Below are 55,048 nucleotides of genomic sequence, written 5' to 3'. Positions count from 1 at the left end.
GCAACGCTTGCTCGACCTCGTGGTCGACGCGGCTGCGAAGGGCCATCATGCGGGGCCACATCGCGCCGAGGGTGGTGAGTTTCGCCCCTGCTGACTTGCGTCCAGGGGAAGGTGTGGTGGCCACGCGAACGACCTCTCCGGCAAACCTTGTCCAGCACCGAGAAGCGGTGCAGAGACCTCTTGTATAGCACATGTGCGTGCATGCAATTGAGCGCTCGGCGAGCCTCGCATCGCCGGGAGACCGTTGAGCTGCGCGGCATGGGGCTGGCGAGAGCCGGGCATTCTGGTCGAGTGCGGCCTGGACGCATCGTCGGCTGCGTAGTTAACAGTCCGGCTTGGAGTGATTGGCGAAACCGGTCAGGCCAACGTCCGCAGGAACTGTTGCAGCAACGGGTTGACCTGCTCTGGGTGAGTCAGGGTCGGAGTGTGGGCCGCACCGTGGATGACGTGCACGTCGCCAGCGTTTGGCAGGCGTTCGCCCAGCAGGTCCATACGGTCGCGCGGGAGGGAAACGTCCTGCTCGCCACACATCAGCAGCGTCGGACAGGTGATTTCGTTCAAGCGGTTCGAGACGTCGTCTCGCTCCAGCAGGCAGTGCGCGGCCGGGCCTAGCGGCAGCGCGGGAGCGGCACGCCATCGTGCGCATAATTCGCTACGGAGGGCCGATTCTCCGAGCAGTTGCGTGGACAGGGGTATGATCAGGTCATCAACTGGTCCGTATTCGCGTAAGGCTGCGAACATGCCGCCGTAGGCTGCCTTGTCGGCTGGGTCGCACGGTGTTGCTTCGGTGTCCCACAGCACCAATCCTGCGACCCGCTCGGGTGCCAGCAGCGCAATTCGTAGCGCCGTGAAGCCGCCTTGGGAAAGTCCGCCTACGACAGCGCGCTCGATGCCGAGGTGGTCCAGCAGGCCGAGTGCGTCTTTGGCCTGGTCCCAATAGGTGTATGACGTGCTGACGTCGTCGTCCGGGGTTTGTCCGTGGCCGCGGGCGTCCCAGGTGATCAGGCGCTGCTCCGGCGCGAGCATCTCTGCTTGCGGCGAGAAGGTTGAGTGATCCAGGAAGTAGCCGTGTCCCAGCAACAAGGCCGGTCCGTCTCCCCCGGTGTCAGCGAAGAAGATCGGGCGGTCGTTAACCGTCGCCATGGGCATTCGACTGGCCTCCAGGTTCTTCGCAGGCAGTGGTGCCGCGCCGGTGCAGCGTAGTGAAAAAGCCGTGATTACTGTGCCTGTGGCGAGATTTAGGCAGGTTGGCGGCCGCTGGCGAGTGTCAGTGGGACGTCGGACTGGATACGGTCAGTCGTCGGATTTCGCCGAATCGGTTGAGCCGCCAGCAAGTTTGAGGCAGATGACTCCGGTGATGATCACTGCGAGGAACAGAATGCGCAGCGGTCCCAGGCTTTCGCCGAAGATGATCGCGCCGAAGATCGCCGCACCGCTCGCGCCGATCCCGGTCCAGACCGCGTAGCCGACGCCGACGTCGATGGTGCGCAAGGCCAGGCTGAGGGTGAAGATCGTTGCGGCGGCAGTGATCACGGTGGCGATCGACCACGACAGGTTGGTGAAGCCGCGACTGCCGTCCGTGCTGACGGCGAACGCGATTTCGCAGACACCGGCGAAGAGGAGAATGCCCCACGCTCGGCGACTGGTCTGCGTCTTTTCCGGTGCGACGACTGGTGCGGCTTCTGGCTGAACGGACACGACGGAAATCCTTTCGAGGGCAGGAAGAAGAGAGTCAGGCACCGGTCAGCTGAAGGCCGATGATGCCGCAGACCACCAGGCCGAAGCCGATGAGCTTGCGCCAGTTGAGCTTCTCTTTGAAGATCAGCGCGCCCAGCAGCACGATGCCGACCGAGCCGAGACCAGTCCAGATCGCATAGCCGACGCCGACGTCCATGGTCAGCAGGGCGCGGCTGAGGAAAAAGATGCCGCCGGCCGCCATGACCAGCGTGAACACCGACGGCCACAGCTTGGTGAACCCGTCGGTTGCGTTGGCCCCGAGCGCGAAAGCGATCTCGAAGAACACAGCGATGCCGAGGTAGAGCCAGTGCATGGTTTCTCCGGGTGAGAGTGAGATCGGAAGCTGCTCGGCACCCTCGCCGGCGACGCTCCCCCAGGTAGTTACATGTGCAATATATGTATGTCGAATCAAATAGGCAAGGGGTGATCAGCAGGCGGGAGGAGGAGTGCCGGGGTCGCTGCCGATGGAACGGGCTGCGGTGGCCAGCGGCGCGCTGGTTGCTCAAAAAGCGGTGTTGACCAGGTATTCGCCACTGAGCGGCGACGGTAGTTCGGGCGACCGCCGCCGGGATCGGCGACTTCTGCGCGGCCCGTTCAGGTCAATCGACAGGACGGGGCGAGGTGTCTGATTTCGACGGGGCCGTCCGTCCGGAGCGCGTTGGCTTGGCGCGGTCGGGGCCCGGATACCGGTTAAGCAGATCGGACGTTCGGTTCGGCAAAGACCCTCGCGGAACGCGGCTGTTCGACGGGACGCGCCTGGCCGGATGGATCGGGCTGCTGGACGCGTCCAAGCTGAGCAGGGTGAACAGGCCGGAGAACGAGCGCGACTCGTGGGCAGGCACTAGCAAGGACCCGAGAGCGAACGGCTCGTCCTGATGGTCCCGGAATCTAGCAAAGAGCCGCGTATGAGCGCCCAGAAAGCCGGGCGACGCCAGCACGACACGAACGACCTCAAGCGAAGCCCGGAAGCGAGCAAAACCCAGGCCAAGCCCCAGCGCGAAGCCCCGACATCAGACCGAAAGCCCAAGCCCAGAGCGTCAGAAAACTCCGCGGAAACCGAAAACCCGCGCCTCTCGCCGCTCAGCGGCGAAAGAGCGCGGGTCCGGAAAGACCCGGGTCCGGTGGCGGGGAGCCTCCGCCACCGGACCCGTTCCCAGCACCATCCCAAAATGTGGTGCGGGGTAACCGGTCGCCGGTGGTCAGGTCACTGGCGACCGGAGCTTGTCACCGCTCGGTCAGGTAGCGGGCGTAGGCGACCGTCGTGAGGAAGCTCGGCAGTTTCTCGCCGAGGGCGGTCTCGGTGAAGATCGCCCGGGCATCGTCGAGACGGGCCGACGGGCTGAGGTCTGCGCGGACCTTCGCCAGTTCGTCGTCCAGGAATTCGCCGGCCAGCTCGTGGGTCAGCGCCGTGCCGTCCTCGAGCTTCGTGCCGTTGCGGATCCACTGCCACACCTGGCACCGCGCGATCTCGGCCGTCGCGGCGTCTTCCATGAGGTTGTGGATCGCCGCGGCACCGGTGCCGCGCAGCCAGGAGTCGATGTAGCGGAGGGCGACGTTGATGTTCGCCCGCACGCCCGCTTCGGTGACCTCACCGCCGGCGCTTGCGACGTCGAGCAGGTCCGAAGCGTCGACCGTCACGTCTTCGCGCAGCTTGCCGAGCTGGTTCGGCCAGCCGCCGAGCACGCGGTCGAAGACCTCGCGGCACACCGGGACCAGGCCGGGGTGCGCGACCCACGAACCGTCGAAGCCGTCACCGGCCTCGCGTTCCTTGTCCTGGCGGACCTTTTCGAGCGCGTTCTCGTTGGTGACCGGGTCCTTGCTCGGGATGAACGCCGCCATCCCGCCGATCGCGTGCGCCCCGCGACGGTGGCAGGTGCTGACGAGCAGTTCGGTGTAGGCGCGCATGAAGGGGACCGTCATCGTCACCTGGGCGCGGTCCGGCAGCACGAAGTCGGCACCGTGCGCGGAGAAGTTCTTGATGACGCTGAAGATGTAGTCCCAACGCCCGGCGTTCAGGCCCGCCGCGTGCTCGCGCAGTTCGTAGAGGATCTCGTCCATCTCGAACGCCGCAGTGATCGTCTCGATCAGCACGGTCGCGCGGATCGTGCCGCGCGGGATGCCGAGTTCCTTCTGCGCCAGCAGGAACACGTCGTTCCACAGCCGCGCTTCCTGGTGGCTTTCCAGCTTCGGCAGGTAGAAGTACGGGCCGCTGCCGCGGGCCAGGAGCTGCCGGGCGTTGTGGAAGAAGTACAGGCCGAAGTCCACGAGGCTCGCCGAAACCGGGCGGCCGTCGATGCGGATGTGCTTCTCGACCAGGTGCCAGCCGCGGGGGCGGGCGACGATCGTCGCCGGGTCGTCGCCGATCGTGTAGCGCTTGCCCGCTTCGGTGGTGAAGTCGATGTTGCGGCGGATGGCGTCGAACAGGTTGAGCTGGCCGTCGACGACGTTGTGCCAGGTCGGCGAGGTCGCGTCCTCGAAGTCGGCCAGCCAGACCTTCGCGCCGGAGTTGAGCGCGTTGACCGTCATCTTCCGGTCGGTCGGGCCGGTGATCTCCACGCGCCGGTCCTCGAGACCGGGCGCGGTGGGGGCGATGTGCCAGCTCTCGTCCGAACGGATCGACCGGGTCTCGGGCAGGAAGTCCAGCTGCTCCTCCCCCGACTGCAGCCGCTCGCGACGGCGGCGGCGCTCGTCGAGGAGTTCGCGGCGGCGTCCGGCGAAGGTGTTGTCGAGTTTGGCTACGAAGTCCAGTGCTGCCGGGGTGAGGATCTCGGCGAAGCGGCCATCGGCGGGCCCGGTGACCTCGATGCGGGTGTTCAACGTGTCAGCCATCTCGTACCTCCGCGAAGGGGGAAAGGGAAGGGGCGGGCCGGCGACCGGAATCGCCGGCCCGCGGGGTGCGTCAGTGGAACTGGTCTTCTTCGGTCGAGCCCTTGAGCGCGGTGGTCGAGCTCTCCGGGTTCAGCGCGGTGGACACCAGGTCGAACCAGCCGGTGCCGACCTCGCGCTGGTGCTTCGTCGCGGTGTAGCCGCGCTCCTCCGAAGCGAACTCGCGCTCCTGCAGGTCGACGTAGGCGCTCATGCCTTCGCGGGCGTAGCCGTGCGCCAGGTCGAACATCGAGTAGTTCAGCGCGTGGAAGCCGGCCAGCGTGATGAACTGGAACTTGTAGCCCATGGCGCCGAGCTCGCGCTGGAACCGCGCGATGGTGTCGTCGTCGAGGTGCTTCTTCCAGTTGAACGACGGCGAGCAGTTGTAGGCCAGCATCTGGTCCGGGTACTGCGCCTTGATCGCCTCGGCGTACTTGCGGGCGACCTCGAGGTCCGGCGTGGAGGTCTCCATCCACAGCAGGTCGGCGTACTGCGCGTAGGCCAGGCCGCGGTCGATGCACGGCTCGATGCCGTTGTTGACCTCGTAGAAGCCCTCAGCGGTACGGCCGCCGGTCAAGTACTTCTGGTCGCGCTCGTCGACGTCGCTGGTCAGCAGGGTCGCGGCCTGCGCGTCGGTGCGGGCGACGACCAGGGACGGCACGTTCAGCACGTCGGCGGCGAGACGGGCGGCGTTCAGGGTGCGCTCGTGCTGCTTGGTCGGGATGAGGACCTTGCCGCCGAGGTGGCCGCACTTCTTCTCGGAAGCGAGCTGGTCTTCCCAGTGCACGCCCGCGGCACCGGCCGCGATCATGCCCTTCATCAGCTCGAACGCGTTCAGCGGACCGCCGAAGCCTGCCTCCGCGTCGGCGACGATCGGGGCGAACCAGTCGATGTCGCCGTTGCCCTCGGCCCAGTTGATCTGGTCGGCGCGGCCCAGCGCGTTGTTGATGCGGCGGACGACGGCCGGGACCGAGTTGGCCGGGTAGAGGCTCTGGTCCGGGTAGGTCTGGCCGGAGAGGTTGGCGTCGGCGGCGACCTGCCAGCCGGACAGGTAGATGGCCTTCAGGCCGGCGCGCACCTGCTGCACGGCCTGGTTGCCGGTGAGGGCGCCCAGCGCGTGGACGTAGTCCTCGCTGTGCAGCAGCTCCCACAGCTTCTCCGCGCCGCGGCGGGCGAGGGTGTGCTCTTCGACGACCGAACCGCGAAGCTTCACGACGTCGGCGGCGGAGTAGGTCCGCTGGACACCCGCCCAGCGGGGGTCGGTCTTCCACTGCTCGGCCAGCTCGGCCGCCGCCTGCTCGAGCTGATTGGCCTGCTCGGTCATCGGACTCTCCCGTGTTGCGAAGTTTGCGATTGCTCGCCTTGCCTGGTCACGACCCTGACACGAGCACGAAAACCTGGTCTACCGCTCCAATTTGCCAATTTCTGCGAAGATTGCCTAGCATGTTGCAAAGGTTGCGAATCAGCCGTTCGCAACCGCAGCGAAAATTCGCGGGCTTGATCGTTCACGTAATCGTTCAGGCCCGGAAACCTTCCGGCCGGACGGAGCACTCATGGACAAAACTTTCGCCGGGGCGCGGCTGCGGCATTTGCGCGAAAGCCGGTCGATGAGCCAGGCGGACCTCGCCCGTGTGCTCGAGATCTCACCCAGTTACCTCAATCAGATCGAGCACAACTCGCGCCCGCTGACGGTGCCAGTGCTGCTGCGGATCACGCAGGCGTTCGGCGTCGACACAGAGTTTTTCGCCAACAACGACACGTCGCGGCTTGTCGCCGATGTGAAGGAAGCCCTGCTTGACGAGGCGGTGGGCGTCGAAGCGACCACGAGCGAACTGAACGACCTGGCCAGCAACCTGCCGTCTATCGCCCAGGCGCTGGTCAAACTGCACCGCAGCTACCGCAACGCGGTCGAGAGCACGGCCGCGCTGACCACGGAAAATGGCCTGGGCCTGCACGGGAGCGCCGCCGCACCGTTGCCGCACGAGGAGGTCCGCGACTTCTTCTACGAGCGGGAGAACTACGTCGCCGAACTCGATGAGCGCGCCGAACGGATGGCCGCTGAGATCCCGCTGCGGCGCGGAGCGGTGCTCGGGTCGCTCAAGGAACGGCTGTGGCAGCGCTACGGCGTCGACGTGACAAGCGAGGGCATCAACGAATCCGCAGGTGAACAGCACCGGTACGAGCCGGCGACGCGGGTGTTGCGGCTGGCGCCGAGCCTGCGGGTCGGACAGCAGGCGTTCCGGATGGCGTCTCAGATCGCACTGCTGGAATACGACGACCTGATCACCGAACTTGCCGATTCGTGGGCGTTTTCCGGCCCGGCCGCGCGGACGCTCGCGCGGGTCGGCCTTGCGAACTACTTCGCCGGCGCGCTGATCCTCCCGTACAGCCCGTTCCTGGCCGCGGCGGAGGAGTTCCGGTACGACATCGAGCGGCTTTGCGACCACTTCGGCGTCGGTTTCGAGACCACTTGCCACCGGCTGTCGACTCTTCAACGGCCAAAACAGCGCGGCGTGCCGTTCTCGTTCGTGCGCGTGGACCGGGCCGGGAACATGTCGAAACGCCAGTCCGCGGCGGGTTTTCACTTCTCGCGCGTCGGCGGCGCTTGCCCGTTGTGGAACATCTACGAGGCTTTCACCTCGCCGGGCAAGATCCTCACGCAGATCGCCGCGCTCCCGGACGGCAAGCGGTACTTCTGGGTCGCGCGGACGGTGTCGCGCAACATCGGCGGCTACGGCAGCCCGGGCAAAACATTCACCGTCGGTCTCGGCTGCGAGCTGCGGCACGCCGGCCGGCTGATCTACTCAACCGGCCTTGACCTGGACGAACCCGCCGCCGCGACACCGATCGGCATGGGGTGCAAAGTGTGCGACCGGCCTGCTTGTTCGCAACGCGCGTTTCCGGCGATCGGCAAGCCGCTCACGGTCGACGAAAACACCAGCACCTTCGTCCCGTACCCGGCGGTGCCGAAGACGTGAACGCAGCCTGTGACGTGAGTGCCCCGTAAGTGGTCACCGGGTGCGAAGTACATTCACCCGAGTGCACGACATCGACACGGTGAACGCAGAACTGGTCGAGCAGGCCGCCGAACGGCTCGCGGGCGTGGTCACGCGCACGCCCCTTGAGCCCAACGCGCGTCTCTCGTCCCGCGTAGACGCGCGCGTCTGGCTTAAGCGCGAAGACCAGCAGACGGTGCGCTCGTACAAGATCCGCGGCGCGTACAACTTCATCGTGCAGCTCGACGCTGCGACGCGGGCGCGCGGTGTCGTATGTGCGAGCGCGGGCAACCACGCACAAGGTGTCGCGTACGCGTGTCGCCGTTTAGGGGCGAACGGTCGCGTGTACGTGCCGGGTACGACGCCTCGTCAGAAGCGTCAGCGCATTGCGGCGCTCGGTGGCGCGCACATCGAGGTCATCGTCGTTGGCGAGACGTACGAAGACGCCTTCGCCGCGGCTAAAGACGACGCTCACCGCACTGGGGCGACGCTCGTGCCGGCGTTCGACGATGTCCGCACTGTCGCCGGTCAGGGCACTGTCGCGCTCGAGGTGGTTTCGCAGCTCGGCTTCGTGCCAGATGTCCTGGTCGTGCCGGTCGGCGGCGGTGGGCTGCTGGCCGGGATCGCGACATGGGTCCGCGAGCGGCATCCGGACATCCGGGTCGTCGGCGTCGAACCGGCGGGCGCGATGTGCATGGCGGCGGCTATCGAGGCGGGCCAGCCGGTGCGGATCGACGCGGTCGACCCGTTCGTCGACGGTGCCGCTGTGCGCGAGGCCGGCCGGGTGACGTTCCCGTTGATCCGGGACAGCGGCGCGGATCTGACGTCCGTCGCCGAGGGCGCGGTGTGCACGGAGATGCTGTCGATGTACCAGTCGGACGGCATCATCGCCGAACCCGCGGGTGCGCTCGCGGCCGCTTCGCTCGGGACCAGCGTGCAGGTCGAGCCGGGGCAGACGGTGGTGTGCATCGTGTCCGGGGGCAACAACGACGTCAGCCGGTACAGCGAAATCCTCGAACGCTCGCTGATGCACGAGGGGTTGAAGCACTACTTCCTCGTCAGTTTCCCGCAGGAACCCGGCGCACTCCGGCGGTTCCTTGACGAAATCCTCGGGCCGGAGGACGACATCACGCGGTTCGAGTACGTGAAGCGCAACAACCGGGAGATCGGTCCGGCGCTGATCGGCGTCGAGATCCCGCGACGCGCGGACCTGCCGGGGCTGCTGGCGCGGTTGGAGAAGAGCCCGTTGCAGGTGGAGCAGGTGGAACCGGGGAGTCCGTTGTTCCACTTCTTGCTCTGAGGTGTCGCTGATTTCTCTGGTTTCGCCGCTGACTGGCGACAGGCCCGGTTGCTCCGGCCCTCCAGCGCACCACCTCGACACAGGTCACTCGTACGTGAAGCTGAAGCGATCGCTCGCCCAGCGGTTCTGTACGGACCGTGCTGCCTACACCGCCGCGAAGACCGCCTTTATCGACGACGTAGTGGCGAGGGCATTGTCGGAGCAGTCTCTCCGCAGAGACGGTTGAAGACAGTTTGTTGCTGGCCGTCGACCGGCGAATCGAGCCACGCGGAGGAGAGTTTGCGCAGTTCAGAGCGATTCGCCAAAAAACGGCAACGCCGGTCAGCCGAGTTCGGCGCTGCCCTCGCGGTAGATCTTCGCCGATGCGATCCGGTCTCCGGACAGCCGATAGAAGCCGGCGATGGCGAAAACGTGGTCCTCGCCGTTGTGGGTGAGGCGCTCAGTCAATTGGGCGGCGACCTGGTCACCGTCCGCGAGAACGTTCTCGACCGTCAACGTCGGGAGAAGTTGTTCCATCGCACCGCTGAACAGCTCGGTGAGTTCGTCGCGTCCGCGCACGACGCTGCTGCCGGTGATCCAGACGGCGTCGTCGGTGAAGCCGTCGAGGAGACCTCGAAGGTCACGGTCGTTGAAAGCGGCGACGTGCCGACGCAGGGCTTCGCTCATAAGCCGAGGTTATCGACGCTGTCAGGCTATTTTCGCGGGAGAACTCGACACGCCGCCCCGCTACGTCAGCTGTCGCCGAGCGTCTTCTGCAGTGCCTTGTTCGCCTTGCGAGCCATGTCGGCGACGGCCTCGCGCCGGGCCGCATCCGCGGCGTAGTCGTCCTCGCGGTTGCGGACCACCCGGGCCGGTGAACCGACCGCGATCGAGTAGTCCGGGATGTCACCGCGCACGACCGCGTGCGCGCCGAGGACGCTGCCGCGGCCGATGCGCGTGCCTTTGAGGACGCTGACCTTCGTGCCGAGCCACGTGTCCGGGCCGATCCGGACCGGCGACTTGACGATGCCCTGGTCCTTGATCGGCACGTGGATGTCCGCGGTCACGTGGTCGAAGTCGCAGATGTACACCCAGTCGGCGACGAGCGTGGCGGCGCCGAGCTCGATGTCGAGGTAGCAGTTGATCACGTTCTGCCGCCCGAACACCGACTTGTCGCCGATGCGAAGGGACCCCTCGTGACAGCGGATGGCGTTGCCGTCGCCGATGTGCACCCAGCGGCCGATTTCCATCCGGCCGTATCCGGGACGGCAGTGGATCTCGACGTTCTTGCCGAGGAACAGCATGCCGCGCAGGATGATGTGCGGGTTCGCGACGCGGAATTTGAGCAGCCGGTAGTAGCGGACGAGGTACCACGGCGTGTACGCGCGATTGCGCAGCACCCAGCGCAGCGAGTCGGCCGTCAGGAACTTCGCCTGGTGCGGGTCCCGCCGGGCCCGCCGCCAGGCGCGCACGCGCGACAACGCGGGCGCACCCCACATCGACGTCATGCCTTTGACCGTAACCTGTGGACGACGGCCAGCCACACGCAAGGGGAGCACGATGGGGACCAAGCTGATCATCGACACCGACCCCGGCGTCGATGATGCTTTCGCGATCGCGTTGGCTGCGAGGTCGGCGGACGTCGACCTGCTGGGCGTGACGACAGTCTTCGGCAACGTGCCGCTGACCACGACGACTTCGAACGCGCGACGGCTGCTGCAACTGTGCGACCGCCCGGACGTGCCGGTCGCCGCGGGTGCCTCGCGGCCGCTCCTCTACCGCGAACTGCACCGGTCGAGCACCGTCCACGGTTCCGACGGGCTTTCCGGGCACGCCGCTTCGCTGCCCGACGCGACCCGCCCGCTCGAAGATTCCGACGCGGTCAGCCTGATGGTCTCGCTGATCGAAGCCTCGGACGAACCGGTGACCATCGCGCCGATCGGTCCGCTCACGAACATCGCCGCCCTGCTCGCCGCTCACCCCGGGGTGCGTTCGAAAATCGCGCGAATCGTCCTGATGGGCGGCGCGCTCGCCCTTGGCAACTCGACTGCGGTCTCCGAATTCAATATCTGGGCCGACCCGGACGCGGCGCGGCGCGTGCTCGCCGAGGACGACGTCCCGTGCGTGATGGTCCCCCTCGATCTCACTCACCGATGCGCGGTCGACAGCGCGTGGCTGGCGAAACTCGCCGCGTCCGGGCCGGTGGGGCAGGCGCTGGACTCGTTCACGCCGGACTACCTCGTGCACTACCGGCAGGTGCTCGGCTACGAAGGCATCGTCATGCACGACGCGGTGGCCGTCGCCGAGGCCATCCGGCCGGGCCTCCTGCACACGGAGACTTACCCGGTCGACGTCGACTCCGGCCTCGGCCCGACCCGAGGCATGACGATCGTCGACCGGCGGGAGGTCCCGACTGCGGCGACCGGGCGGCCGGTCGAGGTGGCGGTGGATACGGAGCTGGATGTGCTGCGCGAGTTCGTGTTGTCGAGACTCGCCGGAGGCCAGTGATGGAGGGGACCGGGAGATCGCCGCTGGATGGCGAATCGCAGGTCACGCCTGGTGCGGTGGTGGGTGAGAGCGGTGGTGAGCCTGGGGGTGCGGCTTCGCTTCCGGTGATTGGCGAATCGGCTGGGTCGTCGGTGGGCGGGGTATCGCCGGCGGGCGGTGAATCGGTCGGCGCGGGTGGTTCGTCCGTGGGCGAGACGTCGCCGGTGGACGGCGAGAATCGTGGGTCGACCAGTGTGTCGCCGCTGAGTGGCGAAACTTCTGGGCTGGCTGATGAGGCGTCGCGGGGTGGCGATGTGCCTGAGTTGACCAGCGCTTCGCCACTGGGTGGCGACGACCCCGGACCGGACGCTGTTTCGCAGCCGAACGGCGAGGCATTTGCATCGAGCTCTGGTTCGCCGCGGAACGGCGAAATGGCTGAGCGGGGTGCTGTCTCGCCGTTGGGTGGCGACGTATCTCAGCCGACCAGTGCTTCGCCGTTGAGCGGCGACGCTGCCGACTTGGCCAGCGAGTCGCCGCTCAATGGCGACGTGTCCGGCTCGGCGAGCGGGTCGCCGCGGAACGGCGAGGGTCCTGAGTCAGCCAGCGTCTCGGCATCCAACGGCGGCGCGCCCGGCCCGTCCAGCATCTCGCCGCTGAGCGGCGACACACCTGAGCCGGGCAGCGAGTCGCCACTGAAAGGCCACGTGACCGAGCCGGGCAGCGAGTCGCCGCTGAATGGCGAGGCATCTGAGCTGACCAGTGCGTCGCCGTTTAGTGGCGACGGATTCCAGGCGTCGGACGGCGAAGGGCGCGCGCCTTCCGCGAAGCAGGGTTTTCTCGCGCGGAACCGGCGGGCTGTGGTCGCGCTGGGGGCGGTTGTAGTGGTCGTTGCGGCGTTGGCCGTCGCGGTGCAGGTTTTGCCGGGCGGGGCCAGTGACGCGAATTCCGGGAACGTCGCGGCGACATCGTCGGTGGCTCCGGTTACCTCGAAGACCGCTCCGGCTTCCGCTGCGCCGACGTCGGTGGTACCGGTTCAGCCTGGGGTGCCGCGGGCCGGGGAGTTCGGGCCGTGGGCGTCTCGGACCAGTCAGTGGCTCGACATTCCGTTGCGGGCGATGAACGGGTACGCGCAGGCGACTGTCACGCTCAGCAAGGAAAAGCCCGATTGTCACCTGTCCTGGATCACTCTCGCCGCGATCGGGAAAGTCACCAGCGATCATGGCCGGGCGCAGGGTAATCAAGTCAGGGAGAACGGGACTCTCGCGAAACCGCTTGGCACGGTTGAGGTTCTCGACTTCTATCACCGAACCGTTTCGACGCCGGGGGCGGCGGGACCGTTGCAGATCTCCCCTGCGGTGTGGAGCAAGTGGCAGCGGAGTGCGTCTGGCGGGAAGCCTGACATTCAGAACATCGACGATTCGGCGCTCACGGCTGGACGTGCGCTCTGCGTGAATGGCCGCGATCTGGCGACGGACTGGTGGAACGGGGTCGCGACGCTGGAACCGGCGCCGGTGGTTCTGCATCGGACGCTTGCGACGACCAATGTCTACGGAACGGTCGGGCAGAGCGAGCAGCCGCCCAATCCGGCGGTGCTCACGGCGGTCGACTTCGCGATTGACCAGATTGGACTGCCGTACGTCTGGGGCGGTAACGGGACCCGTGATGCTGACCCGGGTTTTGACTGTTCCGGTCTCACGACCGCGGCTTATGCGAGCGCCGACGTCAAGCTGATGCGGACGGCGGACACGCAATTCCGCAGCGTTGCCCATGTGAGCGAACCCCAATTGGGCGATTTGATCTTCTACGGTGCGCCGACGACGAAGATCCATCATGTGGGGCTTTACATCGGGAATCAGCAGATGATCGACGCGCCGCAGACTGGGCAGGCGGTGCAGGTTCATCCGTATCGGAAGCCGGGCGACGACTACGCGGGCGCGGGGCGGCCGACGGCCTGACCATCAGTGCGGTCGATGCGACCGGCGGTTCGGACGGGTTGGGCTGGAAACGCCAGCAATGAAGCTGGTTCTGCACAACACTGCGCCCCAGTAAGTCCGACCGGTGTCAAGGAAGCCTTGGGTGCAGAGTTCACCGCTCGCAAGGACAACTACAGATCCGCGACCCCGGATGTCTTGTCCGCTGCGGAGAGCCAGCGATGCGAGCGAACAACTTGACGGAAGCCGGTCAGTGTTGGCGGACCAGGTCCAGGGACACCCCCCACAGTCTCCGCGCGGTCGCCTCGTCGCGGGCCCAGCGCTTGACGGCGTGGCTGTTGTCCGCCAAGTCGGCGTCGTCGGGGGCTGTCTCGGCTTCGTTGCCGTCGTCCAGGTAATGGCCACCGTTATGGGCGAATTCTGGGGCGGTCGCGGCGACGAGCGTGGTGGCTGCGCCTTGTTCGATCGTCTTGTAGGCGAAGACGCCGGCGGCTTCCAGACGGTCTAGGTGATCCTTCATGTCTTGGGTGAAATCTCGTTGCAGGCCAGTGGAAACTCCGCCTGGGTTGACCGCGTTGGCGACGATTCCGTCGGCCGCCCATCGGCGGGTCGCTTCCACCGCGAACAGCGAGTTGGCCGTTTTCGACTGTCCGTAAGCCAGTTGGGGGTCGTAGGCTCGCTGGGTAAAGTGGATGTCATCGAAGACAACAGATGAGTACATGTGCGCGCCTGAGGTCACTGCGACGATCCGGGCCGCTCCGCGGTCGTTCGCGCCGGCGGTCAGGGCGTCGTGCAGGCCCAGTGCCAGTGCGAAGTGGCCTAGGTGATTGGTCGCGAACTGCAGTTCCCAGCCCAGCGGGGTGCGGCCCAGCGTTGGGCGCATGACGCCGGCGTTGTTGATCAGCAGGTGCAGCGGGCCGTCCCAACTGGCGGTGAAGTGGGCGACGGTGGCGAGGTCGGCCAGTTCCAGGTGCGCGGCGCGGACGGCGTGGTTTCCGGTGGACGTGGCGATGGCGTCGGCGACGTTTTTGCCCGCAGAAGGGTTGCGCACGGCCAGGGTGACGTCGGCGCCGGCTGAGGCGAGCGCGCGGGCTGTTTCTCGGCCTAGGCCAGATGTGGCACCGGTGACGACGGCGCGGATGCCGGTGAGGTCCAGGCCTGCGACGACATCGGCGGCAGTGCTGGTGGCGTTGAAGGCCGTGCGGATCAGGTCTGTGGCGACGTCGGTGGTGGCGGTGGCATTGACGACCGCTGGGTTGAGGCCTGCGCCAACGTCGGCGGCGGCACCGGTGGCATTGACGGTCGCGTGGATCAGGTCTGCGCCGACATCGGCGGCAGCGCTGGTGGCATTGCTGGCCCTGTGGATCAGGTCTGCGCCGACATCGGCGGCGACGCTGGCCTTGATGGTCGCGTGGATCAGGTCTGCGGCAACGTCGGCGGCAGCGCCAGTAGAGCTGCAGGCCGTATGGATCACGTCTGCGGCGACATCGGTGGTGGCGGTGGCATTGACGGCCGCGTGGGTCGGGTCTGTGGCGACGTCGGCGGTGGCGCTGGTGGTCTTGACGGCTGCGTGAATCAAGTCTGCGGTGGTGGCGCTAGCGGCGTTGACGGCCGTGTGGTTGGGGCCTGCGCCGACGTCGGCGGGGGTGCTCGTGGCGGCTAAGGCAGCGTGGATGCGGGAAGGTTGAGGCACCCTTTCGACTATACGGGTTAGGCGTGAGTTGTATAGTGTGTCTATGGGCAGCGATCGGCGCACGCACGTACTGGACTCGGCGTTGGAGGTCTTCGCGCGCTACGGGTATCGCAAGGCGTCCATGGACGACGTCGCTAAGGCTGCGGACATCTCGCGTCCTGGCTTGTACTTCTACTTCTCGTCCAAGCCGGAGTTGTTCCGCGCGACGGTGCGGCATTCGCTTGACGGCAGCATCTCGGCGGCGCGGAGTGCTCTCGCCGATTTGCGGCGACCGCTGCGGGAGCGGCTGGTTGAGGCGTTCGATCATTGGGCCGGGCGCTACGTCGGGGCGATGGCTGCGGAGATTGGCGTCCTGATCGACTCGAATCCCGAATTGCTCGGTGACATGCCGGCTGAATATCCGAAGCAGTTCCGGGTGCTTGTTACCGAGGCGATCGGCGGTCGCTCCGCTGCCGACGTGGCTGGGACGTTGATCAGCACGGCGATCGGCATCAAGTACGACGCGAAAACCCGCGACGAGTTTCGGGAGCGGATGGCTGTCGCGGTTGATCTTTACTGCGGTCGTTGAAGTTCCGGCCAGGTGGAAAGGGCTGCGTCGGCGACTTCCTGCAACTCATCCCGGCTCGCGCCGCTGGCTGCTTCTACGGCGATGCCGAACGCGACTGTCATGACGTAGCGAGCCAGCCGGGCCGGGTTGGCGGACGGGGGTAGATCGTGTTCGTCTACGGCGCGCTGGAAGCGTTTCTCCAGGGCTCGACGGGCGGCGTTGCGCCATTCGACCAGCAATTCGCGTGCGGGGAGGCCTAGTTCGCCCGCGGCCAGCGAGCCCTGGACGCCTAGGCATCCGGGTGGGCAGTCGGGGTCGGTCGTTGCTTGGACGGCCCCGTTGAGGATCGCGGCGGCTACCTTGGCGGCGGTTGGCTCCGCCCAGGCTCGTGGGCCGTAGGAGGCGGGGCCTTCGTCGTAGAGGGCTAGAGCCTTGCGGAACAACTGTTCTTTGTTGCCGAAAGCGGCGTACATGCTGGTTTTCGTGATGCCCATGGCCCCGGTCAGATCGGCCAGGCTGGCTCCTTCGTAGCCCTGCTCCCAGAACACCAGCATCGCGCGCCGCAGCGCTTCGTCGGCGTCGAAGCTGCGCGGGCGGCCGATGGGCGGCTTGTCCTGAGTGGTCACCGCACCAGTGTAGCCCTTCGGTACCGATCGGTCCGGAAGTGCTACGGTTTCATTTAGTACCGATCGGTACCTAAATAATCGGAGGTCGGCAAATGGGGCAGCTCGAGGGCAAGACGGCGGTCGTCACCGGTGGAAGCAGCGGGATCGGGTTGGCTGCCGCCGAGAGGTTCGCGGCCGAGGGGGCGTACGTCTTCATCACTGGACGGAATCGGGACGCGCTGGACGCGGCCGTGAAGACCATCGGGGCGGCGACTGCGGTACCGGGGGACATCGCTGACCTGGATGATCTGGATCGGCTTTACGACGCGGTTCGCGCTCGGGGCAAGGGGCTCGACGTCGTGTTCGCCAACGCGGCGGCGGGATCGTTCGCGAGCCTGGAAGAGACGACCGCGGAGCACTTCGATCAGGTCTTCGGCACCAACGTCCGCGGCGCGCTGTTTACAGTGCAGAAAGCGTTGCCGCTGCTCAACAAAGGTGCGTCGGTGATTCTGAATTCGTCGGTCCGGGCGGATGACGGCCTTGAAGCGTTCGGGACGTATTCGGCATCCAAGGCCGCGCTTCGGTCCTACGCTCGCACTTGGGCCAACGAGCTGAAGGGGCGCGGCATCCGGGTCAACGTGGTTTCGCCCGGGACCATCGACACGCCGGTGCTCGAGAAGGCGGTCGGCGCGGACAAGGTCGACGAGGCTCGGGCGAGTTTCGCGGCGCGAGTTCCGCTCGGACGGATGGGGACGCCGCGCGAGGTCGCTGACGCCGTGTTGTTCCTCGCCTCCGAGCAGAGCAGCTTCATCCTCGGCGCGAACATTTACGTCGACGGTGGCGAGAAGCAGTTCTGACCAGCAGTAGTGCGGGGACAACGGTGTCCTCGTCTGGCGCGAGGGCTATACGCAGGTATAGCCTGCTGTTCATGCGTATAGCGACGGCGTCATGACCGACCCCGACGACCTGACCGCGCGCGCCCGGATCCGCGACGCGGCGATGCGGCACTTCGGCGAGCATGGCTTCGAGCGCGCCACGATCCGGGGCATCGCCGTGGAAGCGGGCGTGTCTTTGGGGTTGGTGCGGCACCACTTCGGGTCCAAGCAGGAGCTCCGCGAGGCGTGCGACGCGCACTTGGCAAAGCTCCTCGGCAAGCTCAACGACCAGGTCCCGGCTGATTTGGCCGAGTTGACCGACCCCGAAACCAGCGTCGCGGCGAATCCGGTTGCGGCGGCGCGAATCGCCGTCGGGCCGTATCGGGATTACCTCGTCCGGGCGCTGGTCGAAGGCGGGGTCGCGCCGTTGTTCGACGCGATGGTCGAAGCTGGCGCGGACCGGCTCGTCGCGGATGATCGGCGACGGCCGGACCCGCCGACGGTCGAGCCGAAGGTCCGCGCTGCGATCGGTGCGGCGATGGCGTTGTCGATCACCGTGCTGCACCAGCACATTTCCCGCGCGGCCGGCGTCGACATCCTCAGTCCGGCTGGCGACAACCTCCTCGCCCGCGCGTTGATCGACATCCACTCGCATCCCCAGCTCAGCCTCGACGAAGCGCGGGCGGCCCTCGATCGCCTGCCCGCGGAAGGAAACTGACATGCCGCACGCGAGGATTCCCCGCATCCCGCCGCTCGAACTCGACGAGATGGATCCCGAGCAGCAAAAGCTGGCGAAACTCGGCGCGGACACCGTGATCCAGGTTCTCGCCCGCGCGCCGGAGGTGATGGAGGCGTCCGGGAAATTGGGCGCTTTCCTGCTGAGTCAAGGGAAACTGCATCCGCGGATCCGTGAGCTGGCGATCCTCCGCGTCGCGCTCCGGTGCGACGCGCCGTACGAATGGGCCAATCACGCGCCTGCCGCGCTCGGCGGTGGTGCGACCGAAGCCGAGATCACGGCGCTTTCCGACCCGGACGCCAGCTGGTCGCCCGAGGACGACGCGGTGCTGCGTGCCGTGGACGAACTGTGCGCGAATGTCTTTGTGTCCGACGAAACCTGGACGGCTCTCGCCGCGACCCGCGACCATGCCGAGGTCATCGAGATCCTGTTCCTCGTCGGCTATTACCGGATGATGGCGGGGTTCCTGAATTCCGCGGGCGTTCCGGTGAAACCCGGACAACCCGCACTCGGCGAGCCTCCGGTTCCGGTGGCCCGCCCGGCGCAGGCTTCCCGGCCCGCCAGCGGGAAAACCGGTCCGGATGGCACCTGGAAGGTCACGTTCGTGCACCCGGCCGGGAGCAAAGACCTGCTTCTCGACCTCGCGACCGACGGCGCCGCGGTGTCCGGTTCCATTTTCGACTCCCAGCTGAACGTCACGGTCCCCATCGTGGCCGGAACGGTCGACGGCCGGGAAATCGCCTTAACCGCGTTGGTGACTGATCCGGTGCGCTTCGAGGTGAGCGTGACCGGCACGGTCGACGGGGACGTGTTCACCGGTTCCGTCACGATTTCCGGCGGCGGCACCTTCCCGCTGTCCGGAGTCCGGGAGGTCAATCCCAGTAATTGAACAGAGCTTCGCCGACGGTCGCCGGTTTCCAGTACGCGATGTCGGACCGGGTGAGGTGCGGCCAGTCTTCGGCCTTGAAGGAACGTTCGAGGTCGGCCGGCGCGAGCACCCGGAACTGCTCCGTTTCCGCTAGCACGGCGGCCAGTTCCGGCTCGTCGACGAACTCCAGCGGCCCCCATTCCCGGGACGGCGCGAAGTCGAGCGAGCGGGGCCGGGCGAGCGCGAGCACCGGCGCGTCGTTGGCGGCGACGACCGAGACCGTGCGGTCGGGATACTCGACGACGGCTTGCCAGAAGTTCGGCGTGACGTCCGGGACGCGGAATTCGGCGAGGGTTCCGCTGGTACGACGGGCGAAGCCGTAACAGAGACGGCGAACCTCGCGAACATCGACCACCGCCGCATTCTACGCGAGCCGGTCCCCCGCCAGTGGCCGCGGAATTGCGGCGGGCGAGGACGGATGGTCTTCTTGGCTCAAGATCGAAAGGTGAGCCCGCCATGCCGTACGCGTACACATTCGACCAGATCCGCGACCGGCCGGTCACCGTCTTCGGCGCCGGGACGCTGGGCAGGCGCATCGCGCTGATGTTCGCCTCGCGCGGCGGAACCGTGCGGATCAGCGACCCGAGCGCCGAACAGGTCGCGGCGGCGGCGGAATACGTGGCGGAGGCGTTGCCCGTCCTGCTCGAAAAGCGCGGCAGCGGCGAGATCGGCCAGGTCGAGGACGCCGCGTCGATCGAGGACGCCCTGCGCGACGCGTGGCTCGTCGTCGAGGCGGTGCCGGAGCGGCTGGACATCAAAATCCCGCTGTGGGGCCAAATCGACGAGGCCGCGCCCGCCGACACCATCTTCGCCACGAACTCGTCGTCGTACCCGTCGCGGATGATGGCCGAGAAAGTGCGCGACAAATCGCGACTGTGCAACATCCACTTCTACATGCCGCCGACGGCGAACGCGGTCGACCTCATGTCCGACGGCGAAACCGGCCGGACCGTGCTCGACACGCTGCTCGGGGTGTTGCCGGAATTCGGCATTCATCCGTTCGAGGCGCGAAAGGAAAGCGTCGGGTTCATTTTCAACCGCGTGTGGGCGGCGATCAAACGGGAATCGCTCGCCGTCGTCGCGGAGGGCGTCGCCCGGCCCGAGGACGTGGACGGGATGTTCAAGATCAACTGGCATCTGCCGTACGGGCCGTTCCAGATGATGGACCAGGTCGGCCTGGACGTGGTGCTGGACATCGAAAACCATTACGCGGACGAGAACCCGCACCTGCCCGCCGGGCCGCGGGACCTGCTGCGCACGTACGTCGAGGCGGGCAAGCTCGGGATCAAGACCGGCGAGGGGTTCTACTCGTACGGCTGAATCGCGGCGGCCCGGACAGCGGAATCCGGGCCGCCTCGCCGGTTCACGGCAGCGAAGCCGCGACCTCTTCCAGCGCGTCCATCGACTCCTGCATTCCGCCTTCCATGCCGGATTCCAGAATGGTGTCGCGGAGTTCCTTGGTGTGCGTTTCGGTCAGCATGGTCACCGTGGTGCGGTCGCCCGATTCGGCGAACGTCACGGTGACCACGGGGGCCTCCACGTCCAAGGCTCCCGGGGTTTCGTAGACCTCGGTGTGGACCAGGCGCTCCTCGGGAACTATCTCGCGATATTCGCCGTGGAAGGCGACCTCGAAGTTGCCGTTCGCGATCAGCACATAGCGCCACTGGCCGCCGACCCGCAGGTCGATGTCCACGGACGTCACATTGCCTCGTTTGCCCGCCCACCAGCGTTTCACCAGGTCCGGCGTGGTCCAGGCACGGTAGACGTGCCGCCGCGGGGCGGCGAAATCCCGGGTGATCAGGATCTGGTCGTCAGCGGGCAGCGTCACCTTCGCCGTGCCGGTCGTCGTGTCGGTCATGATCGTCCTCCTCGGTCGAGCCCATTTCTTCCAGCACGGCGTCCAGCGACTCGAACCGTTCCTCCCAGGAGCGTTCGTAGCGACGCACCCAGTCGTGGATCGGTTTGAGCGCGCGGGCGTTCAGCCGGTAAAGGCGTTGCCTGCCCTCGTCTCGCACCTCGACCGCGCCGACCTCGCGCAGTACTCGCAGATGCTTCGACACCTGCGGCTGCCCCAGGCCCAGCACGCGGACGAGGTCGTTCACCGGACGTTCGCCGTCGGCGAGGACGTCCAGGATCTCCCGGCGCCGCGGTTCGGCGACGGCGTTGAAGACGTCCGCGGTGGTCGCTGCCCGTGCCATGCGGACAATCATATGCCGATATGGGTATGCGTCAAGAGGCAGGCCGGGCGCGGACGTGGAACCGCTCCCCTTGCGGGCCGAAAAGGGCCAGGACCTCGCAGGGCTCGGCGCCCGCGTTGCCGAACCAGTGCGGAACGTGCGTGTCGAATTCGGCGACCTCGCCCGGCCGGAGAACTACGTCGTGCTCGCCGAGCATCAGGCGCAACTGTCCGGACAGGACGTACATCCACTCGTACCCCTCGTGGACCCGCTGGTCCGGAGGTTCGGGGAGGCGCTCCGGCGGCAGGATCATCTTGTAGGCGCGCAGGCCGCCCGGCCGCCGGGTGAGCGGCAGGTAGGTGCGGCCGTGCCGGACGAACGGTTTCGGGTGCAGGCGCGGATCGCCGGTCGGCGGCGCGCCGACCAGCTCGTCGAGCGGGACCTGGTAGGCGCGGGCCAGGGCGAGCAGCAGCTCCAGGGTCGGTTTGCGCTGGCCGGCTTCGAGCCGCGACAGCGTGCTCACCGAGATCCCGGTCGTCTCCGCAAGGCCGGTCAGCGTCGCGTTGCGCTGCTTGCGCAGGGCGCGCAGCCTCGGGCCGACCGCGTGCAGGACCTCGCCGAGGTCCTGGTCGTCTTCGCTCATGCCGTTCAATTTGCCACTTCGGCAAAGAACTTTGTCAAGTCGGCGCGTTCTCCGGATAGTCCGGGGCAAGGGGACTACAGGAGGATCCAGTGGACGAGAAGTACGACGTGGTGGTGGTCGGCGGCGGTGCGGCCGGGCTCAGCGGGGCGGTGGCGCTCGCGCGGTCGCGGCGGTCGGTGCTGGTCGTGGATTCCGGCGAGCCGCGCAACGCGCCGGCCGGGCACGTGCACAACTACCTTGGCCGCGAAAGCACGCCGCCTGCCGAGTTGCTCTCGATCGGCCGCGCGGAGCTGGCCGGGTACGGCGGCGAGGTGCTCGCGCAGACGGTGACGTCGATCGCCAACGGGGACAACGGGTTCGAGATCTCGCTGGCCGACGGGCGGCGCACGCACGCGCGGCGGGTGCTGGTCGCGACCGGTCTCGTCGACGAGCTTCCCGAGGTCGCCGGGCTGGCGGAACGGTGGGGCCGGGACGTGCTGCACTGCCCGTACTGCCACGGCTGGGAAGCGCGCGACCGGGCGATCGGCGTGCTGTCGACCGGTCCGATGACCGTGCACCAGGCGTTGATGTGGCGGCAGCTGACCGACGACGTCGTCGTTTTCCGGCACACGCACGGGGATTTCGAGGAGGCTCCGCTGCTGGCGCGCGGGATCCGGATCGTGGACGGGGCGGTCGCCGCGGTCGAGACCGAGGACGACCAGCTGACCGGGGTGCGGCTCGAATCGGGCGAGGTCGTGGCGCGCGAGGCGCTGGCCGTCGCGGCGCCGGCCAGGACGCGCGCGGACTTTCTCGCGCCGCTCGGGATCGAGCCGGAGCCGGTGGAGTTCAACGGTTTCGTGATCGGCACGAAGGTCCCCGCGGACGCGGCGGGACGGACGTCCGTTCCCGGCTTGTGGGTGGCGGGGAACGTCGCGGACATGCGGGCGCAGGTCGTGGTTTCGGCCGCGGCGGGGTTGATGGCCGGTGCGGCGATCAACGGCGATTTGGTCGAGGAGGAAGCCGCGGAAGCCGTCCGGCAGCGGGAAATGCCGTTCTCGCACGAGATGGAGCGGGAGGTCGCGCGGACTAACGAGCATCCGCCGTTCGACCGCCAGTCCTGGGAGGAGCGGTACCGCTCGCGGGACGAGATGTGGAGCGGGCGGCCGAACGACCAGCTCGTGACCGAGGCTTCCGGACTGGAACCGGGCCACGCGCTGGACGCGGGCTGCGGCGAGGGCGGCGACGCGATCTGGCTCGCGCAGCAGGGCTGGCGGGTGACGGCGGTCGACTTCTCCACGACGGCCATCGAACGCGGGCGCGCGCAGGCGGCGAAACTCGGCGTGGGCGAGCGGATCACGTGGGTCGCCGCCGATGTGGGCGAATGGGTGCCGGAGTCGAAGTTCGACCTGGTGACGACGCATTTCCTGCACATCCCGTCGGCGGCCAGGACGGTGGCGTTCGCGCGGCTCGCGGACGCGGTGGCTCCGGGCGGGACGTTGCTGGTGGTGGGGCATGACCCCGCCGACGTCCACGCCGGGCGGCCGCACATGCCGGACATGATGTTCACGGCCGGGGAAGTGGCGGAGACGCTGGACCAGTCTTGGGCTTCGGTGGCCGCGGAGGCTCGGGAGCGGGCCGCGGTCGGGGCCGAGACGGTGGTTCGGGACACGGTGCTGGTGGCCCGGAAGCGGTGACGAAGCGGCGGCTCCGGTCCGGTCAGTCAGGGGGCGGCCGGACCGGAGCCGCCGGGACGGGCGGTGCGAGGCCGCGGCTGATTGAGCCGGAAGCAGCGCATGGATTTCGGCGGAACGGGGCGTGCGAAGAAGCTCCGACGCGCTTTCGGTCCCGCTCGGATCCGTCCGGGCTGGGGAAGTTCAGCACGCGGACTTTGATGGCACGCCGGGCACTGCGCCGGACCATCAGGCGTGGTGCACGGATTCCACGGTGTACAGGTGCGGTTCGCACTCGGCCAGTGCCAAGGCCACGGACATGTGCTCCTGGCATTCCGGGTCGGCGAACATCGCCTGGAGGGCCTCGGCGCTCGTCCATTGGGCGTAATTCACGACGCGCGTGCCGTCGGTGCTCGCGTGGATGTTCGCGGACACGTAGCCAGGGCGGCGGCCGATGACCTCTTCTGTCGCCGTTGTCAGGACCTTCACCAGGGCCTGCTGCTTCTCCGGGGCGACGGTGAAGACGTTGATCAAGGTGGCGACGTCGGCGTCGGTGCTGATGGTCGTGGGGGTCACGGGTCCTCCTCCGCAATGACAGGTTCCTGACAAGGGGCCATTATGTGTAAGGTTCCTGTCATGAGTCAAGAGGCGACGCGACGGCCGGGGTATCTCGTGAAGCGGGTGCAGCAGGCGTTCCGGCAGGCGTCCGACGAACTGTTGCGGCCGATCGGGTTGTCGATGGCGCAATACGCGGTGCTGGCGGCGCTGGCGGAGAGCCCGGGGGCCTCGTCGGCCGAGTTGGCGCGGCAGTGTTTCGTGACGCGGCAGTCGTTGCGGGACGTGCTGACCGGATTGAAGACGGCCGAGCTGGTCGCGGTCGCCGAGGAAGCGTCGACGGGGCGGGCACGGCCGGTGCGGCTCACCGCGACCGGCGAGGCTCGACTGAAAGAAGCGCATCGGGTGGTCGACGACATCGAGGAGCGGATGCTGGCCGGGATGCCGGAATCCGAGCGGCGACGGCTGGCTGAGCTGTTGAGCATCTGCGCGGAGAATTTGACGCCCTGAGGACCGATGAGTTTTCGCCGCTCCCCCGGTCTACCTCGTATCGAAAGAACGAGGAGGAGCCATGGGCAAGGTGTTGTGGCACGTCGCGATGTCGCTGGACGGGTTCGTCGCGGCGGACGGGCATGCGATGGACTGGATGTCGGGGGTGCACATCACGCCGGGCGTGCACGAGGAATCCATCGCGCGGATCGGGGCGATTCTGGGCGGACGGCGCGGGTTTGACGCGCTGGCGGCAACAGCGCCGGGGAAGGTCGCCAAGCAGCCGTATGGCGGGGCGTGGAGCGGGCCGGTTTTCGTGCTTACCCATCATCCCGAGGACGCGCAGGCAGAGGACGGGGTGACGTTTCTCGACTGCGACGTCCGGGAGGCGGTCGAGATCGGGCTCGCGGCGGCGGGCGGGAAAGATCTTGAGCTGCACAGCCAAGATATCGCGCGCCAGTGCGTTGAGCTGGGGCTTGTCGACGAGTTCTTCGTGCATCTGATGCCGGTGATGCTCGGGTCCGGGGTGCGGCTGTTCGACAATCCGGGCGGGAAACCGGTTCGGTGGGACCGGGTGCACGACGGGGATCCCGCGCTCGCGATCGACCTGCGGTTCCGGCCCGCCTCGCGACACTGAATCCCGTTCATCGGGACGGATCGGCATACTAATGGCCCATGGCCTCCGCGGGATTATTGGTCTATACCTTTTGGACAGGGGTTTTCCACCCCTCGGTCCTCACCGTGGAGGTTCCACCCATGCGTCTGTCCTCCCCCCGGAAACTGGCGGCCGCGCTCGGCGGGCTGCTGGCCGTAGCCGGACTCGCGGTGCCGCAGAGCACCGCGGCCGCGGCGAGCGACTCGTCGATCGCGCTCGCGCCCTATGTGGACATGGGCGCGTGGCCGTCGCCCGTGTTGTCGTCGATGTCCGAGCAGAGCGGCATCAAGAGTTTCACGCTCGGCTTCGTCACCGGAGCCGCGTGCAAGGCCAGCTGGTTCGCTGCCTACGATCCCCGGCAGGGGTGGCAGTCCGACGAAATCGCCAAGATTCGCGCGGCTGGCGGAGATGTCAAAGTCTCCTTCGGCGGCGCGTCCGGCGTCGAGCTCGCGCAGGCGTGCGGCGACGTCAATTCGCTCGTCGGCGAGTACGAGGCGGTGATCAAAGCCTACGACCTCAAATACATCGACGTCGACATCGAGGGCGCGGCGGTCGCCGACCCCGGTTCGATCAAACTTCGTTCCGAAGCACTGAAAAAGGTGCAGGACGACAATCCCGGGCTCAAGATTTCGCTGACGCTGCCGGTGCTTCCGACCGGGCTCACGGCGGACGGGCTGAACGTCGTGACCTCGGCGCACGACGCGGGCATCAATCTCGACCTGGTGAACGTCATGGCGATGGACTACTACCAGGGTGCCGGCGACCAAGGGGCCAAGGCGATCCAGGCGGCGCAATCCACGCAGGGGCAACTGAAAACGGCGCTCGGACTGTCCGATGCGGACGCTTGGCAGAAGGTCGGGCTGACCCCGATGCTGGGCGTCAACGATTCGCAGAACGAGATCTTCTACCAGAAGGACGCCAGCGCGGTGGTCAGCTTCGCGCAGAGTGTCCACATGGGAATGCTGTCGTTCTGGGAACTCGGCCGGGACGCGAACGCGTGCACCGGCGCGCTGTACCGGTGCACCAACATTTCCCAGCAGCCGTACGAATTCTCGAGGATCTTCGCCGGGTACTCCGGCTGACGAAAGCGGAGCAGCCCGGGCCCGGCGCGGGACCCGGGCTGACTCCGGCACGAAAGATCAGGGCAGGTAGTACATCGGGTTCGGCAGCTTCACCGGGTGGTCGGCGTAGCCGCCTTCGAGGTCGCTGAACTGGTCGCCGAGGTTGAGCACGATGTGCGCGCCGGTCGACTGGATGTGCGCGCGGGTGCCCGACTTGTACTGCACGGTGTTGCAGTTCAGCCCGCACGGCAGGTAGTCCGGCGCGGTGGTCTTCGGCTTGAAGTACGCGCCGGTCGGTGTCGGGTAGCCCTCGTTCGCGAGATTCTTGAGCGACTGCGGGCCCTGCTTGTCGTTGCGGCCGGTCAGGAAATAGACCTGAACGCCGCGTTCGGCGGCCCACTTCGTCAGCTCCAGCACCGGCTTGTTGGCCTCGAAGGTGCCGTCGTCGATGGCCTTCTGCTGCTTCACCGGGTCGAAGCCGAAGTCGTTGTCGGCTTCCCAGCCGTAGGTGATCTCGGACGTGTCGTCCACGTCGAGCACGATCGCCGGGTTCTTCACCTTCCCCAGCTTCTGCTGCAGGTACCGCTTCGCGTCGGCGACCACGCGCTGGGTGTCGGTGACGAACCGGCTGGTTTCGGAGTAGTGGTGCTTGCCGGACGCGTCGAGCCAGTCGCCGTAGTACGCCTTGACGTCGTTCTTCACCTGGCCGATGTTGGCCGGCTCCCGGCCGTGCGCGGCGGTGACGGCGTCCGACCCGGCCAGTGCGGTCGCGCCTCCGGCGACGGTGGCGCCGACGGCCGCGGCGGCGGCAAGTTTGACGAGAGCGGGAAAACGAGACACAGCGACCCTCCAGTGATTATTCGCCAACCCGCAGAACTTACGCCGCGTCAACCGGCTTGAAAACCCTCCGTTGGGATGCGTTCGGCCCGGCACACGAACGCCACCGGGGACCGGCCGATTCTCGTGAGCACCACAGTGGACTCTTCGTGACCACGCGGTTTCAGCTTGCGACGCAAGGCGTCTGGGTCCACGTCGAGACCGCGGACGAGGATTTCCAGCCGTCCGACATCGAGCTTCTTCAACGCCTGACCGAGCGTTTTTTCCCGGTAAGGCAACTGTTCCAGCACTCGGAAGGCACGCACGCCCGGCGGTGGCGTGTCGCCGGTGAGGTAGGCGATGCGTTCGTCCAGCTGCCACAACCCATGCCGCGCCGCGTAATGCCGCACGAGTCCGGCGCGGACGACTGCGCCGTCAGGGTCCACCAGCCATTCCCCCGCTGCCCGCACGGGAATGTCGTCCGGTTCCGCGTCGGTGAGAGTCCACTGTGCACCATCCGAGCGCAGCACTGTCGCTCGGCGCGTGACACCCGACGAAAGCCCTCGCCACAGACAGGCCTCGCGGACTTGACCGTCAAGGGACACGAGTTCCACCTCGTCCGCCCAGGGTGCGATGGAGAAGTCCATGCCGGGGGCGCATTTCACCGACAGGACCCGGCCGGGATAGGCGGCCACGAGTTCGTCGAGCGGCGGCAGGAAGTCAACTGGACGCCACACCCGGCGACCGGCGGAGTCGCGACGGGCGGGATCGGCGACCACGGCGGTGTCCCGGGAAACCGGCTGCAGGGCATCGGCCCGCGCGACGAGCGGCGACACCTCGGCGACGGAAGCGTTGTGCCTAGCCATTTCCAGCCGCACCGGGTCCACATCGGACCCCATCGCGACCGAAGCGACCCGAGACAGTTCGACCAGGTCCGCGCCTACCGAGCACGTGACGTCATGCACGGCGAGACCAGCAAGCCGGGAAGCGCGATGCCGAGCCACCGGAGTAGCACTCGCCTGCTGCAAAGCGTCGGCAGTGAACAACCACTCGGCAGAAGAAGCCAGTTTCAGAACCGATTTACGCCGCAGCGCAACGGTTTCCAGCACCGGAGAGGCATGCTCCCCGACCAGGCGGCGAGCCGTCGTGACGTCCGCGATCCGCGAAGCGTCCAAAGTGGAGCACTCGGCGAGCGCCGCCCGTCCCGCGGCGGAGCGCAGGAAGGCGACGTCGTCGAGCGTGAAACCGTAGGGCAATTCAGGACGGCCGCTTGGTCCCGGTGATCATCACGTTGTAGAACAGCTCGCGCGGCAGCACCTTCGACAGCAGCTTCTTGTCCAAAGCGGACAGTCGCAGCCACAGGTGGTAGGCGAACAGCCGCCAGCGCACGGTGAGCTTCTCCTGCGGCACCGCGGCCTCGAAGGTGCGGATCGGCCAGCCGGCCAGCGCCGCCGAGAACTCCTCGGTGACCGCGCGGACGTCCTGCGCACCGGCACCGCGCGCCATCGACTCCAGCTCCGACGGGTCGAAGGTGTGGATGTCGACCACGGCCTCGAGCGCCGCCGCCCGCGAGGACTCGTCCAATTCGGACTGCGGACGCCGCCAGCCGCTCAGCGCGGGCAGCTTGGTGATGTTCGTGGTGAGGTACCAGGTGAACTGGCCGAGCCGGCGCGCGTAGCGGTCGCCGATTTTCGTCGGCTCGCCGGCGAACACGAACCGCCCGCCCGGCTTGAGCACGCGCAGCACCTCGCCGAACGCCTGGCGCACGTCCGGGATGTGGTGCAGCACCGCGTGCCCGACCACGAGGTCGAACGTGTTGTCGTCGTAGGGGATCCGCTCCGCGTCGGCGACCCGGCCGTCGACGTCGAGCCCGAGGCCCTCGGCGTTGCGCAGCGCGACCTGCACCATGCCCGGCGACAGGTCGGTGACCGAACCCTTCTTCGCGACGCCGCCCTGCATCAGGTTCAGCAGGAAGAAGCCGGTACCGCTGCCCAGTTCCATCGCGTGCTGGTACGGCTGGCCGTCGTCTCCCGCGACCGCGTTGAACACGTCAGTGGCGTAGGAGATGCAGCGCTCGTCGTAGGAAATGGACCACTTCTCGTCGTACGTCCCGGCTTCCCAGTCGTGGTAGAGGACGTTCGCGAGCTTCGGGTCGGCGTAGGCCGCCTTGACCTCGTCTTCGGTGGCGTGCGGATTCGGCGCCGGGTCGGACACGGAAGTCACTTCCCCTCGAAACTGGCTTTGCCGGGGCCGTTGTCGATGAACGACTGCATGCCGTTTTTCTGGTCCTCGGTCGCCCACAGCGCGGTGAACAGCTGCGTCTCGATCTTCAGGCCGGTGGCCAGGTCCACGTCGAGGCCGGAGTCGATCGCCGCCTTGGCCGCGCGCAGCGCCATCGCCGGGCCGTTCGCGAACTGCGAGGCCCACTTGTGCGCGGCGGCGTACACGTCGTCCGGGGCCACGACCTCGTCGACGATGCCCAGCTTGAGCGCCTCCTCGGCCTTCACGAACCGGCCGGTGAAGATGAGGTCCTTGGCCTTGCTCGGGCCGATCAGCCGGGTCAGCCGCTGCGTGCCGCCCGCGCCGGGGATGATGCCGAGCTGGATCTCCGGCTGGCCGACCTTCACGTTGTCGCCCGCCACGCGCCAGTCCGCGGTCAGCGCCAGTTCGAGGCCGCCGCCGAGGGCGTAGCCGGTGATCGCGCAGACGACCGGCTTCGGGATGTTCGCGACCCGGGCGAGCGACGCGGTCAGCTCGGCGCCGAATTTCGCGATCTCCGGGTACGTGCGGGAGGCCATCTCCTTGATGTCCGCGCCGCCGGCGAAGGTCTTCTCGCCGCCGTAGAGGATCACCGCGCGCACGTCGTCGCGGTCGGACGCCTCGCGCGCGGCCTCGGCGAGCTCGGCCTGCACCTGGTTGTTCAGCGCGTTGACCGGCGGCCGGTCCAGCCGGATCGTGCCGACCCCGCCCTCGACTTCCAGGGTTACGAACTCTCCCACGGGATTCCTCCTCGTTGACGAACTGACAGCAGGCTACCGGCCGGTAAGGACAAGCTACCTGCGGCGGGCGAAGAACCGCTCGCCCGAGCGCTCCAGCACCAGGTCCTGGTCGAACGTCTTGGACAGGTTCTCGCCGGTGATCACGTCGTCCACCAGCCCGGACACCACCGCGCGGCCCTCGCGCAGCAGCAGCGCGTGGGTGAAGCCGGGCGGGATCTCCTCGACGTGGTGGGTGACCAGCACCATCGCCGGCGCGTCCGGGTCCATCGCGAGCACCGACAGCCGGGCCACGAGGTCCTCGCGGCCGCCGAGGTCGAGGCCCGCGGCGGGCTCGTCGAGCAGCAGCAGCTCCGGGTCGGTCATCAGCGACCGGGCGATCAGCACGCGCTTGCGCTCGCCCTCGCTCAGCGTGCCGAAGGTGCGCTCGGCCAGGTGCGCGATGCCGAGCGTGCCGAGCAGTTCGGTCGCCCGGTCGAGGTCCATCCGGTCGTACTGCTCGCGCCAGCGGCCCATCACCGCGTACCCGGCGCTGACCACGACGTCGGCGACGCGCTCGTCGCCGGGCACGCGCTGGGCGATCGCGGCGGAGGTGAAGCCGATGCGCGGGCGCAGGTCGAAGATGTTCACCTTGCCGATGCGGTCGCCGAGCAGGTCGACGGTGCCGGACGTGGGGTGCAGTTCGGCGGCGGCCAGGCGCAGCAGGGTGGTCTTGCCGGCCCCGTTGGGCCCGAGCACCACCCATCGCTCGTCCAGTTCCACCGCCCAGTCGAGGGCCGCGAGGAGGTCGTTTCCGGTACGGCGGACGCCGACACCGGACATCCGCACGACGAGGTCGTCAGGATCGCTGGGCAGGATCGGCTCGCTCACGAGCCCCATTGTGGCGGTCCCCCGGGCGCGGGCGCGCACCCGCCCGGGGATAACCGCGTCCGCGCGTCCGCGGGGCCGAACGCGCGGTGTCCAGCGGATGGGACAAGAGGCCGTGATCGCGAGGCTGTGGCAGCATCCACGCCATGTTCGTCTCCGCGCGCCCCGTGTTCTGGCGCCGTCGCGCGATCGACCTTCTCCTGGTGGCCTCCAGCGGGTGTAGCCGGGCGCGGCACGCACGCTGATCCTCGTCGGCGTGCCGCGTCGCCTCGCGTCCGGCACCATCCGAGCTAGTTCCAGGAGCCTCCGTTGACCACGTCCATCGTCCGTCCGGAAGTCGAAATCCACCCCCAGCTGGCCGATCCGCTGCTGCCCGAACTGCTGCACCCGTCGCGGCTGCTGTGGACGCCGCGCGAGCTGGCCGACCTGACCCGCACGGTCACCACCGAACTGACCACCAGCCTGCGCGACGTCCTGCGCTTCGACGAGGACCAGCGCTGGTGGGCGCGCCTCGCGCTCACCGACGGCGTCGAGCTGTGGCTGCTGTCGTGGCTGCCCGGCCAGCACACGAAGCCGCACGACCACGGCGGCGCGTCGGGTTCGTTCACCGTGCTGCAGGGCGAACTCGGCGAGGAGTACCGCTACCCCGGCGGCCCGGTGCGCCGCCGCACGCACACCGCCGGGCAGGGCATCGGCTTCGGCGCCGGGCGCGCGCACCAGGTGCTCGGCGTCGGCAGCGAACCGGCGGCCAGCGTGCACGCCTACTCGCCGCCGCTGGTGCCGACCCGCGAATACACGAGCCTCGCGGACGTGCCGAACGAGATCCCGCCGCTGCCTGCCATTGTGCGGTCATGACCGCTATCGAAGGTTTTCTCGCCGGCGCCCGGTCCTCGCTGGACCGGGCGGACCCGGCGCGCGCCGCCGACCTGCAGGCCGACGGCGCGCTGATCGTCGACATCCGGCCGTACGCCAACCGGCTCGCCGAGGGCGAGATCCCCGGGTCGGTGGTGGTCGAGCGGATCCACCTGGAGTGGCGCCTCGCCCCGGACAGCGAGTGGCGGCTGCCGGGGGTTTCGGCGGAGACCGTCGCGGTGGTGGTGTGCAACGAGGGGTACGCGTCGAGCCTGGCGGCGGCGGACCTGCAGCGGCTGGGGCTGGCGAAGGCTACGGATTTGGCGGGCGGGTTCCGGGCTTGGGCGGCGGCTGGGTTGCCGGTGCGGGAGGGCGGGACTCCGGCGGTCGACTGACGGCTCAGCGGTCCGGTTCCAGCCGCGCCGAGATCGTCCCGATGTTCGCCTGAAAGTGCCGCAGGACCGCGTCGCTGAGCGCCTGCAGGTGCGGGTTGGGCGCGCCCGGCACCGGGAACTGCGCACGGTCCCACTCCGGCTGGCGAGTCTCAGTCGGCAGGTTCAGCACCGGCGGCCGTTCAGCCGCCGACGGGCGTTCGACGGTGACTGCGCGCTGCTTCGGAAGCTCGTCCAATGTGGACTGCAGCTCGTCCAGCCGCTCGGTGGCCCGGTCCAGGGCTTGGGCGGCTTCGTCGGCGTGCCGGCCGCGTTCGGACAGCAAGGTTGGCTCGTCTTCGCCGTCGAGCAGGCGCTTCTTCAAGCTCTGCGCGGCCTCGGCGTAGCGGTACAACGCTGCTGCGGCAACGCGATGGGCTTCCGACGCGGCATCAGCTTGGTCGCGCTGCCGTTTGCGCACCGCCGCGTACGCCTCCGCGCCCGCGCCAGTCCACTCCGGCAGGTCGTGCTCGTTCAGCCCCGCGGCGATCGGATCCAGCAGCCTGGCGAGGCAGCCGCACCGGTCGGCCTCGGCGCGCATCAGCGACGAGATGTCGTCGGACCACTCCGCCATCAGCCGAGAACCGTCCGGATCTCGCTCGGACCGTTGTCGTCCGGCGGCTTGTCGGCGATCTCTTCGATTGCTTCGGCGGCGTCGGATTCGTAAGCCGCGTAATACTTCGCGGCCGCTTCGAGCCGCTCGGCCATCCGGGCGAGATCGGTCGCGATCACCTCTCCGGCGCGCACGGAAGCGGTCTGGAAGCTTTCCAGGCTCCGCGCCAGCAGCGCCTCGCCGGCCCGGCTTGGCTGAGCGCTGTAGAGAAGCGGGCCGCGGCGGCGTTTGGTCTCCGCGTTCAGGTCGGCCAGGCCATCGGCGGCATGGCTGAGCTGCGCGGGATCGGTTTCGTACCCGGTCATCGCGGCTCCGGCGTTCCGGCGATCTCCCGCACCACGGCGAGCGGCAGCGAAAGCATCCGTTCGGTTCCGCCGCCGAAGCCCGCACCCGGGTTCACCAGCAGCCCCGCCGTGCGCCGGGCGGCGGCCTGCGCGGCTTCCCGGCCCGAGCACGAGCGGACGCCCGACCACCGCTGTCCCAATGCTTTCCCGTACTCGCCGAGCACGCGGTCGTCGGTGAACACGCAGCACCAATCGCCGGCTCCGTCCAGCGACGCGATCAGCAATTCCTTGCCGACGAACGGCATCCGCACGGGATCCTCCGGAAATTTCGCCAGCACATAGCGCGGCAGATCCGAGAAAGCGTCGACGACGTGCAATCCCGGACGCGCTGCCGGCGGTTCCAGGAGGGCGCGGGCGGAAGCAAGCTCCGCCGGGCTGAGCGGCGGCAACCGCGGGGACAGGCTTTCTTTGATCCGAAGGGTGAACAGTTCCCGTTGCTCGTCGCATTTGGTGCGGCTGATGGCGAGCCGGGCGAACCTTCCCTCCAGCTTCGCGTTCTCCTCGTCGCGCGGGAGACCGACGTTGAACGCCGCCCAGAACACCTCGGCGAGCCGGTCGTCGCCGAAGCTCGCGAGCACCGCGGCGAGCCGGGCCACGACGACCACGCGCACGTCAGCCGCGGCAGCCGCGGGCGGAATATGCCAGAGGACGCAGAGCTCCCGGCCGAGCCGGCGGCGCAGATCCTCGTGCCAGACCCCTCTTCCCTTGTGCAGCGCCTCCACCGCTCTGCGCAGCGCGACGCTCATCGGCGGCTCCGGGCGCGACCAGCCCACGCGGGCTCCCCCCTTGTCGATCACGGGCAAGGAGCTTAAACGAAATTTCCCCGCCGTTCCGGACTGGAATATTCCACGCGAACCTCCGATAGCCGCGTTTTCCTGGGGAAACGCGCAAAAGTCCCGGCTGGCGAATGGTCAATAGCGGAAAAGTCCCGGAAAAATCCTCGAACGGCTACTCAGCGGCAATTCGAGATGACGACGCGTATCGAATCCGGGGCACGACTTTCCCGCGAGAATCACCGGAACAGCGGTGTACCCGGCCGCGGCGGAGCTACGTTCACGACGAAACCGTCCACGGGAAAACGGAACGGAGCGATCCGGTGGAACTGTTCGTGATTGTCGCGCTGGCTTGGACGAACGGGGCGTGGCTCACCGCGTTCGGGGTGTGCTGGAACGCGCGGCGGCGCCTGGAGCGGAAACTGGCCGAGCGGGAGACAGAATGCCGTCACACCGTCCCGCCGGTCAGTTTCCGCCGGTGACCGCCTCAGGCGAGCACGACGCGCGCCAGCTCCGCCGGGCTGGCCAGCAGCGGGTGCTTCGGCAGCACTCGCACCGTGTAGCCGACCGAGCCCGCGCGCGGCAGGCGCAGGGTCGCGGCGAACGCGCCGATCCCGTCCGGCGTCATCGGGACCTGCACCGAATCCGCGAGTTCGTCCCCGTCGCCGACCTGGCCCACCACGGCTTGGATGTCCACTTCGGACGGTTCGAGCCCGGCCAGGTCGATCCGGGCGCGGATGGTGACCTCGGCGCCCACCACGAGCCGTCCGGTGTGGTCGTACTGGAGTTCGGCGTCGAAGATCCGCACGCGCGGCCACGCGACTTCCAGTTTGGTCCGGTAGTCAGCCAGCGAAAGCGCGCCTTGGTGGCCGTTATCGGTGGCGGCGGCGACCATCCGCGACGCGGGCAGGTAGCCAGAGTCCACGTACTCGCGCACCATCCGCGACGCCTGCACGCGCGGGCCCAGCGTTTCCAGGGTGTGCCAGACCATCGCGAGCCAGCCGGTCGGCACGTCGTCCGCGCCGGTGTCGTAGTAGAGCGGAGCGATCTGCTGGCCCAGCAGGTCGTACAGCGCGGCGGCTTCGAGGTCGTCGCGGCGGAGCGGGTCGGTGACGCCGTCCGCGGTGGGGATGGCCCAGCCGTTGGAGCCGTCGTAGCACTCGTCCCACCAGCCGTCCTTGATGGACAGGTTCAGGCCGCCGTTGAGCGCCGACTTCATCCCGGACGTGCCGCACGCCTCCAGCGTCCGCACCGGGTTGTTCAGCCACACGTCGCAGCCGCGGTAGAGGTAGCGGGCCATCGACATGTCGTAGTCCGGCAGGAAGACGATGCGGTGGCGCACGGCGGGATCGTCGACGAACCGCACGATCTGCTGGATCAGCTGCTTGCCGTTCTCGTCGGCGGGATGCGATTTGCCGCCGATCACGATCTGGATCGGCCGCTTCTCGTCCAGCAGCAGCGCGCGCAGCCGGTCCGGGTCGCGCAGCATCAGCGTGAGCCTTTTGTACGTCGGGACGCGGCGGGCGAAGCCGACGGTCAGCACGTCCGGATCGAAAACGCGGTCGGTCCAGCCGAGTTCCAGCGCTGACGCGCCGCGCTGCATCCACGCCGCCCGCACCCGCCGCCGGACCTCGCCGACGAGCTTTCCCCGCAGTTCCCGGCGCAGTTCCCACAGCTGCTGGTCGCTGACGCCGTCGCGCAGCGAACTGTCCGGCGTGCGGCCTTCGTGGCCGAACTCCTCGTGGTTGCCGCCGAGCAGCGCGCTCAGCTCGCGCGCCACCCAGGTCGGCCCGTGCACGCCGTTGGTGATGGACGCGATCGGCACCTCGGCGTCGTCGAAACCGGGCCACAGCCGAGAAAACATCCGGCGCGTGACGCGGCCGTGCAGCTCGGAAACGCCATTCGCGCGTTGCGCCAGACGCAGTCCCATGTGCGCCATGTTGAACAGGCCCGGGTTGTCCTCCGCGCCGAGCTGCAGCACGCGGCGCACGTCGACGTCCGGGACGAGCCTGCCGTCGGAGAAATAGCGCTGCACCAGATCGACCGGGAAGCGGTCGATGCCCGCGCTGACCGGCGTGTGCGTGGTGAACACGGTCCCGGCGCGGACCGCGGGCAGCGCCTCGTCGAAGGCGAGCCCGTCGGACTGGATGATCTCGCGGGCGCGCTCCAGCCCGAGGAATCCGGCGTGGCCCTCGTTGGTGTGGAACACCTTCGGCTGCGGATGCCCGGTCAGCTCGCAGAACTTCCGCACCGCGCGGAACCCGCCGATGCCGGCCAGGATCTCCTGGCGGATCCGGTGGTCGGCGTCGCCGCCGTACAGCCGGTCGGTGACCGAGCGCAGGTCCTCGTCGTTGGCCTCGATGTCGGTGTCGAGCAGCAGCAGCGGGATCCGGCCGACGCGGGCCCGCCACATCTGCGCGCGCAGGTCGCGCCCGCCCGGCATGGCGACCTCGACGAGCACCGGGCGGCCGTCCTCGGTGACCAGCTCCAGCGGGAACGCGTTCGGGTCGATCACCGGGTAGTGCTCGACCTGCCAGCCGTCGAGCGACAGGCCCTGGCGGAAGTAGCCGGACCGGTAGAGCAGGCCGACGCCGACCATCGGCACGCCGAGGTCCGAGGCCGCCTTGAGGTGGTCGCCGGCGAGCACGCCGAGGCCGCCGGAGTAGTTCGGCAGCGCCTCGGTGACCCCGAACTCCATCGAGAAGTACGCGACCGCCCGCGGCAGGCCGTCGTCGGTGCGCCGCTGGTACCAGCGCGGCTCGGTGAGGTAGCGCTCCAGCCCGGCCGCGGCCTCGCGGGTGCGGCTCAGGAAATCCTCGTCCTTCGCCAGCTCCTCGAGCCGCTCCGGCGGCAGCGCGGTGAGCATGCGCAGCGGGTCGCGGATCTTGTTGAACAGCTCGGCGTCCATCGAGGCGAACAGGTCGCGCGTCGGCGGATGCCAGGTCCAGCGAAGGTTGGTCGCGAGGGCCCCGAGCCCGGCGAGCGGCTCGGGCAGGCTGGCGCGGACGGTGAACCGGCGGACTGCACGCATGGTCAGCGACGATATCCGGCCCGCTCCGCGCGCGCTCGCACCCCACTTCGGGGATTGTCCGCGCGTTGCGCCATCCGGGTCAGTAATGTCCGGGTTCGTTGTCGACGCGGATGTGGAACGAGGGAACATGAGCCGAGGGGGACGCCGGTACGCGCTGGTCGCGCTGGTTGCGGCGACCGTGCTGGGGACGGCCGCGTGCGGGACCAAGACTCCTCCGGCGACGCCGGGCGCCGGGAACGTCGCCGGGCTGCCGGTCACGCATTTCGAGAGCGGGCTGCGCGCGGACGCGCCGCGGCCGGATCTTCCCGTAAAGAACGCCAGCGGCGGCGAGGACGACCAGCTCGCCACCGCCGCGATCGCGGACGTGCAGGCCTACTGGAGCGAAGCGCTGCCCGCGGAATTCGGCGGCAAGCGGTTCGAGCCGGTCAAATCGCTGCTGTCGTACGACTCGAAGCGCGACACCCAGAACACCGCGTGCGGCAGCGTCAAGCAGCTGGTGAACGCGTTCTACTGCGCGGGCGACGATTCGGTGGCGTGGGACCGCGGCGTGCTGCTGCCGATGCTGCGCAAGCGGTTCGGGCCGATGTCCGTGGTGACCGTGCTGGCGCACGAGTTCGGCCACGCGATCCAGTACCGGCTCGGGGCCGCGGCGGGGATCTCGAAGTCGACGCCGACGGTCGTGAAGGAGCAGCAGGCGGACTGTTTCGCCGGCGGGTACTTCCGCTGGGTCGCGGAGGACAAGAGCAAGTTCTACCGGGTGTCGACCGCGGAGGGGCTGGACCAGATCCTGGCGGCGATGTTCTTCATCCGCGACCAGGCCGGGACCAGCGCGACTGATCGGCAGGCGCACGGCACAGCGTTCGACCGGACGTATGCGTTCCAGGCCGGGTTCGAGAAGGGGCCGAAGGAATGCGCGGGGATGAACGCGCAGAACGTGCAGAAGCGGTTGACTGAGCGGCCGTTCGACGCGAAGGACACGGGCAAGGGCGACGCTCGGTTCAGCGAGAAGACGGTGACGGATTTGAAGGCCAGCCTCGACGAGGCGTTCAAGGGGGCCGGGGTGCAGGGGCCTCGGTTCACCGCGGGTTCCGGCAGCTGTTCCGGCGGGCCCAGCACTCCGCCCGCGTCTTACTGCCCGAACGACAACACGGTGAATTTCGATCAGCGGGCGCTGGAGAAGCTGGCCGAGCCGGTGGATCAGGAGGCCGAGATGGCCGGCCGGGCCGGGGGCGGGCTTGGCGACTTCGCGGCCTTCGCCGAACTGGCGTCGCGGTATGCGGTGGGGGTGCAGAAGGGCGTGGGGGCGTCGATCGACACGCCTAATGCCGGGTTGCGGACCGCGTGCCTGGTGGGGGCTTGGGCGGCGTTCTCGAACAATCCGACGGGCGGGGTGCAGTTGAAGTTGTCGTCCGGGGATCTGGACGAGGCGATCGCGGACCTGCTCCGGCCGGACGGGCTGGTGTCGGCGAACGTGAACGGGGAGCGGCCGGACAGCGGGTTCGACCGGGTCGAGGCGCTGCGGCGCGGGTACCTCGAGGGGTCGTCTTCCTGCTCCAAGCAATACGCCTGAGCTTCTGCGCTTGAAGGATGGTTGCGGGTCGTGAGGGGAACCCTGAGGGAATCAGAGTCCCTGAAGGTGGCCCTCACGGACGTTTCGCGGGCGAGACCGGGCGTGGGGGCCGGGCGCGCGGGTGGCTGAAAAGCCGTGAAGGGCTCCTTGAGGGAATCTGATTCCCTCAAGGAGCCCTTCACGGACTTGAAGCAGGGGCTCAGAAAAGGGCGCTCGCCAGGTCGCGGCGAGCCTTCGCCACGCGCTCGTCGGCCGGGTCGAAAAGCTCGAACAGGGCGACCAGGTGTTCGCGGACGCGGTTGCGGTCGTCCCCGGCGGTGCGGCGGACGGCGTCGACCAAGCGGCGGAACGCGCCTTCGACGTCCTGCTCGGCGATGTCCAGGTCGGCGGCCGCGAGCTGGGCGTCGATGTCCTTCGGGTCGGCTTCGGCCTTCTCGCGGGCGCTCGGGTCGGCGGCTTCGGCACGGGCGGTGAACTTGACCTGCGCGAGGGCGTTCTTCGCCAGCTCGTTGGCCGGTTCGGCGTCCAGGATGCGCTCGTACGCGGCCTGCGCGGCGGCGTAGTCGCCCTGCTCGAAGGCGTCTTCGGCCTCAGTGAAGCGCGGGTCTTCCGGCTCCTCGACCGGGCCGCCGCGAGCCTCTTCGGCGGCGCGGATGCCGGGGAGACGGTCGCGCAGGGCGTCGAGCAGGGAGCTCAGCCACTTGCGGATCTCCGGCTCCGGCAGCGCGCCGGAGAAGGCGTCCACGGGCTGGCCGCCGGCGATCGCGACCACGGTCGGGACCGACTGCGCGCCGAACGCCTGCGCGATGCGCGGGTTGGCCTCCACGTCGACCTTCGCGAGCACCCAGGAGCCGCCGCTCTCGCCCGCCAGGCGTTCCAGCACGGCGGTCAGCTGCTGGCACTGCTCGGAGAACCCGGCCCACAGGTCGACGACCACGAGCTGGTTGAGCGAGAGTTCGACGACGGATTGGAAGGTCGCCTCGGTGACTTCGAGCACCGCGTCCGACGACGGGGCCGGAGCGCCGTCCGGCTGCCCCGCGCCCGAAGGCGGCTGGTTCCGGGTCGCTTCCGCCCTTGCCTTGAGCGCGGACAGGTCGACCGCGCCGGACAACGCGGCGGACATGGCCGCTGAGTTCGCTGCAGATCCGCGTGGGTGTGTCACGCCCTCCATCCTGGCACGCCTCGCCGCGAGAGTTCAGCGGCAGTCCCGAGGTTCGCTTTTGGCATGCGCGCGCCCCTGAGGCATGCTCTCCGCGAGGGCAACAGGGAGGCCGAGAATGCTGAGCCGGCGCAACGTCACGGTGGCCGCTGCCGTCGTGGTCGCGGTGGCGTGGATCGCCAGCATCACGGTGACCGTCGCGCACCAGGACCCGCCCGGTGCGGCGTCCCCGCCAGAGCTGCGCACGGAGCTCACCGCCGCGCTGAGCGGGCGGGACGCGGACGCGCTCGCCGGGCTCTTCGACGTCCCCGGTTCGGGCGGGGACGACCTCGCCAAGGACTACGTCGGCGTCCTCAAGGACGGCAACGCGCGCGACATCTCGGTGCAGCTCTCGCCGGACGAGCACTCCCCCACCGCGGCCGTCGTGCACGGGAAGACCGGGGCGGGCGAGCAGTTCAGCTACCGGCTCGCGGTGACCAGCGCCAAGGGACGCTGGACGGTCGCGTTCACGCCGCCGATTCCGTAACCCGCCCCAGCCCGCGGCTCAGTCCTCGCGCAGGTGCGCTTCGACCCGCTCGACCTTCGCGGAGAGCTGCCCGGAGTAGCCGGGGCGGATGTCGGCCTTCAGCACCAGCCCGACGCGCGCCGAGCCCTCGCCCGCGGCTTCCACCGCCTTCTTCACCACCGCCATGACCTCGTCCCACTCCCCCTCGATCTCGGTGAACATGGAGCTGGTCGAGTTCGGCAGCCCCGATTCGCGCACCACCTTCACCGCGCGCGAGACGGCCTCGCTGACTCCGCCGTCCGGTTCTCCCGCCGAGGGGCTCACGCTGAACGCGACGATCATGTGGCTTTCCTTTCCCTGTTCTCGCAGGGCGACCCCCACGACCGGGGTACCCGCTGGTAGCTTCGGTTGCCATGAGCCGTCCGCTGCCGTTCGATCCGATCGCCCGTGCCGCGCAGCTGTGGGAAGACCGGATCGGCCCGGCCGGAACCATGGCCGCGGTCACCGGTGTGATGCGGGTGCAGCAGATCATCCAGTCGGCGGTCGACGGCGCTCTCAAGCCGCACGGCCTCACCTTCGCCCGCTACGAGGCGCTCGTGCTGCTCACCTTCTCCCGCAACGCGCGGCTGCCGATGCGGGTGATGGGCGAACGGCTGCAGCTGCATCCCACCAGCGTCACCAACATAGTGGACCGGCTCGAGCGCGACGGGCTCGTGAAGCGCGTGCCGCATCCCACCGACCGGCGCACGACGCTCGTCGAGATCACCGACGACGGCCGCGCGCTGCGGGAAACCGCCACCGCCGCGGTGACCGGCATCGATTTCGGGCTCACCGGGCTCACCGAGCGGCAGGTGGAGCAGCTGACCGAACTGCTCACCAAGGTCCGCAAGTCCGCGGGCGACTTCACCGCGTAAACGCACGAAGGGCCCGCGCTGCTCGCACGGGCCCTTCGGGAAAGCGGAAGATCAGGCGTTCACCGGCTCCGCGGCGCGCACGAAGAGGCCGACGCCGCCGTGCGTGAGCCGCTGCGGGCCGTCGAGCTTGCCGTTGCGCAGCGCCCACTTCTCGAACAGCCAGGTGAACAGCGGCGGGATGCTCGCGAGCAGCGCCAGCACCAGGGTCTTGCCCCGCCAGCCCAGCGGCTTCGCCACGGACAGGGAGACGATCACGTACAGGGCGAAGACGACGCCGTGCACCATGCCGAGGACGGGCACGCCGCCCTCGTTAGAGGCGCCGACGACGTACTTGAGAAACATCCCGATCAGCAAGCCGAGCCAGGACAGAGCCTCGGCGACTGCGGCCACGCGGAACACGATAGCGGCCTTGCTGGACACGACATCCTCCTGTGCGTCACCTGGTGCGTGCTGACTGCACACACAAAAAACACGTCCGACGGACTGTCCAAGGCGGACTGGAGGCCCTGGCGTCAACAGCACTGTCGAACGGGTATGAGACCAGTGTGAGGCGTGACCCGCTTCACCGGAACACCGGGGCCCGTGACTCTGGTCACGAGCGATCCCCGTAAAGGTCTGAACCAATTCCGGACGACGGGCGGAAACGGGCGGGAAATGCCCGGTTAACGGGAAAGACCGCCTCCGGATCCCAAGATCCGGGAGGCGGTCTTCACCGACTGTCCCGCGGCGATCACTAACCGGCACAAGGAGAAGGCGGCGCGGAGGAGCGTGACGTTCCCCACGTGGCCTGCGGCGCGTCGCCGGTCAGCGAGAAGTCCAGAGTGGACCCGCGGCGCAGTTGTTCGAGGCTGACGAACGTTTTGTCCGACGCCGTGCCATTGACGCGAAGCCCGGAGACGTACTGCAGTTGCGCCCCGTTGGCACCGCGCGCGTTGACGGTGAAGTCGCGGCCGTTGGGCAGATGCAGCACGGACTTGGCGAACCGCGGCGCGTTCAGCACGAAGTCGCCGGTGCCCGGGACGGCCGGGTAGAGGCCGAGCGCGCTGAAGACGTACCAGGCGGACATGGTGCCGAGGTCGTCGTTTCCGGTGACGCCGTTGGGGGCGTTCGTGAACAGCGTGTGCGCGGCCCGCACCACCGCGGAGGTCTTCCACGGCTGTCCGGTGAGGGTGTACATCCACGGCGAGTGCAGATCGGGCTCGTTGTTGGGGTTGTAGCGGAACTGCTTGTAGTAGTCGTACGGTCCGACGACCCACTTCTCGTGCGCGGTTTTCGCCGGGTCCTTCACCAGGTCGTCGTAGGCGAAGAAGTCGTCGAGCCGCTTGCCCGCGTTGGCCGCGCCGCCCATCTTCGCGACCAGGCCGGGCACGTCCTGCTGCACCAGCCACTGGTACTGCCACGCGGTGCCCTCGTGGAACCCGTCCTGGCCTTGCGGGCTGTACGGGCCGTCGGCCGGGGTGTACCAGCTGCCGCCGGTCACCTTCGGGCGGAAGTAGCCGGTAAAGCCGCGGTCGGTCACGGACGGATCCCACAACGTCGCGTACGTCCGGCCCTTGGCCGCCAACTGTTTCGCGTCCTGCTTCCGGCCGAGTGCGGAGGCCATCACGGAGAGGGAACAGTCGCCGAGGGCGTATTCGAGGGTCGCCGACGCACCGTGTGCCGGATCGGTGTCTTGGCCCTTCTTCGGGAAGTTCGGATCGTATTGGACGAATCCGTCGGCCTGGTAGCTCGCGTTGCCGGAGCGGCCTTGGAACGGTGATGACGCTGGCGGGATTTCGCGGGAGTTTTGCAGCAATGCTTGGTAGGCGTGCATTTCGTCGCCGCTCAGCGCGCCGAAGCGCCACAGGTCGACCAGGAATGGCGTGACCGGGTCTCCGGTCATGGTGTTCGTTTCCTGGCTCGCGTACGCCCAGCGCGGGAGCCAGCCGCCTTGGTCATGGATCGCGAGGATGCTCTTCGCGACATCCCGGGCCCGGTCCGGTTTCAGCAGGGCCAGCAACTGGTTTTGCGAGCGATAGGTATCCCAAAGAGAGAAGAAGTCGTAGTACGTCCAGCCGATCGCGCGGTGGATCTTCTTGTCGAAGCCGTAGTAGCGGCCGTCGGCGTCGTTCGCGGTCAGCGGTTGCAGGAAGGCGTGGTAGAGCGAGGTGTAGAAGACTGTGCGGTCATCGGGGGTGCCGCCGGTGATGTCCACACTGGACAGTTCACGTCGCCAGGCTCGCTGGACGTCGTTCTTCACCGCGTCGAACGGACGGACGCGCGAGTCGGCGAGGTTGGTGTCCGCGCCACGAGCGTCCACTTGGGAAATCGACGTGGTGGCAGTGACTTGGCCGCCCTTCGGGAAGGTCAGCCACGCGCCGCGCAGACCCGCACCGCCTTGTGCCGAGCGACTTCCGGGTGTGCCACCGTCTGGTGACCAGGTGCCGTAGGAAGAGAAGGGTTGGTCGAATTTGGTGGTGAAGTAAGTGGTGTACGGCTTGCCGCCGCAGAAGGCCTGTGACTCGACTGTCCCCGCGATGGTGTGGTCATCGACGATCCGGACGCTGCTGCCGCTGACCGGTTCCTTCGCGTTGGCTTGCCCGACGTTCACGAAAACGTTGGCTGGGCCGGATTTGTCGAAGGAGTACCGCTCGACGCCGCTGCGCGTGCTGGCGGTGGTTTCGACGTCGATGCCGCCGTATCCGGTGAGATGCACCTTGTAGTAGCCGGGTTTCCCGACTTCGCCTTCGTGCGTGTACGGCGCGGCGTACTTGGCTTGGTCGAAGGTCGCGGGTTTGCTCGTGTCGAACGCCGCGCCCGGGCCGATAGCGCCGGTGGTGGGCAGCATCGACACCAGGCCGCCCTGTTCCCAGCATCCCGCGCCGGACAGGAAGAAATGCCCGAAGCCGCGGATCGCGGTGTCGGTGTAGAGATAACCCGCGTAATGCGTGGCGATCGGGCTGGATTGCACCATGCCGAACGGCGCCGACGCACCCGGGAAAGTGTTGCCCTCGTCCTGTGTGCCGATGAACGTGTTCACCGCGTCCAGCGGATCCGCGGGACGCGCTTGCGCCGCGACCGGCGTGAGCGCCGCCGCGGTGACAGCGAGCGCCACCGCGCTCGCCAAAACCCTGCTCCTCATGGGACTCCTCTGGGAAAAGTACGTGAGGGGAACCCTGGGGGACTCTGAGTCCCCCAGGGTTCCCCTCACGGAAGGTCAGCCCGCGGCGATGGCGAACACGTGCATAGAGCCGCCGCTGACGCCGCTCGGCAGCGTCACGCTCGCGACGGTTTTGCCCGCGTCCAGCGTGATCGGCGCGGTGGCGAACACCATCGTGCGGATCTGCTGCGGGTCGCCGCCCGCGGAGTTGCGGTACGGGGTGGACAGGACGATCCGGTTGCCGAACGCCGGCTGCGCTCCGCCGCCGCCCAGGGTCCAGTCGGAGAATCCGACGGTGGCGGTCGACTTGCTGCCGTCGGTGTAGGTGACGGTGAGCGTGCCCTGTGCGTTGCCGTTGCTGGCGGAGCCGAGCAGCGCGAGCCGCCCCGAACCGGACAGGTTGATCGTCTGCCCCGAAGCCACCACGTTGTCCGGGTCGCCGACCGGGTACGACGGCCAGGTGAAGTTCAGCCCGTCGCTCGACACCGTGCTGCCGGGCTTGGCACCGGCCTTGGCCAGCGCGTCCGCGGAGTAGCTCCAGCCGCCGCCGTCGAAGTTCCCGGCGGCCGAGTTGGCGTCCGGCGAGAGACCGGTGTTGTCCACTGTGGCCAGCCAGCTGTTCGGCTTCGCCACCAGGACCGTCAGCACCGCCTGGACGTCCGCGAGGCCCGGCGAGGAGAACGTGACCGGGATCCGGCGCGGACCGTCGGACGTGCCTGCCGGAACGCTTACCGTCACCTGAGCGTGGCCCTTTCCGGCCGCTGGGACCTGGACGGAACCGGTCGCGGGCGACAGCGTGATGCCGTCGGCGCTACCCGCGGAATAGGTCCAGGTCTTCGCGGTGCCGGACAGATCCTGCACGCCCACCGAAGCGGTCGAGGTCGTGCCCGCGGGCACCACCGCGCGTGCCGGGTCCACAAAGGACAGGCTCGGCTTCTCCTGCTCACGGAACGACGGCGGCGCGTCAGCCGGAGCCGAACCCCACGCGGTAGCGGTCGTCGAGCGAGTGAAGTCCAGCTTGCCGCCCTGCGAGAGCAAGCCCTCCGACAGCCACGCCTTGGTGGCCGCACCGCCGTTCACCTTCAGGCTGCTGGTGTATTCGCCGGTGCCGGGAGCGTTGACGGTGATCTTCTTGCCCGCTCCAGTGGTCACCTCGGCGTGCGCGAAGCGCGGCGTGGTCAGCACGGTTTCGGCGCGGCCCGGGATCTCCGGGTAGACGCCGAGCGCGGACCAGACGTACCAGGACGACATCTGCCCGAGGTCGTCGTTGCCGATCAAGCCTTCCGGACGCGGGTTGTACAGCTCGTCCATCGCCCGGCGCACGATGTTCTGCGTCTTCGCCGGGGCACCCGCGAACGAGTACACGTAGGGCGCGTTCGAGTTCGGCTCGTTGCCCAGGAACGCATACGGCTCATGGGTTCCCGCGTTCAGCTTCGTGAAGAAAGTGTCCAAACGCGACTGTGTGGCGGTGGTGCCGCCGAACGCGGTCACGAGGCCGCCGAGGTCGTAGGGGACCATCCAGTCGTACTGCGCGCCGTTGCCCTCGACCCAGCCCTGCGAGCTGGCCGGGTCGTAGTTCGCGGAGAACGAGCCGTCCGAGTTGCGCGGTTGCAGGTGTCCGCTGCCCGGGTTGTAGAGGTTCTGCCAGTTCTGCGCGCGCTTCATGAACGTGGTGTACGTGGCGCTGTCGCCGAGCCGCTTCGCGAACTGGGCGATGGCGAAGTCCGCGCTCGTGTACTCCAAGGTGTCCGCCGCCGCGCCAGGCACGTAGCCGAGCCGTTGATAGTCCTGCAGACCCGGCCGTTCGGTGTAGCCCTGGGTCGGCTGCGTCGCGCCCTTGATCATGAGCAGCAACGCCTTCTGCGCGTCGAAGTCACGCGCGCCGAAAGCGTAGGCGCTGGAAACGATGATGTGGTAAGGATCCCCGTTCATCACGCCGGTGTAGTCGTTCGCCACCGTCCAGCGGTCCCACGAACCGCCTTGTTCGGCGAAGGCCATCATCGAGCGCACGAGGTCCGAGGTCTCCTTGGGCGCAATGGTAGCCAGCAGCGGGACCTCGGAGCGGTAGATGTCCCAGCCGGAGATGTTGGTGTACGTCGCGTGCCCGCGTTCGGCCTGGTGGATCCGCCCGTCGAAGCCGGGGTAGCGACCGTCCACATCGGAGAAGACGTTCGGCTGGATCAGCGAGTGGTACAGCGAGGTGTAGAACGTCGTGGTGTCGGCGTCGCTGCCGCCGCTGACCTGGATCTTGCCGAGCTCGTCGTTCCACGCCTTGCGCGCGGACGCGGCCACCGCGTCGAACGACTTCTTGCCGTTGTTCTCCGCCTTCAGGTTCGCCTTCGCGCCGTCGACGGACACAAAGGACAGTCCGACCTGGACGTTGACCTGCGCGCCGTTGAGGTTCGGGAACGTCACGTACCCGCCGCTGCCCGGACCGCTCACCGTGGTGTCCTGCGGTTTTGCCGCCGCCGGGCGCGCCATCGACGAGCCGATGCCGTTGGGCTGCGCGACCTTCGCCTTGGCACCGCCGGTCTCGGCGGTCTTGCCCGGCGTCACCGCACCGTTCTTCCAAGTCCCGACGGACTCGAACGGGGTGTCGAACTTCGCCGAGAAGTAGACCCGGTACGAGTCCTTCGCGCCGCAGAACCGGCCGCTGGTCGCCCAGCCGCTGATGGTGTCCTTGCCGATGCTGATCGACGCGTCGTCCGTGCCGTTGACCGAGCCGGAAGTGTTGACCAGCAACGTCGACGCCGCGCCCGCCGGGTAGGTGAACCGTCCGGAACCGGTGCGCTGCGTCGCGCTCAGTTCGACCTTCGCGCCGTTGTCGAGGGCTACGTCGTAAGCGCCGGCGGTCGCGTGCTCGTTCTGATGCGAGAACGTCGAGGTGTAGTGGCCCGGATCGGTCGCGGGCGACGTGCTGATCTCGCCGGCGTACGGCATGAACGGCAGGTCCTGGTACGTCGTGCAGCCCGCGCCGGAAAGGTGCGTGAGGCTGAACCCGGTGATCGTGTTGTCGTCGTAGAAATAGCCGCCCGGCTGGGATTTCTTCGTGTCCGGGCTCCACTGCACCATCCCGAACGGCGCGACCGCGCCAGGAAAGGTGTTGCCCGCGCCGCCGCCGGTCCCGTGGTCCGCGCCGCCGGGCCGGGTGCCGACGAACGGGTTCACCCACTTCGCCAGGTCAGCGGACTTCGCGGCGCTCGCCGCGGGATCGGCCAATGCGGGGGCAGCGGGCGCTGCCGCCGCCACGACCGCGGATGTCAGGAAGATCAGTCCGGCTCTCCAGCGCGCTCGCGCCATCGCCATCGCCTCTCCAGTTGTCCGGCGCGAACCCGCTCTCACCGGCCTTCGAGGCATCGATGACAACCTTGTCGCGCACCGTCGATGCGGGCTACCTTCGGCAATGGCTCACCGGATCGTCAAGACCGAGGTGAGAGCCTGTCCGATTCAAGACAACGATGTCCACCATCCGCACCAGCGGATTCGTCGAAGCGGGCAGTGCGGACCGGCAAGCATTGACACCGGGGAGCCGGATGGTGTCCAATCCCCCGCATTATGACAACGTTGTCTCACTCGGGCCGGGACGCGGACGGACTCCCCCGCCCCGCCAGCAGGCGGGCCACGATGAGCGATGTGGCCCGGCTGGCCGGCGTCAGCATCAAAACGGTGTCGCGGGTCGTCAACGACGAGCCCGCGGTGCATCCGGACACCGCCGAGCGCGTGGTGGCCGCGATCGAACAGCTGGGGTTCCGCCGGAACCTCGGCGCCCGCAACCTGCGCCGCGGCTCGACCACCGGCACCATCGGCCTGGTCGTCGAGGACGTCGGCAACCCCTTCTACTCCGAGCTGAACCGCGCGGTGGAACGGATCGCGACGTCGTTCGGCAGACACGTGCTGACCGGGTCGTCCGGCGAGAACTCCGACCGCGAGCGCGAGCTGTCGCTGGAGTTCTGCGCGCGGCGCGTGGACGGGCTGCTGATCGTGCCCGCCGGGCTGCAGCACGGGTATCTCGTGCCGGAGATGCGCGCGGGCACGCCGGTGGTGTTCCTCGACCGCCCGGCCGGCGACATCGTGGCCGACACCGTGCTCGTCGACAACCTCGGCGGCACCATCGAGGCGGTCGGCCACCTCGTGCGGCACGGCCACCGCCGGATCGCGTTCCTCGGCGACAGCCCGGACATCTTCACCGCCGCCGAACGGCTCCGCGGGTTCCGCGAAGGCTGTGTGCGCAACGGGATCTCCTACGACGAGAGCCTCGTGGCGATGCAGACGCCGACGCCGGAAACCGTCGGCCACGCCGTGCGCAAGCTGATCGGCGGGCCGAACCCGGCCACCGCCGTGATCGCGGGCAACAACCGGGTCGCGGTGCACCTGCTGCGCGCGCTCGCGCATGCCGAGCGCAGGCCCGCGCTGGTGAGCTTCGACGATTTCGAACTAGCGGACCTGCTCGACCCGCCGGTCACCGTGATCGCCCACGACGTCAGCGCCCTCGGGCACGCAGCGGCCGAGCTGCTGTTCGCCCGGATCCAGGGAGACCAGTCCGCCCCGAGAAAGGTAGTTCTGCCCGTGCACCTAGTCGCCCGCGGTTCCGGTGAGGCCGCCCTGTGACCAAGCACCTCGAGCCGGTCGCGCTCCCGGCCAACCAGCCGCCGCAGTTCTACCGGGGCGGCGACGCCATCGCCGCCCTGCGCGGCGCGACCGGCACCGACTCGAAATTCGGGCCGGAGGACTGGGTCGGTTCCGTCACGACCATGTTCGGCCAGGAGACCAACGGTCTCACCAAACTGCCCAGCGGGATCTGGCTGCGCGACGCGGTCGGCGGCGACCCGGACGCGTGGCTGGGCGCGGCGCACGTCGCCAAACTCGGCGACTCGACCGGCCTGCTGGTCAAGCTGCTCGACGCCGGACAGCGGCTGCCAGTGCACTTCCACCCGTCGGATTCCTTCGCCCGCAAGCACTTCGACTCGCACTTCGGCAAGACCGAGGCGTGGATCGTGGTCGGCACCTACGGCGACGACCCGCGCGTGTACCCCGGTTTCCGGGAGACGCTGAGCAAGGAAACCGTCGCCGAGTGGACCCGCGAGCAGGACGCGCCGAGCATGCTGGGCGCGCTCAACAGCATCCCGGTGCGGGCGGGCGACACGGTCTACATCCCGGCCGGGCTGCCGCACGCGATCGGCGAAGGCGTGTTCGTGGTCGAACTGCAGCAGCCGACGGACTTCTCGCTGACCCTGGAATGGCGTGACTTCCTCGCGTCGCCGGAAAAGGGCCACCTCGGGATCGGCTTCGACACCGCGATCGAAACGCTCGACACCTCGGGCTGGGACGACGACCGGCTCAAGACGATCGTGAAGCACACCTCCGGCGACGAAGCGACCACGGTGGACTTGCTCGCACCGGACTCGGCGGAGTTCTTCCGCGCCGACCGGATCCAGTTGTCCGGCAACGCGTTCTCGCTCGACCCGTCGTTCAGCGTGCTCGTCGCGCTCGACGGCGAGGGCACCCTGCGCACCGAGCACCGCGGCGAGTTCCCGGTGGCGAAGGGCGACACCTACGCGGTGCCGTTCTCCGCCGGCCAGACCGAGCTGTCCGGTTCGCTCACTGTCATCCGCTGCCGCCCGCCCGCCCCCGAAGGGAGTTAGCGCCGATGAGCGAGATCCTGCTCGAAGCGGTGGACCTGACCAAGCACTACGGATCGGTGGAAGCCTTGGGCGGCGCGTCTTTCCAGGCGCGCGCGGGCGAGGTGACCGCTTTGATCGGCGACAACGGCGCGGGCAAGTCGACGCTCGTGAAGTGCCTGTCCGGGGCCGAACAGCCGACGTCGGGCCGGATCTTGCTCGAGGGCGAGGAAGTCCATTTCGATTCGCCGGTGGCCGCGCGCCGGGCCGGCATCGAGACCGTGTACCAGGACCTCGCCGTGGCCCCGGAACTCGACCCGGCGGCGAATCTCTTCCTGGGCCGGGAAATCCCGCGCAAGGGCATCCTCGGCAAGCTCGGCATGCTCGACAAGGCGGAGATGCGCCGCCAGGCGGTCATGGAGTTCGAAAAGCTCGGCGTCACGCTGCAGAGCACCGAAGTGTCGATCGGGTCGCTGTCCGGCGGGCAGCGGCAGAGCGTCGCGGTGGCGCGGTCGGTCGCGTGGGCGTCGAAGGTCGTGTTCATGGACGAACCGACCGCGGCGCTGGGCGTACGGCAGCGTGGGCGCGTGCTGGACGTGATCAAGAAGGTCCGGGACAAAGGCATCGCGGTGGTGCTGATCAGCCACAACATGCCCGAGGTGCTTTCGGTGTCGGACCGGGTCGAGGTGCTGCTGCAGGGCAGGCGCGTCGCCCGGTTCGCCGGTGCGGACACGAAACTCGAGGATCTGGTCGCGGCGATGACCGGGTCCCTCGTGCAGGAGGAGGCGGCATGAGCGCTCCGGCGAAGGACATTCAGACCACTGTGGACGGCGAGTTCGTCAAGCCTCCGCTGGGCAAACGACTCGTCGGGGCCAACACGTTCTGGATCTCGCTGGTGCTGGTCGCGTTGATCGCGGTGTTCACCGTACTCGCCCCGGGTCAGTTCGCGACGGTGTTCACCTTCCAGATGCTGCTGAACGAAACGTCCGTGCTGCTGGTGCTTTCGGTGGGCATGACGTTCGTGATCATCACCTCCGGCATCGACCTGTCCGTCGGGTCGGTGCTGATCTTCGCGGGCATGGTCGCGGGCAAAACGATGGAAGCGCTCAGCAGCGGCGACGCCTCGCACGCCGGGTGGGGCGTAATCACGGCTGGGCTCGTCGCGGCGGTGCTCGCGGGCACGCTCTGGGGCTTGATCAACGGATTCCTCATCGCGGTGGCGGGCATCCCGCCGCTGATCGTCACGCTCGGGACGATGGGCGCGGCACTCGGCGTGGCATACCTGCTCAACAACGGGTCGGACGTGCACAGCGTGCCCACCGAACTGAACAAGGTGCTCGGATACGGCACGTCGTTCGGCGGGATCCCGAACCTCGTACTGGTGGCCGTGGTGATCACGCTGATCGGCGCGTGGCTGCTGCACACCACGAGGTTCGGGCGCTACACGTTCGCCGTCGGCTCGAACGCGGAGGCTGCGCGGCGGTCAGGCATCGGGGTGACCGCGCACCTGCTGAAGGTGTACCTGCTCACCGGCTTCCTCGCGGGGCTCGCGGGGTTCCTGTCGCTGGCGTTCTACACGTCGACCACGATCTCAGCGCACGCCACCGACAACCTCAACTCCATCTCCGCGACGGTGATGGGCGGCACGAGCCTCTTCGGCGGCGTCGGCTCGATGCTCGGCACGGTGATCGGGGTGTTCATCCCTGCCGTGCTGAAGAAGGGCTTCAACATCACGCATGTGCAGGACTACTGGCAGCAGATCGCGGTCGGCGCGGTCCTCATCGCGGCGGTGTGGTTCGACCAACGCCAGCGCCGCAAGCGCAACTCCCGCTGAATCGGTCCCCGAGTACAAAGAGGTGCTTACGATGAAATTCAGCACAACCGTCCTCGCCGCGGGAACGCTCGCGTGCGCGGCGATGCTGGTGGCCGCGTGCGGTGCCGGGCAGATCGGGCAGAGCGGATCCGAGTCCGGCGGCAACTCCGCGAACAGCAAGAAGCTGGCGCTGGTACCAGGGGTGCAAGCGGAGCCGTTCTACATCTCGATGCAGTGCGGCGCGCAGGAAGAAGCGAAGAAGCTCGGCTACGAACTCACCGTGCAGGCACCGCAGAAGTTCGACGCCACCATGCAGACGTCCATCGTCAACTCGCTGGGCTCCAACCCGCCCGCCGCGCTGCTGGTCGCCCCGACCGACGACCAGGCGATGCTCGCGCCGATCCAGCAGGTGAAAAACCGCGGCGCGAAGATCGTCGAGGTCGACACCTCGCTCAAGGACAAGAGCGTCGCGGTGTCGTCGGTTTCCTCGGACAACGCCGAGGGCGGCAAGCTGGCCGCGCAGACCATGGCGAAGCTCGTCGGCGACAAGCCGGGTTCGGTGATGGTCCTCGACACCATCGCGGGCACGTCCACCACGGCCGCCCGCGCGAAGGGCTTCGAAGACGAGTTGAAGAACCACCCGAACCTCAAGTCGGTGGGCATCCAGTTCACCCAGAACGAACCGGAGCAGGCCGCGTCGAAGGTGACCGCGGCGCTGGTCTCGACGCCGGACCTCGTGGGCATTTTCGCCACCAACCTCAACACCGGCGAGGGCGCGGCGACCGGCCTGCGCAACGCGGGCAAGATCGGCAAGGTCAACCTGGTCGGCTTCGACGCCAGCCCGTCCGAAGTGGACGGTCTGAAGAAGGGCGAGTACCAGGCGCTCATCGCGCAGGACCCGGCACAGATCGGCACCAAGGGCGTCGACCAGGCGGTGGCCGCGCTCGAGGGCAAGCCGACCGAACGGAACCTGACCGCGCAGCTGCACTCGATCACCAAGGACGACCTGGACGCGAATTCCCAGTACTTCTACAAGCAGAAGTGCTAGCTTCAGGCACGGCCGAAGGGGACTTTCCGCGTGGAAAGTCCCCTTCTTCGTGTTACGGGCTAGTATCTACTCCCCCAGGTACCCGAGGGGAGGCCGTCGATGACCGAGAGTGCCCGGCTGCCGTGGCGCTCCCGCCCGGATGCCGTCGGCGTGCTCGGCGCGGCGCGGAAGGTCGCCGACGACCTGAAGGACGGCCTGTCCGGAGTCCGCGCCCGACGCGCCGCGCACGGGTTGCGGCGGCTGTTCGACGTCGCCGGGCTGGGGCTCTCCGATCTGTCCGGCACCTTGATGTGGTCCGGCCGACCCGGTGCCGACGACGCGGTGTCCCGAATTCTGGACGACGTGCTGCACCAGGAAGAGCCGATCGCCTCGGGCGGTGTGACGGCGGTTCCGTTGCACGTCCACGACGAACTGGCGGGCACGTTGCTGCTGGTCGGCGAGGTGCCCGGCGCGGTGACCCGGCAGGCTTCGGACCTCGTCGTGCAGGCTTTGGAACGGGGCCGGCTCGAGGCTTCGGCGGATCAGGCCGCGCAAGCCGAACTCCGGGCGCTGCGGGCGGAGATGTCGCCGCATTTCGTCTACAACGCGCTCACCGTCATCGCCTCGTTCGTCCGCTCGGAACCGGACCGCGCGCGTGAGCTGATGCTCGATTTCGCCGACTACACCCGCTACAGCCTGTCGCGGCACGGCGAGTACACCGTCGTCGCCGAGGAGTTCCGCGCGGTGGAAACGTATCTCGCGCTGCAGCGGGCGGTGCTGGGCGAACGGCTCAAGGTGCAGGTGCGGGTCGCACCGGAGGTACTTGCAGTGGCGGTGCCGTACCTGGTACTCGAACCCCTCGTGGAAAACGCGATCCGGCACGGCATCGAGCCGCGGTCGGGCACCGGGCTCGTCCAGGTGCACGGACAGGCGGAAGGGAACGACTGCGTGATCAGCGTCGAGGACGACGGGGTCGGCATGGAGCCCGAGCGCGCCGCCGCCATCCTCGCGGGCAGCGGCGACGGCACCGGGCTCGGAATGGCCAATGTGGACAGACGATTGCGCACGGTCTACGGGGCCTGGTACGGGCTGACAGTGGAAACCGCGGTCGGCGAAGGCACCCGGGTCGTCCTGCGGGTACCGCGGTTCCAGCCGGGGGTGCTGCCGTGAGCGGGCTACGGGTGCTGGCTGTCGACGATCTCGCGCCGGCGTTGGACGAACTGTGCCGGATGCTGCGCGAAGCACCGGAAGTCGGCGAGGTCGTCGGCGCGAGCGATGCGCTGAAGGCACTGAAACTGTTGCAAGCAGACCATTTCGACGCGGTCTTCCTCGACATTTCCATGCCGGGTTTGGACGGGCTGGAACTCGCGACGCTGCTGGCGAAACTGTCCGAGCCGCCGGTGATCGTTTTTGTCACCGCGCACGACGGACACGCGGTGGCCGCGTACGGGATCGGCGCGGTGGATTATCTGCTCAAACCGGTGCGCACGGAACGGCTTTCCGCCGCGCTGGGGAAGGTGACCCGGTTGGTCCCGAGTGGCCGTCGAAAGTCCTCACCGGACGCGATGGCCGCACTGCCAGTCGATTCCGGCGGCCGCACTCGTTACGTCCGCCGCGACGATGTGCTGTTCGCCGAAGCCAACGGCGATTACGTCCGGCTGCACACGCGCGGCGGCGTGCATCCCGTGCGGATGCCGATCTCGCGTCTTGAAGAGTATTGGGAAGGAACCGGTTTTACTCGGGTGCACCGCGGATTCCTGCTCGCGGTGAGTGCGGTGCTGGAATTGCGGAGCGACACGACCGGCGGGCTGCTGGCGCACACCGAGGCTGGCGATGTGCCAGTGAGCCGACGGCACGCGCGGGATCTTCGGGACCGGTTGCTGGAGGCGGCACAGCGCGGGCAACTCGGGAGCACCCGGTGAGGGGCTCGCGCCGCGCCGCTCGTGAGTGGCAATGCCGGTTAGAACCGGCGTCAGCACTCACGAGGCCCGAGCCGCACCCTCCCGCCGCGTCTCGTGCGCGTTTATCCCGGTTAGAACCGCGAACGCCACTCACGACGCCTCGGCAGGCCGTGCGATGAGCCGCACCAAACGCGTCGCCGTCACCAGCCCGCAGACCAGGCTCGCCCGGTCGCGACGGCTAGAACGCGGCCGCTGGCGAATGCCCCGCCTGCGCGCGCCGGAAGCGGAACGCGCGGCCGTGCTGTACCGGATCCAGCGCCGTCGCGGGATCCCCGCGCTGGTGGCGATGTTCGTGCTGGTGCTGGGTTTGCCGGTGCTGTTCTCGCTCGCCCCGTCGCTCGACAGCGTGCGGGTGTGGGGAATTCCGCTGTCCTGGCTGCTGATCGCGGTCCTGCCGTACCCGGTGCTCGCCGGGCTCTCGTGGTGGCAGCTGCGCCGCGCGGAGAAGATCGAGGACGATCGGTGAGCCGCCCGCCAGCAGCGCCCCAATGCGGCGTTGGGTGCGTTAGATGCACCGAACGCCACATTGGGTGCGTCCCACGCACCCAACGCCACATTGGGGTTTTCTCAGCCGCTGCGGCGATGCGCGACATCCGGCCGGGTCGAGTGGTCGCGTCCGTGAGGGGAACCCTGAGGGAATCAGATTAGAAGAGGGTTACCCAAACGCCACATACGACAAACCCCCCCCCGGGCCCCCGGAACCGAACGCCC

General features: G+C 68.3%; 57 protein-coding genes (1 of these 57 cut by a window edge). 28 read left to right on the top strand and 29 right to left on the bottom strand.

All coding sequences use genetic code 11. The features are described 5' to 3' along the window. The 6 genes from ABZX37_RS13480 to aceA all read right to left on the bottom strand — a co-directional run. A protein-coding gene (locus tag ABZX37_RS13480; protein WP_116198813.1) for a MarR family transcriptional regulator crosses the window boundary here: on the bottom strand, positions 1-124 show its beginning. It extends 338 nt beyond the left edge of the window; only the first 124 of its 462 coding nucleotides appear in the window; it begins with the start codon at positions 122-124; the stop codon falls past the left edge of the window. 233 nt (positions 125-357) lie between these two features. Beyond that, a complete protein-coding gene (locus ABZX37_RS13475; protein WP_354739167.1) occupies positions 358-1,149 on the bottom strand; it encodes an alpha/beta hydrolase in 792 nt (263 codons plus the stop codon). A gap of 144 nt (positions 1,150-1,293) precedes the next feature. After that, the gene (locus tag ABZX37_RS13470) at positions 1,294-1,698 is read right to left on the bottom strand and encodes a multidrug efflux SMR transporter (protein ID WP_354739165.1); all 405 of its coding nucleotides are present in this window, start codon (positions 1,696-1,698) and stop codon (positions 1,294-1,296) included. 34 nt (positions 1,699-1,732) lie between these two features. Then, complete coding sequence (locus ABZX37_RS13465; protein ID WP_354739163.1) at positions 1,733-2,050, bottom strand: multidrug efflux SMR transporter; 318 nt, start codon at positions 2,048-2,050, stop codon at positions 1,733-1,735. A gap of 911 nt (positions 2,051-2,961) precedes the next feature. Continuing rightward, positions 2,962-4,566, bottom strand: a complete 1,605-nt coding sequence (gene aceB / locus ABZX37_RS13460; protein ID WP_354739161.1) for a malate synthase A — start codon at positions 4,564-4,566, stop codon at positions 2,962-2,964. Positions 4,567-4,636: 70 nt separating this feature from the next. Beyond that, complete coding sequence (aceA, locus tag ABZX37_RS13455) at positions 4,637-5,926, bottom strand: isocitrate lyase (RefSeq protein ID WP_354739159.1); 1,290 nt, start codon at positions 5,924-5,926, stop codon at positions 4,637-4,639. Between the two features lie 229 nt (positions 5,927-6,155). Between aceA and ABZX37_RS13450 the strand changes: the two genes are divergently transcribed. From ABZX37_RS13450 to ABZX37_RS13440, 3 genes are all read left to right on the top strand, one after another. Continuing rightward, the gene (locus ABZX37_RS13450) at positions 6,156-7,580 is read left to right on the top strand and encodes a short-chain fatty acyl-CoA regulator family protein (RefSeq protein ID WP_344285467.1); all 1,425 of its coding nucleotides are present in this window, start codon (positions 6,156-6,158) and stop codon (positions 7,578-7,580) included. A 61-nt stretch (positions 7,581-7,641) separates the two neighbouring features. Continuing rightward, positions 7,642-8,898 (top strand): threonine ammonia-lyase IlvA, encoded by a 1,257-nt coding sequence (ilvA, locus tag ABZX37_RS13445; RefSeq protein ID WP_354739157.1) that lies wholly within the window; start codon positions 7,642-7,644, stop codon positions 8,896-8,898. Position 8,899: 1 nt separating this feature from the next. Beyond that, entirely contained in the window at positions 8,900-9,124 is a 225-nt protein-coding gene (locus ABZX37_RS13440) for a GrpB family protein (RefSeq protein WP_354739155.1), read from the top strand. A 95-nt stretch (positions 9,125-9,219) separates the two neighbouring features. Here the strand turns inward: ABZX37_RS13440 and ABZX37_RS13435 are convergent, their stop codons facing one another. Next, positions 9,220-9,564: a nuclear transport factor 2 family protein gene (locus ABZX37_RS13435; RefSeq protein ID WP_354739154.1), complete on the bottom strand. Its 345-nt coding sequence runs from the start codon at positions 9,562-9,564 to the stop codon at positions 9,220-9,222. A 65-nt stretch (positions 9,565-9,629) separates the two neighbouring features. Then, entirely contained in the window at positions 9,630-10,385 is a 756-nt protein-coding gene (locus ABZX37_RS13430; RefSeq protein ID WP_354739152.1) for an acyltransferase, read from the bottom strand. 52 nt (positions 10,386-10,437) lie between these two features. Here ABZX37_RS13430 and ABZX37_RS13425 point away from each other — a divergent pair, with 52 nt between their 5' ends. Then, positions 10,438-11,385, top strand: coding sequence for a nucleoside hydrolase (locus ABZX37_RS13425; RefSeq protein ID WP_354739150.1), 948 nt, complete (start codon positions 10,438-10,440; stop codon positions 11,383-11,385). An 836-nt stretch (positions 11,386-12,221) separates the two neighbouring features. Then, positions 12,222-13,319 carry a C40 family peptidase gene (locus tag ABZX37_RS13420; protein WP_354739410.1) on the top strand — a complete coding sequence of 366 codons (1,098 nt, stop codon included), beginning with the start codon at positions 12,222-12,224 and terminating at the stop codon, positions 13,317-13,319. 226 nt (positions 13,320-13,545) lie between these two features. Here the strand turns inward: ABZX37_RS13420 and ABZX37_RS13415 are convergent, their stop codons facing one another. Further along, on the bottom strand, positions 13,546-14,988 hold the full coding sequence (locus ABZX37_RS13415) for an SDR family NAD(P)-dependent oxidoreductase (RefSeq protein WP_354739149.1): 1,443 nt from the start codon (positions 14,986-14,988) through the stop codon (positions 13,546-13,548). 43 nt (positions 14,989-15,031) lie between these two features. On the opposite strand from ABZX37_RS13415, the gene ABZX37_RS13410 reads away from it, so the two are divergent. Then, a complete protein-coding gene (locus tag ABZX37_RS13410) occupies positions 15,032-15,556 on the top strand; it encodes a TetR/AcrR family transcriptional regulator (protein ID WP_354739147.1) in 525 nt (174 codons plus the stop codon). On the opposite strand, the gene ABZX37_RS13405 is transcribed toward ABZX37_RS13410, so the two are convergent. Continuing rightward, a complete protein-coding gene (locus tag ABZX37_RS13405; protein ID WP_354739145.1) occupies positions 15,541-16,161 on the bottom strand; it encodes a TetR/AcrR family transcriptional regulator in 621 nt (206 codons plus the stop codon). The genes ABZX37_RS13410 and ABZX37_RS13405 overlap by 16 nt on opposite strands. A 92-nt stretch (positions 16,162-16,253) precedes the next feature. Between ABZX37_RS13405 and ABZX37_RS13400 the strand changes: the two genes are divergently transcribed. The 3 genes from ABZX37_RS13400 (at position 16,254) to ABZX37_RS13390 (ending at position 18,640) form a co-directional block, all read left to right on the top strand. Next, a complete protein-coding gene (locus tag ABZX37_RS13400) occupies positions 16,254-16,997 on the top strand; it encodes an SDR family oxidoreductase (protein ID WP_354739143.1) in 744 nt (247 codons plus the stop codon). 91 nt (positions 16,998-17,088) lie between these two features. Then, positions 17,089-17,733, top strand: coding sequence for a helix-turn-helix domain-containing protein (locus tag ABZX37_RS13395; RefSeq protein ID WP_354739141.1), 645 nt, complete (start codon positions 17,089-17,091; stop codon positions 17,731-17,733). 1 nt (position 17,734) lies between these two features. Then, on the top strand, positions 17,735-18,640 hold the full coding sequence (locus tag ABZX37_RS13390; RefSeq protein WP_354739139.1) for a carboxymuconolactone decarboxylase family protein: 906 nt from the start codon (positions 17,735-17,737) through the stop codon (positions 18,638-18,640). On the opposite strand, the gene ABZX37_RS13385 is transcribed toward ABZX37_RS13390, so the two are convergent. Then, positions 18,624-19,034 (bottom strand): hypothetical protein, encoded by a 411-nt coding sequence (locus tag ABZX37_RS13385; RefSeq protein WP_354739137.1) that lies wholly within the window; start codon positions 19,032-19,034, stop codon positions 18,624-18,626. The two genes, ABZX37_RS13390 and ABZX37_RS13385, sit on opposite strands and share 17 nt — an antisense overlap. A gap of 101 nt (positions 19,035-19,135) precedes the next feature. On the opposite strand from ABZX37_RS13385, the gene ABZX37_RS13380 reads away from it, so the two are divergent. Beyond that, the gene (locus tag ABZX37_RS13380; protein WP_354739135.1) at positions 19,136-19,999 is read left to right on the top strand and encodes a 3-hydroxyacyl-CoA dehydrogenase family protein; all 864 of its coding nucleotides are present in this window, start codon (positions 19,136-19,138) and stop codon (positions 19,997-19,999) included. Positions 20,000-20,042: 43 nt separating this feature from the next. Here the strand turns inward: ABZX37_RS13380 and ABZX37_RS13375 are convergent, their stop codons facing one another. Genes ABZX37_RS13375 through ABZX37_RS13365 form a run of 3 tightly spaced genes read right to left on the bottom strand, consistent with a single transcriptional unit; the run spans position 20,043 to position 21,499 of the window. Next, positions 20,043-20,537 carry an SRPBCC family protein gene (locus ABZX37_RS13375; RefSeq protein WP_354739133.1) on the bottom strand — a complete coding sequence of 165 codons (495 nt, stop codon included), beginning with the start codon at positions 20,535-20,537 and terminating at the stop codon, positions 20,043-20,045. Then, entirely contained in the window at positions 20,491-20,877 is a 387-nt protein-coding gene (locus ABZX37_RS13370; RefSeq protein ID WP_354739131.1) for a metalloregulator ArsR/SmtB family transcription factor, read from the bottom strand. The genes ABZX37_RS13375 and ABZX37_RS13370 overlap by 47 nt, the downstream gene beginning before the upstream one ends. Before the next feature lie 31 nt (positions 20,878-20,908). Beyond that, a complete protein-coding gene (locus ABZX37_RS13365; protein ID WP_354739129.1) occupies positions 20,909-21,499 on the bottom strand; it encodes an XRE family transcriptional regulator in 591 nt (196 codons plus the stop codon). A gap of 89 nt (positions 21,500-21,588) precedes the next feature. Here ABZX37_RS13365 and ABZX37_RS13360 point away from each other — a divergent pair, with 89 nt between their 5' ends. Beyond that, positions 21,589-23,172 carry an FAD-dependent oxidoreductase gene (locus ABZX37_RS13360; RefSeq protein ID WP_354739127.1) on the top strand — a complete coding sequence of 528 codons (1,584 nt, stop codon included), beginning with the start codon at positions 21,589-21,591 and terminating at the stop codon, positions 23,170-23,172. A 225-nt stretch (positions 23,173-23,397) separates the two neighbouring features. Here ABZX37_RS13360 and ABZX37_RS13355 read toward each other — a convergent pair whose 3' ends face one another. Next, entirely contained in the window at positions 23,398-23,724 is a 327-nt protein-coding gene (locus ABZX37_RS13355) for an antibiotic biosynthesis monooxygenase family protein (protein WP_354739125.1), read from the bottom strand. A 60-nt stretch (positions 23,725-23,784) separates the two neighbouring features. Here ABZX37_RS13355 and ABZX37_RS13350 point away from each other — a divergent pair, with 60 nt between their 5' ends. The 3 genes from ABZX37_RS13350 to ABZX37_RS13340 all read left to right on the top strand — a co-directional run bounded on the left by ABZX37_RS13350 (position 23,785) and on the right by ABZX37_RS13340 (position 25,929). Then, on the top strand, positions 23,785-24,213 hold the full coding sequence (locus ABZX37_RS13350) for a MarR family transcriptional regulator (protein WP_354739123.1): 429 nt from the start codon (positions 23,785-23,787) through the stop codon (positions 24,211-24,213). 61 nt (positions 24,214-24,274) lie between these two features. Then, the gene (locus ABZX37_RS13345) at positions 24,275-24,829 is read left to right on the top strand and encodes a dihydrofolate reductase family protein (RefSeq protein ID WP_354739121.1); all 555 of its coding nucleotides are present in this window, start codon (positions 24,275-24,277) and stop codon (positions 24,827-24,829) included. Positions 24,830-24,948: 119 nt separating this feature from the next. Further along, positions 24,949-25,929: a chitinase gene (locus ABZX37_RS13340; protein WP_354739119.1), complete on the top strand. Its 981-nt coding sequence runs from the start codon at positions 24,949-24,951 to the stop codon at positions 25,927-25,929. Between the two features lie 57 nt (positions 25,930-25,986). On the opposite strand, the gene ABZX37_RS13335 is transcribed toward ABZX37_RS13340, so the two are convergent. From ABZX37_RS13335 to ABZX37_RS13315, 5 genes are read right to left on the bottom strand one after another with little or no spacing between them, the layout of a single operon-like run. Then, positions 25,987-26,748 carry an HAD family acid phosphatase gene (locus tag ABZX37_RS13335; RefSeq protein ID WP_354739117.1) on the bottom strand — a complete coding sequence of 254 codons (762 nt, stop codon included), beginning with the start codon at positions 26,746-26,748 and terminating at the stop codon, positions 25,987-25,989. Positions 26,749-26,795: 47 nt separating this feature from the next. Next, entirely contained in the window at positions 26,796-27,980 is a 1,185-nt protein-coding gene (locus ABZX37_RS13330) for a class I SAM-dependent methyltransferase (RefSeq protein ID WP_354739115.1), read from the bottom strand. Between the two features lies 1 nt (position 27,981). Continuing rightward, the gene (locus tag ABZX37_RS13325) at positions 27,982-28,947 is read right to left on the bottom strand and encodes a class I SAM-dependent methyltransferase (RefSeq protein WP_354739113.1); all 966 of its coding nucleotides are present in this window, start codon (positions 28,945-28,947) and stop codon (positions 27,982-27,984) included. Continuing rightward, entirely contained in the window at positions 28,944-29,723 is a 780-nt protein-coding gene (locus tag ABZX37_RS13320; RefSeq protein WP_354739111.1) for an enoyl-CoA hydratase-related protein, read from the bottom strand. The genes ABZX37_RS13325 and ABZX37_RS13320 overlap by 4 nt, the downstream gene beginning before the upstream one ends. Positions 29,724-29,777: 54 nt before the next feature. Further along, complete coding sequence (locus tag ABZX37_RS13315) at positions 29,778-30,590, bottom strand: ABC transporter ATP-binding protein (protein WP_354739109.1); 813 nt, start codon at positions 30,588-30,590, stop codon at positions 29,778-29,780. 306 nt (positions 30,591-30,896) lie between these two features. On the opposite strand from ABZX37_RS13315, the gene ABZX37_RS13310 reads away from it, so the two are divergent. Both ABZX37_RS13310 and ABZX37_RS13305 read left to right on the top strand, forming a co-directional pair. Next, entirely contained in the window at positions 30,897-31,442 is a 546-nt protein-coding gene (locus tag ABZX37_RS13310; protein WP_354739107.1) for a cysteine dioxygenase family protein, read from the top strand. Next, entirely contained in the window at positions 31,439-31,834 is a 396-nt protein-coding gene (locus ABZX37_RS13305) for a rhodanese-like domain-containing protein (protein WP_354739105.1), read from the top strand. The genes ABZX37_RS13310 and ABZX37_RS13305 overlap by 4 nt, the downstream gene beginning before the upstream one ends. 4 nt (positions 31,835-31,838) lie before the next feature. On the opposite strand, the gene ABZX37_RS13300 is transcribed toward ABZX37_RS13305, so the two are convergent. From ABZX37_RS13300 to ABZX37_RS13290, 3 genes are read right to left on the bottom strand one after another with little or no spacing between them, the layout of a single operon-like run. Then, positions 31,839-32,444: a hypothetical protein gene (locus ABZX37_RS13300; RefSeq protein WP_354739103.1), complete on the bottom strand. Its 606-nt coding sequence runs from the start codon at positions 32,442-32,444 to the stop codon at positions 31,839-31,841. Next, complete coding sequence (locus ABZX37_RS13295; RefSeq protein ID WP_354739101.1) at positions 32,444-32,788, bottom strand: hypothetical protein; 345 nt, start codon at positions 32,786-32,788, stop codon at positions 32,444-32,446. Before ABZX37_RS13295 ends, ABZX37_RS13300 begins: the two co-directional genes overlap by 1 nt. After that, complete coding sequence (locus ABZX37_RS13290) at positions 32,785-33,624, bottom strand: hypothetical protein (protein WP_354739099.1); 840 nt, start codon at positions 33,622-33,624, stop codon at positions 32,785-32,787. Before ABZX37_RS13290 ends, ABZX37_RS13295 begins: the two co-directional genes overlap by 4 nt. Positions 33,625-33,923: 299 nt before the next feature. Here ABZX37_RS13290 and ABZX37_RS13285 point away from each other — a divergent pair, with 299 nt between their 5' ends. Beyond that, positions 33,924-34,082 carry a hypothetical protein gene (locus ABZX37_RS13285; protein ID WP_354739097.1) on the top strand — a complete coding sequence of 53 codons (159 nt, stop codon included), beginning with the start codon at positions 33,924-33,926 and terminating at the stop codon, positions 34,080-34,082. A gap of 5 nt (positions 34,083-34,087) precedes the next feature. Here ABZX37_RS13285 and glgP read toward each other — a convergent pair whose 3' ends face one another. Next, entirely contained in the window at positions 34,088-36,631 is a 2,544-nt protein-coding gene (glgP, locus tag ABZX37_RS13280; RefSeq protein ID WP_354739095.1) for an alpha-glucan family phosphorylase, read from the bottom strand. Positions 36,632-36,758: 127 nt separating this feature from the next. On the opposite strand from glgP, the gene ABZX37_RS13275 reads away from it, so the two are divergent. Then, positions 36,759-38,201, top strand: coding sequence for a neutral zinc metallopeptidase (locus ABZX37_RS13275; RefSeq protein ID WP_354739093.1), 1,443 nt, complete (start codon positions 36,759-36,761; stop codon positions 38,199-38,201). A gap of 199 nt (positions 38,202-38,400) precedes the next feature. Here the strand turns inward: ABZX37_RS13275 and ABZX37_RS13270 are convergent, their stop codons facing one another. Continuing rightward, positions 38,401-39,324, bottom strand: coding sequence for a tetratricopeptide repeat protein (locus ABZX37_RS13270; protein WP_354739091.1), 924 nt, complete (start codon positions 39,322-39,324; stop codon positions 38,401-38,403). Positions 39,325-39,478: 154 nt separating this feature from the next. Here ABZX37_RS13270 and ABZX37_RS13265 point away from each other — a divergent pair, with 154 nt between their 5' ends. Further along, positions 39,479-39,886 (top strand): hypothetical protein, encoded by a 408-nt coding sequence (locus ABZX37_RS13265; RefSeq protein ID WP_354739089.1) that lies wholly within the window; start codon positions 39,479-39,481, stop codon positions 39,884-39,886. Between the two features lie 18 nt (positions 39,887-39,904). On the opposite strand, the gene ABZX37_RS13260 is transcribed toward ABZX37_RS13265, so the two are convergent. Continuing rightward, the gene (locus tag ABZX37_RS13260; RefSeq protein WP_354739087.1) at positions 39,905-40,207 is read right to left on the bottom strand and encodes a thiamine-binding protein; all 303 of its coding nucleotides are present in this window, start codon (positions 40,205-40,207) and stop codon (positions 39,905-39,907) included. Between the two features lie 71 nt (positions 40,208-40,278). Between ABZX37_RS13260 and ABZX37_RS13255 the strand changes: the two genes are divergently transcribed. Next, a complete protein-coding gene (locus tag ABZX37_RS13255) occupies positions 40,279-40,779 on the top strand; it encodes a MarR family transcriptional regulator (RefSeq protein ID WP_354739085.1) in 501 nt (166 codons plus the stop codon). 51 nt (positions 40,780-40,830) lie between these two features. Here ABZX37_RS13255 and ABZX37_RS13250 read toward each other — a convergent pair whose 3' ends face one another. The 3 genes from ABZX37_RS13250 to ABZX37_RS13240 form a co-directional block, all read right to left on the bottom strand. Then, a complete protein-coding gene (locus ABZX37_RS13250) occupies positions 40,831-41,199 on the bottom strand; it encodes a DUF3817 domain-containing protein (RefSeq protein WP_354739083.1) in 369 nt (122 codons plus the stop codon). 313 nt (positions 41,200-41,512) lie between these two features. Next, entirely contained in the window at positions 41,513-43,900 is a 2,388-nt protein-coding gene (locus tag ABZX37_RS13245) for a GH92 family glycosyl hydrolase (RefSeq protein ID WP_354739081.1), read from the bottom strand. Between the two features lie 75 nt (positions 43,901-43,975). Continuing rightward, a complete protein-coding gene (locus tag ABZX37_RS13240; RefSeq protein WP_354739079.1) occupies positions 43,976-47,224 on the bottom strand; it encodes a GH92 family glycosyl hydrolase in 3,249 nt (1,082 codons plus the stop codon). A gap of 318 nt (positions 47,225-47,542) precedes the next feature. Between ABZX37_RS13240 and ABZX37_RS13235 the strand changes: the two genes are divergently transcribed. From ABZX37_RS13235 to ABZX37_RS13200, 8 genes are all read left to right on the top strand, one after another. Beyond that, the gene (locus ABZX37_RS13235) at positions 47,543-48,526 is read left to right on the top strand and encodes a LacI family DNA-binding transcriptional regulator (protein WP_354739077.1); all 984 of its coding nucleotides are present in this window, start codon (positions 47,543-47,545) and stop codon (positions 48,524-48,526) included. Next, positions 48,523-49,560 (top strand): class I mannose-6-phosphate isomerase, encoded by a 1,038-nt coding sequence (locus ABZX37_RS13230; RefSeq protein ID WP_354739075.1) that lies wholly within the window; start codon positions 48,523-48,525, stop codon positions 49,558-49,560. Before ABZX37_RS13235 ends, ABZX37_RS13230 begins: the two co-directional genes overlap by 4 nt. A 5-nt stretch (positions 49,561-49,565) precedes the next feature. Beyond that, positions 49,566-50,330 (top strand): ATP-binding cassette domain-containing protein, encoded by a 765-nt coding sequence (locus tag ABZX37_RS13225; RefSeq protein WP_354739073.1) that lies wholly within the window; start codon positions 49,566-49,568, stop codon positions 50,328-50,330. Further along, a complete protein-coding gene (locus ABZX37_RS13220) occupies positions 50,327-51,370 on the top strand; it encodes an ABC transporter permease (RefSeq protein ID WP_354739071.1) in 1,044 nt (347 codons plus the stop codon). Before ABZX37_RS13225 ends, ABZX37_RS13220 begins: the two co-directional genes overlap by 4 nt. Positions 51,371-51,401: 31 nt before the next feature. Further along, entirely contained in the window at positions 51,402-52,397 is a 996-nt protein-coding gene (locus ABZX37_RS13215) for an ABC transporter substrate-binding protein (protein WP_354739069.1), read from the top strand. Positions 52,398-52,496: 99 nt separating this feature from the next. Beyond that, the gene (locus tag ABZX37_RS13210) at positions 52,497-53,546 is read left to right on the top strand and encodes a histidine kinase (protein WP_354739067.1); all 1,050 of its coding nucleotides are present in this window, start codon (positions 52,497-52,499) and stop codon (positions 53,544-53,546) included. Then, positions 53,543-54,298, top strand: a complete 756-nt coding sequence (locus tag ABZX37_RS13205) for a LytTR family DNA-binding domain-containing protein (protein WP_354739066.1) — start codon at positions 53,543-53,545, stop codon at positions 54,296-54,298. The genes ABZX37_RS13210 and ABZX37_RS13205 overlap by 4 nt, the downstream gene beginning before the upstream one ends. A gap of 154 nt (positions 54,299-54,452) precedes the next feature. After that, positions 54,453-54,803: a hypothetical protein gene (locus tag ABZX37_RS13200; RefSeq protein WP_354739064.1), complete on the top strand. Its 351-nt coding sequence runs from the start codon at positions 54,453-54,455 to the stop codon at positions 54,801-54,803. Positions 54,804-55,048: the final 245 nt, after the last annotated feature.

The organism is Amycolatopsis sp. NPDC004079 (assembly GCF_040610415.1).
Lineage (GTDB): Bacteria > Actinomycetota > Actinomycetes > Mycobacteriales > Pseudonocardiaceae > Amycolatopsis > Amycolatopsis halotolerans.
Note: the sequence above shows the minus strand (reverse complement) of the source record. Positions and strands in the feature narration are given on the sequence as shown.

What these genes read in the sequence shown, in the direction of transcription:
- ABZX37_RS13475 (WP_354739167.1), bottom strand. Translation starts at nt 1,149, where the DNA reads ATGCCCATGGCGACGGTTAACGACCGCCCGATCTTCTTCGCTGACACC.
- ABZX37_RS13465 (WP_354739163.1), bottom strand. Translation starts at nt 2,050, where the DNA reads ATGCACTGGCTCTACCTCGGCATCGCTGTGTTCTTCGAGATCGCTTTC.
- aceB (WP_354739161.1), bottom strand. Translation starts at nt 4,566, where the DNA reads ATGGCTGACACGTTGAACACCCGCATCGAGGTCACCGGGCCCGCCGAT.
- aceA (WP_354739159.1), bottom strand. Translation starts at nt 5,926, where the DNA reads ATGACCGAGCAGGCCAATCAGCTCGAGCAGGCGGCGGCCGAGCTGGCC.
- ABZX37_RS13450 (WP_344285467.1), top strand. Translation starts at nt 6,156, where the DNA reads ATGGACAAAACTTTCGCCGGGGCGCGGCTGCGGCATTTGCGCGAAAGC.
- ABZX37_RS13435 (WP_354739154.1), bottom strand. Translation starts at nt 9,564, where the DNA reads ATGAGCGAAGCCCTGCGTCGGCACGTCGCCGCTTTCAACGACCGTGAC.
- ABZX37_RS13430 (WP_354739152.1), bottom strand. Translation starts at nt 10,385, where the DNA reads ATGACGTCGATGTGGGGTGCGCCCGCGTTGTCGCGCGTGCGCGCCTGG.
- ABZX37_RS13425 (WP_354739150.1), top strand. Translation starts at nt 10,438, where the DNA reads ATGGGGACCAAGCTGATCATCGACACCGACCCCGGCGTCGATGATGCT.
- ABZX37_RS13410 (WP_354739147.1), top strand. Translation starts at nt 15,032, where the DNA reads ATGGGCAGCGATCGGCGCACGCACGTACTGGACTCGGCGTTGGAGGTC.
- ABZX37_RS13400 (WP_354739143.1), top strand. Translation starts at nt 16,254, where the DNA reads ATGGGGCAGCTCGAGGGCAAGACGGCGGTCGTCACCGGTGGAAGCAGC.
- ABZX37_RS13395 (WP_354739141.1), top strand. Translation starts at nt 17,089, where the DNA reads ATGACCGACCCCGACGACCTGACCGCGCGCGCCCGGATCCGCGACGCG.
- ABZX37_RS13390 (WP_354739139.1), top strand. Translation starts at nt 17,735, where the DNA reads ATGCCGCACGCGAGGATTCCCCGCATCCCGCCGCTCGAACTCGACGAG.
- ABZX37_RS13380 (WP_354739135.1), top strand. Translation starts at nt 19,136, where the DNA reads ATGCCGTACGCGTACACATTCGACCAGATCCGCGACCGGCCGGTCACC.
- ABZX37_RS13375 (WP_354739133.1), bottom strand. Translation starts at nt 20,537, where the DNA reads ATGACCGACACGACGACCGGCACGGCGAAGGTGACGCTGCCCGCTGAC.
- ABZX37_RS13370 (WP_354739131.1), bottom strand. Translation starts at nt 20,877, where the DNA reads ATGGCACGGGCAGCGACCACCGCGGACGTCTTCAACGCCGTCGCCGAA.
- ABZX37_RS13365 (WP_354739129.1), bottom strand. Translation starts at nt 21,499, where the DNA reads ATGAGCGAAGACGACCAGGACCTCGGCGAGGTCCTGCACGCGGTCGGC.
- ABZX37_RS13350 (WP_354739123.1), top strand. Translation starts at nt 23,785, where the DNA reads ATGAGTCAAGAGGCGACGCGACGGCCGGGGTATCTCGTGAAGCGGGTG.
- ABZX37_RS13345 (WP_354739121.1), top strand. Translation starts at nt 24,275, where the DNA reads ATGGGCAAGGTGTTGTGGCACGTCGCGATGTCGCTGGACGGGTTCGTC.
- ABZX37_RS13340 (WP_354739119.1), top strand. Translation starts at nt 24,949, where the DNA reads ATGCGTCTGTCCTCCCCCCGGAAACTGGCGGCCGCGCTCGGCGGGCTG.
- ABZX37_RS13305 (WP_354739105.1), top strand. Translation starts at nt 31,439, where the DNA reads ATGACCGCTATCGAAGGTTTTCTCGCCGGCGCCCGGTCCTCGCTGGAC.
- ABZX37_RS13300 (WP_354739103.1), bottom strand. Translation starts at nt 32,444, where the DNA reads ATGGCGGAGTGGTCCGACGACATCTCGTCGCTGATGCGCGCCGAGGCC.
- ABZX37_RS13295 (WP_354739101.1), bottom strand. Translation starts at nt 32,788, where the DNA reads ATGACCGGGTACGAAACCGATCCCGCGCAGCTCAGCCATGCCGCCGAT.
- glgP (WP_354739095.1), bottom strand. Translation starts at nt 36,631, where the DNA reads ATGCGTGCAGTCCGCCGGTTCACCGTCCGCGCCAGCCTGCCCGAGCCG.
- ABZX37_RS13275 (WP_354739093.1), top strand. Translation starts at nt 36,759, where the DNA reads ATGAGCCGAGGGGGACGCCGGTACGCGCTGGTCGCGCTGGTTGCGGCG.
- ABZX37_RS13270 (WP_354739091.1), bottom strand. Translation starts at nt 39,324, where the DNA reads ATGTCCGCCGCGTTGTCCGGCGCGGTCGACCTGTCCGCGCTCAAGGCA.
- ABZX37_RS13265 (WP_354739089.1), top strand. Translation starts at nt 39,479, where the DNA reads ATGCTGAGCCGGCGCAACGTCACGGTGGCCGCTGCCGTCGTGGTCGCG.
- ABZX37_RS13260 (WP_354739087.1), bottom strand. Translation starts at nt 40,207, where the DNA reads ATGATCGTCGCGTTCAGCGTGAGCCCCTCGGCGGGAGAACCGGACGGC.
- ABZX37_RS13255 (WP_354739085.1), top strand. Translation starts at nt 40,279, where the DNA reads ATGAGCCGTCCGCTGCCGTTCGATCCGATCGCCCGTGCCGCGCAGCTG.
- ABZX37_RS13245 (WP_354739081.1), bottom strand. Translation starts at nt 43,900, where the DNA reads ATGAGGAGCAGGGTTTTGGCGAGCGCGGTGGCGCTCGCTGTCACCGCG.
- ABZX37_RS13240 (WP_354739079.1), bottom strand. Translation starts at nt 47,224, where the DNA reads ATGGCGATGGCGCGAGCGCGCTGGAGAGCCGGACTGATCTTCCTGACA.
- ABZX37_RS13235 (WP_354739077.1), top strand. Translation starts at nt 47,543, where the DNA reads ATGAGCGATGTGGCCCGGCTGGCCGGCGTCAGCATCAAAACGGTGTCG.
- ABZX37_RS13225 (WP_354739073.1), top strand. Translation starts at nt 49,566, where the DNA reads ATGAGCGAGATCCTGCTCGAAGCGGTGGACCTGACCAAGCACTACGGA.
- ABZX37_RS13220 (WP_354739071.1), top strand. Translation starts at nt 50,327, where the DNA reads ATGAGCGCTCCGGCGAAGGACATTCAGACCACTGTGGACGGCGAGTTC.
- ABZX37_RS13215 (WP_354739069.1), top strand. Translation starts at nt 51,402, where the DNA reads ATGAAATTCAGCACAACCGTCCTCGCCGCGGGAACGCTCGCGTGCGCG.
- ABZX37_RS13210 (WP_354739067.1), top strand. Translation starts at nt 52,497, where the DNA reads ATGACCGAGAGTGCCCGGCTGCCGTGGCGCTCCCGCCCGGATGCCGTC.
- ABZX37_RS13200 (WP_354739064.1), top strand. Translation starts at nt 54,453, where the DNA reads ATGAGCCGCACCAAACGCGTCGCCGTCACCAGCCCGCAGACCAGGCTC.